Consider the following 55383-nt stretch of genomic DNA (forward strand, 5'->3'; position numbering starts at 1 on the left):
GAACCAGCCGAGCAGCTCGTCGAGCTGGGCGGCGAAGTCCTGCGCGTCGTCCTTGTCGCGCCCCAGCGCCTTGCGCACGCCGTCCGTGAAGCCGACCGAGCGGCCCAGACCCATGTCGATCCGCCCGGGGAACAGGGACTCCAGCACGCCGAACTGCTCGGCGACCACCAGCGGTCGGTGATTGGGCAGCATCACCCCGCCCGTGCCGACGCGGATCGAGCGGGTCGCGCCCGCGACCGCCGCGGCCAGCACCGTCGGCGCGGAACCGGCGACCCCGGGCACGCCGTGGTGTTCGGAGACCCAGAACCGGTGATAGCCGAGCCGCTCCACCTCCCGCGCCAGCCGCACCGTGTCCCGCAGCGCCTCGGGCCCGGTGTGGCCCTCACGGGTGCGGGAACGGTCGAGGACGGAGAAGCGGGCCGAGGTGGTCAGGGAGCTCATGCATGGTTCAACAACGGCGCGGCGGAAGGATTCCTCGCGGCGCGCCCCCTTCCGGGCTTCCTGTCTAGGCTGGGCCGTGTGACCGATCGCAGCAGACGGCCGCTGGCCGTGTTCGACCTGGACAACACGCTCGCCGACACCGCGCACCGGCAGAGGTTCCTGGAGCGCAGGCCGCGCGACTGGGACGCCTTCTTCGCCGCGGCGCCGCAGGACCCACCGCTCGCGGAGGGTGTCGCCATGGTGCGGGAGAGCGCCCGGGAGTGCGAGGTCGTCTACCTCACGGGGCGCCCCGAGCGCTGCCGCCGGGACACCCTGGACTGGCTGGAGGCCCACGGTCTGCCCGAGGGCACCGTCCACATGCGCGGCGACGCCGACCGCCGGCCCGCCCGGTACACCAAGCTGGCGATCCTGCGCCGCCTCGCCCGCACGCGGGACGTCCGGGTGCTCGTGGACGACGACGAGCTGGTCTGCGAGGACGCCCGGCGCGCGGGCTTCACGGTCGTCCAGGCGCGCTGGGCGACCCCCTCGGGGGAGCTCAAGGCGGCCCAGGAACGCGAGGGCCGCACCTAGTCCCGCACCGGCCGCACCTGGTCCCGCACCGACCGCACCTGGTCCCGCACCCGGTGACCCGGTGCGCTCACTCCGTGGCCTCCAGGCGGAAGCCGACCTTGAGGCCCACCTGCCAGTGCGCGATCCGGCCGTCCTCGATCTGGCCGCGCACCTGGGTCACCTCGAACCAGTCCAGGTTGCGCAGCGTCTGCGAGGCACGCTCGACGCCGTTGCGGACGGCCTGGTCGACGCCGTCGGGCGAGGTGCCGACGATCTCCGTGACCCGGTAGATGTGGTTCGACATACGGGTGCTCCTCTCCCTGTGTCACGCGTCACTCCACCGTGCCCCAAGCTGTGGTGGAGCGCGAGACGTCGGCTCCGTATGCCCTACGGCCCTTGACCTTCCGTATTGGTCCATACCAAGATGCGGACACCCGTACGAGCTCCCGCTCGCCCCCCACGTCGGGCCCCGCACCCCTGTCCGTCAGACAGAAACAGGACCCCGCGTGAGACGTCGACTGCTCGCCCTCGTCTGTGTGTCCGCCGCTTGGCTCACCGGCTGCGGCATGGTGCCCGGCGGCGACGGAGCCGAACGGCGCACCGTCACCGTGTGGCTGATGCGGCACAGCGCCTCCCAGGACTTCCTCGACCGCTTCACCGAGGACTTCGAACGCGCCAACCCTGGCCTCGAGCTCGACATCCGCATCCAGGAATGGACCGGCATCGGCGAGAAGGTCCAGACGGCGCTGGACACCGACAGCGCGGACGCCCCCGACGTCATCGAGGTCGGCAACACACAGGTCGCCCAGTACGCCGAGGGCCACGATCTGCTCGAACTCACCCTGGAGGCCCTGCGCGACTGGGACCCGGACAACGACTGGCTGCCCGGCCTCGCCGAACCGGGCAAGTGGGGTTCCAGCCAGTACGGCATCCCCTGGTACGCGGCCAACCGGGTCGTCATCTACCGCAAGGATCTCTTCCGGCAGGCCGGGATCACCGCGCCGCCCAAGACCCAGGCGGAGTGGCTCACGGTCACCGAGAAGCTCAACACCGGCGGAACCCAGGGGATCTACCTGGCCGGTCAGGACTGGTACACGCTCGCCGGGTTCATCTGGGAGGCGGGCGGCGAACTCGCCGAGGAGCGCGGTGGCGTCTGGCGGGGCACGCTGGACTCCGAGGAGGCGCTGCGCGGCATGGACTTCTACCGCCGGCTGCAGGCCCTCGGCGAGGGACCGGTCGACGCCGACGAGGAACACCCGCCGCAGGCAGGCGTGTTCGCCGAGGGCGCCGTCGCCCAGATCGTGGCCGTGCCGGGGCTGACCCGGGCCATCCTGCAGCAGAACCCGGACCTGGAGGGCAAGCTGGGCTACTTCCCCGTGCCCGGCGCCACCGCCGACGAGCCCGGCGCCGTCTTCACCGGCGGCTCCGACCTCGTCGTCCCGGCGAACACCGACGTCAAGGACGCCGCCGTCGAGGTCGTCGCCGCACTCGCCGGCGAGAAGTGGAACACCGAACTGGCCCGCACCATGAACTACGTGCCCAACAAGACCACGCTCGCCGACGCCGTGGCCGGGCAGGAGGCCGTCGCGGCCATGGCGGCCGGAGCCGCACAGGGCCGCGCGACTCCCATCACGCCCAACTGGGGCGCCGTCGAGGCGGACAACCCGATCAAGGAGTACATGACCAAGGTGCTCACCGGGGCCGACCCGGCCACGGAGGCCGAGCGCGCCTCCCGCCGGATCACCGCGGCCCTGGACGTGGACGCGCAGTGACCGACGGGCGCCGCCGTCAGCGCACCGTGCTCAGCGACAGGGCGAAGCGGCCTTCCCGGTCCGTCCACCAGCGGGACAACTCCAGCCCCGCGGCGGCCAGTTCCTCGCGCACACCCGCCTCACGGAACTTCGCCGAGACCTCGGTGCGCAGCTCCTCGCCCGCCGCGAAGTCGACGGCGAGATCCAGCGCGGGCACCTTCACCGTCTGCGCGCCGCGCGAGCGCAGCCGCATCTCGATCCACTCCCGCTCGGCGTCCCACAGGGCGACGTGCTCGAAGCCGGCCGGATCGAAGTCGGCGCCCAGCTCCCGGTTGATGACGGTCAGCACGTTCTTGTTGAACGCGGCCGTCACCCCGGCGCTGTCGTCGTAGGCCCGGACCAGCACCTGCTCGTCCTTGACCAGATCGGTGCCGAGCAGCAGGCAGTCGCCAGGGGCGAGCAGCGCGCGCACGGAGGCCAGGAACGCGGCCCGCTCGGCGGGCAGCAGATTGCCGATGGTGCCGCCGAGGAACGCCACCAGCCGCGGCCCCGGAGTGTCCGGCAGCGTCAGACTGCCGGTGAAGTCGGCGATCAGCGCGTGCACCCGCAGCCCCGGCCGCTCGGCCGCGAGCGCCTCGCCGGCCTGGGTGAGGGCGCTCTCGCTGACGTCGACGGGGACATAGCTGTGCAGCCCGGTGAGGGCGTCGATCAGATAACGCGTCTTCTCCGAGGAGCCGGAGCCCAGTTCGACCAGGGTGCGGGCGCCGGCCGCCGCGGCGATCTCGCCCGCGCGGGCGAACAGGATCTCGCGCTCGGCCCGCGTGGGGTAGTACTCGGGCAGTTCGGTGATCTTCTCGAACAGGTCGCTGCCGTGGGCGTCGTAGAACCACTTCGGCGGCAGTGTCTTGGGCGTGCTCGTCAGGCCGTGGCGGACATCGGCGCGCAGGGCGGCGCCGGTGGCGTCCTCGGGCAGCGTGCGGGTGATGCGGAACGGACTCACGTACGGGGCTCCTTCGATGACGCGGCTCGGGCGGGGCCCGGAGCGGGGGAGGGCGCCGAGGCGTCGGTCGGCTCCTTGAGCGGGGTGAGCAGCACCTCGGTGCGGCTTGCCGTGAGCAGGGTGCGGTCGGGGACCTCCCGCCAGTGCGGGTCGTCGTCGGAGGGCTCGGAGGCCACGACGGTGCCGCCGCCGGGCCGGGCCAGGTACCACAGTGTGTCGCCCCAGGCGGTCGCCGTGACCGTGTCGCCGTCGGTGAGCAGCAGGTTCAGCCGGGAGCCGGGCGCCGCCCCGGCGACCTCCGTCACCGTGTCGGCCAGCGCCTGGCCCCCCTCGTCGCCGGCGCGCAGCCGGGCCAGCACCAGCGCCCAGACGAACGCCGAGTCGTTGCGGGCCTCCAGCGACAGCAGCTCCTCGGCCGGCAGCGTGGACACCAGCGGCGTGCAGGCGCGCGGCCAGCCGGTGACGGCCCCGTTGTGGCTGAACAGCCAGGTCCCCGCGGCGAACGGCGCCGCGGCGGCCTCCGCGTCCGCGCCCGACAGGGTCGCGTCCCGCACGGCGGCGAGCATCGCCCGCGTGCGCACCACCCGGGCGAGGTCGGCGAACGACAGGTCGGCCCAGATCGGACCCGCACGCCGGTACCGGGCCGGCACCGGATCGCCCGGCGCGTACCAGCCCACGCCGAAGCCGTCGGCGTTGACCGTGCCGTACCGCTGCCGCCGCGGCGCCCACGACTGGCGGTACAGCCCGTGCGGCGGCTCCACCAGCAACCGCCCGAGCGGCTCCTCCGGTCCCACGTACGCAAGGTGACGGCACATCAGACGTCCGCCGAGCGGGCCGTGCGGAACCCGGAGAAGATCTGCCGCCGGATCGGCAGGTCCCAGTTGCGGAACGTGCCCCGGCAGGCCACCGGGTCCACAGCGAACGAACCACCGCGCAGCACCTTGTAGTCGGAGCCGAAGAACACCTCCGAGTACTCCTTGTACGGGAACGCCCGGAACCCCGGGTACGGCAGGAAGTCGCTCGACGTCCACTCCCACACGTCACCGATCAACTGCCGCACCCCGAGCGGAGACTCACCGGCCGGGTAGCTCCCGGCGGGCGCCGGACGCAGATGCCGCTGGCCGAGGTTGGCGTGCTCCGGGCCCGGATCGTCGTCTCCCCACGGGTAGCGCATCGAGCGGTCGCCGGCCGGGTCGTACCGCGCGGCCTTCTCCCACTCGGCCTCGGTGGGCAGCCGGCGCCCCGCCCAGCGGGCGTAGGCGTCCGCCTCGTACCAGCACACGTGCAGCACCGGCTCGTCGGGCGGTACGGCCTCGGTGACGCCGAAGCGGCGCCGCAGCCACTGACCGCCGTCACGGCGCCAGAACAGCGGCGCGGTGAGGGAGTTCCGGCGGATGTGCGCCCAGCCCGCCGCGGTCCACCAGCGGGGGTCGTCGTAGCCGCCGTCCTCGATGAACGCCAGGTAGGCGGAGTTCGTCACCGGGGTGGTGTCGATCCAGAACGGCGGCACCTCACGCCGGTGCGCGGGCCGTTCGTTGTCCAGCGCCCACGGCTCGGCCGAGGTGCCCATGGTGAACGGTCCGCCCGGGACGAGGACCTCGGACGGGCCGGTGAACAGCGGCACCGGCTCCGGATCGGGCGCCGTCAGCGCCCGCGGGCCCTTGCGGAGCTGGTGGGTGATCAGCATCGTCTCGTCGTGCTGCTGCTCGTGCTGGGCGATCATCCCGAAGGCGAAACCGGCCTCCGTCAGCCGGGTGCCGTCGAACGCGGTGCGCTCCAGGACGTCCAGTGCCCGGCCGCGCACGTCGGCGGCGTACCGGCGGGCCTCGTCGGGGGCCAGCAGCGGCAGCTTCGGGCGTTCGGCGCGCGGATGCTCGAAGGCGTCGTAGAGGCTGTCGATCTCGGGCCGTATCGCCTCCTGGCCGGCGACCGCCCGCAGCAGCCACTGCTCCTCCTGGTTGCCGATGTGCGCCAGGTCCCACACCAGCGGGGACATCAGGGGCGAGTGCTGCGCGGTCAGATCGGGCTCGTCGACGCAGCCGGTCAGCAGCGTGGTGCGGTCGCGTGCGGTGATCAGCGAGGTGACCGCGCGCTCGCGCAGGGTCTCGGCGTCGAGGGCGAGGTCGGTCATGAGTGCATGTCCTTCCCGTACGGGGGCTTCCCGGCGTGGAATGCGTCGAGCAGGTCGTCGGCGGGACAGCGTCCCCGAGCGACGTGGCGGTCCTCGTACGCCGCCACGGCGTCCACGACCTCCCGGGCGGCGCCGAGCCGGGGCAGAGCGTCCAGCGCGGCGGCGAAACACACGGTGGCGATCTCGCGCAGCTCCGGGTCGGCGAGGCCGATCCGGGCCGCGTCGCGCCACAGCGGATTGTGCGGCGCCGGTCTGCCGAGGGTCCGCTCGGCCAGGGGCTTCACCGCCCGGTAGGCGGTCTCGGCGGCCTGCGGGTCGTCGAACAGCGCCGCCGTCACGGCCAGCGGCACGATCCAGCCGTCGTCGCCCGGCTGCGCGTCGATCATCCGCAGTTCCAGATGCCCGCGCGGCCGGACCGGCGGGAACAGGGTCGTGACGTGGTAGTCGAGGTCCTCCCGGGTCGGTGGGCGGGGCTCCTTGGTCCTGGTCCACTCCCGGAAGGTCATCCCCTCCGGCACGTCCCACGGCCCGCCGTCCTGCCGTATGCACATCACCGGCGCGTCCAGCACATGCCGCGCCCAGGCGCCGCGCGGGTCGGCGTCCAGCACAGGGCCGCCCGCGCGGCCGGTGCCGATCTGCGCCCAGCGCAGCTGCCGGGTGGACAGCCAGCCGGTCGGCCGGTGGCCGGCCAGCGGGGAGTTGGCGAACACGGCCACCAGGACCGCGCCGAGCCGGTGCGCCAGCCACCAGCGCCGCACATGGCCCAGCGGGCCGGGCTCCTCGTACCCGGCGTCCACACAGACCTGGACCGAGGCGGAGGTGCACATCATGGCGCGGCCGGCGGGGCCGCCCCGGTCGAGGCAGGCCTCCATGGCGTCGTAGCGAGGTTCGCGCAGATAGCGGCGGGGCGAGTGCCAGGGGTCGTGGCCGAGGCCGACCAGACGCAGACCGTCCTCGCGCAGTACCGCGCGGACGGCGTCGAGGTCGGCGGAGACGGTGTCCACGCACTCCGTCAGCGAACCGGCGGGCGGCGAGCTCAGCTCCAGCTGGCCGCCGGGTTCGACGGTGAGTGCCGACTTCAGGGGCACGGTCCGCAGTGCGGCGTAGACCGCTTCGAGTCGTTCGGGTGTGACGGGGAGCTGCGGGCCGCGCAGCTCGTGGACGAGCCATTCCACCTCGACTCCGAGGCGGCGGGGCGGTCCGGTCTTGAAGCAGATGCCGCGGACCAGGGCATCCACCTCGGCTTCGGTGACGGCGGTGGGCGGCTCGATACAGCCACCTGCCGATTCGGACATGTCGGGATCCTCCTGAGATACCACCATGTCGCCGGTCCGGGGTCCTGTGGGCCGGGCCGGCAGCGACGCGTCCCACCCAAGACGGTGGTGGCGCCGCGCACAAGGGCGCCTGGCAACGCGTTCCGGGTCGGTCATCTCTCCTTCCCGCCCGTTGGCCTGGGCTTTCCCTGACGTTTCCGGACCCCGGCGGGGAGGAAACTCCGTTGCGCCGCATCCCCAGCATCGCTCAGGATGCCTGCATGAGCACGACGGGGGAGATCGCGCGGCGCGCGCTCACGGCACGTACGGGGGTCGCGGCGTGAGCGCGCGCCTGCGCGATCTCGCCCGGGAGACGGAGCGGATCGTGGCGGCGGGGCGTTACCGCGCGCCGGACGGCCGCGAGGTGTCCCTCCGGGCGGCGATCGACGCCGCCCGGGCGGGCACGCGGACGCACGGCCCGGAACCGGTCCCCGTCCCACCGCTCCGTCCCGTCGGCACCCGGATCGAGGTGACGGGCGAGAGCAGCCTGCAAGCCGCGCGACGACTCGCCTCCGGCCCGGACGGACACCCGGCCGTGCTGAACTTCGCGTCCGCGCGCAACCCCGGCGGCGGCTACCTCAACGGCGCCCAGGCACAGGAAGAGGCCCTGTGCCGTGCCTCCGCCCTGTACACCTGCCTGCTGCGGGCCCCCGCGTTCTACGAGCACCACCGCACCCACCGCGACCCGTTCTACACGGACCGCGTCATCCACTCACCCGGTGTGCCCGTCTTCCGGGACGACCGCGGCCGACTGCTGGACGAACCGTTCACGGCCGGCTTCCTCACCTCCCCCGCGCCGAACGCGGGCGTGATCCTGCGGACCGCACCGGAACGCGCGCGCGAGCTGCCGCCGGCCCTGGCGGTCCGCGCCGAGCGGGTCCTGGAGACGGCCGCGGCCCACGGCTACCGCGCCCTCGTGCTCGGCGCCTGGGGCTGCGGTGTGTTCCGCAACGACCCCGCGCAGGTGGCCGCCGCGTTCCGGGCCCTGCTCGAGCCCGGCGGGCGGTTCGCCGGGGCGTTCGCGCACGTGGTGTTCGGGATCCTGGACCGCACACGCGGCCAAGCGGTCCGCACGGCCTTCGACAGCGCGTTCCGCGGGGCCGCTCAGCTCCAGCCGTAGCGTTCCTGCAGGCGGCGCCGGACCAGGTTGAAGCGCATGCGGTCCAGGGCGCAGGCCTCGCGGCGCATGCCCGCCTCGTGGAGGCGCAGCACCCGGTCGGTGTCGACCCACGACTCCCGGCCGGACCGGTCCCACGGCCCGCTGCCGATCGGCACCCAGTCACGGTGCCCGTCGTGCGCCTTGCTCGACAGCTGCACCGCGAGCAACGTCCCGGCGGTCTCGCGGGCCACGACGAGCACCGGCCGGTCCTTGCCCCGGCCGTCCCGCTCCTCGTACGGCACCCAGGTCCAGACGATCTCCCCCGGGTCGGGGTCGCCGTCGGGGGCCGGCGCGTACTCGGTGCGCACCCGGCCCACTTCATGGGGCTCGGCCTCGGTGGTCGCGGTGGGGCCGAAGCGGCCCGGGACGTTCTCAGGGCTGTAGGCGGTCACAGCCGTACCGTACGGGACGGCTCTGGGCGGCCGTCGCCGTGGTGCGGGGTGGCTCTGGGCGGCCGTCGCCGTGGTGGGGGGTGGCTCTGGGCGGCCGTCGCCGTGGTGGGGGGTGGCTCTGGGCGGCCGTCGCCGTGGTGGGGGTGGCTCTGGGCGACCGTCGCCGTGGTCGGGGGTGGCTCTGGGCGGCCGTCGCCGTGGTGCGGGGTGGCTCCGGGCGACTGCCCCAGTGGTCCGGGGCGGCTCACGCGGCCGGTGCGTCCGCCGCGGGCGGCTGCGGCGGCCACGTCTCGTGCCAGCGCAGCTCCGCCTCCAGCTGCGCGGCCAGCGCCAGCAGCAGCGGCTCGCTGTGCGCCGGCCCGAGCAGTTGCGCACCCACGGGCAGCCCGTCCCCGACGAAGCCCGCCGGGACGTTGACGCCGGGCCACCCCAGCACGTTCCACGGCCAGGCGTACGGGCACGCGGCGATCATCGCCCGGTCGGTGGCCATCCCGCTCAGCTCCAGCAGCGCACCGATGCGCGGCGGGGGAGCGGCCGTGGTCGGCGCGAGCACGACGTCGTACGACGCGAAGAACCGGCCGATCCGGCGGTGCAGCAGCGCCTCCGCCCGCCGGGCCGCGCGCAGCGGGGCGCCGCCCAGCAGCCGCCCCATCCGCGCGGCGCCCCGGGTGCGCCTGTCGAGCAGTTCCGGGTGCGGCGCCTCGCTCACCCGCTCGGCGATCCCCGCGGTGGCGCGCGGCACGAAGGTCAGCCCGATCTGCCCGTAGGGCGGGTCGGCCTCCTCGACCGTGTGCCCGGACGCGGCGAGCCGCTCGGCCAGTTCCACCACCCGGGCCCGGATCTGGGGATGGAGCCGGGCCGGCAGCGCGGTGAACGGTGGCTTCAGCGACAGCGCGATCCGCAGCCGGCCAGGATCGCGGCGCACCGCCTCCGACGCGTCGACGGCTTCAGGACGATGCGGATCGAGGTCGTGATTGCCGCTCGCCGCGTCGAGGAGCAGGGCCGCGTCGGCGACCGTGCGGGCGAGGGTGCCGTTGACGGTGATGCCCTGGAAGGACTCGCCGCGCGGCCAGGTGGAGATCCGCCCGCGCTGCGGCTTGATGCCGATCAGATGCGTCCAGGACGCCGGGATGCGCACCGACCCGGCGCCGTCGGAGCCGAGCGCGGCGGGCACCAGACCGGCCGCGACGGCGGCGGCCGAACCGCCCGACGAGCCGCCCGGCGTGTGCGCGGTGTGCCACGGATTGCGGGTCGCGCCGAAGGCGGGCCCCTCGGTGAACGGCCACTGCCCGAACTCGCAGGTGTTGGTCTTGCCGACGATCACGGCCCCGGCCGCGCGCAGCCGGCGCACCGCCTCGCCGTCCGCCGCGACCGGCGGGAACACCCCCTGGCAGCCGAAGGCGGTGGGCTCGCCCGCCACGTCCATGTCGTCCTTCACCGCGACCGGCACACCCAGCAGCGGCCGCCGGACCCCGGCCGCCAGGTCCCGGTCGGCGGCCTCCGCCTCGGCGAGCGCGGCCTCGCCGCGCACGATCCGGAAGGCGTTGAGGGACGACTGCGTCGCCTCGATGCGCGCCAGCGTCCGCTCGACGAGGGCCCGGGACGTCACCTCCCCGGCGGCCAGTGCACGGGCGGTCTCCGCCAGGCCTGCGGCACGGTCGAACGACATGCGGGCACCTCCGGGAGCGTCTCTACCGAACGGTAACCTCCGGCGGCGCGGGACGGAACGACCGCGGCGGAACCGGCAGTTCACAGCGGCACGGGTGCCCCGAGGGGAGGGTGGTCCCGCGGTGCTTGAAAGCGGGCCGACGGGTAACCCGGGGGACGGTGGGGTCCGGCAGGGACGGCCGGGCCCTGCCGTGTCCCCGGACGACGCAACACTCCTGGGAGGCGGCGCCGTGACCACCGCACTGATCGTCATCGACATGATCAACACCTACGATCACGAGGACGCCGACCTGCTGATCCCGTCCGCCGAGTCCGTCGTCCCGGTGATCGCCGACCTGCTGAAACGGGCCCGCCGCCACGACATCCCGGTGATCTACGTCAACGACAACTTCGGCGAGTGGCGGTCGCACCACGGCGAGCTGCTGGACAAGGCCCTGTCCGGACCGCACGCCGGGCTCGTCGAACCGCTGCGGCCCGACGACGCCTCCCTGTTCGTCGTCAAGGCCCGCCACTCGATCTTCTTCGAGACCCCGCTCGGCTACCTCCTGGGCCAGCAGGGCATCGAACGGCTCGTGCTGTGCGGCCAGGTCACGGAGCAGTGCATCCTCTACTCGTCGCTGGACGCCCACATCCGCCACTTCCAGGTGGTCGTCCCGCACGACGCCGTGGCCCACATCCACACCGACCTCGCCGACGCCGCCCTGCGCATGATGGAACGCAACATGGGCGCCCGGGTGTGCGAGAGCGGAGAACTGTGGAACTGAACCGACCCCCGCCGGACCGGCCCCCGCCGGACCGACCCAGGACGGACCGTCTCCCCGCCGAGCTGCGGCCCTACCTGGCCGAGCTGGTCCACCGCACGCGCGCCGTCTGCGGCCCCGACCTGGTGAGCGTCCTCGTCGTCGGCTCCGTGGCGCTCGGCGACTACCGGCACGGGCGCAGCGACGTCGACGTGACCGTCGTCGTGGCCCCGTCCCTGCCCGCCCGGGCGCTGCGCGAGCTGCCCGTCGCCCTCGCCCACCCCGCCCTGCCCTGTCCCGCCGCCGGACTCGAACTCGTCGTGTACGACGCCGACTTCGCGGCCCGCCCGTCCGGCGAGGCCGGATACCTGCTCGACCTCGACACCGGCGAGGCACTCCCCGGGAAGGTGAGCTACGACCCGCGCGAGTCCCCGTCCTTCTGGTACGTCATCGACCGCTCAGTCGCACGCCAGTCCGGACACGCGCTGTACGGCCCGCCCGCGCGGGAGGTCATCGCGGCGCCGGACGCCCCCGCGCTGTTCGCCGTACTCCGCGCCTCCGTCCGCGAACACGCCGGCGGTGAGGGGCATCTGGCGGACAACCGGGTGCTCAACGGCTGCCGCACCGTGATGTTCTGCCGCACCGGCCGCTGGCTGCCCAAGCGCCGGGCGGCGGAGGCGGTGGCCGGCACCGAGCCGGAGTTCCGGCCCCTTCTCGAGGCCGCGCTGCACAGCTTCGAACGCCCCCGCGGTGACGCCCTCCTGCTGCCGCCGGAAGAGGTGCGCCGCTTCCTGGAACGAGTGGCCGCACACGTGGAGGAGGCGGCCTCCCGCGCCGACGCGCCGCCTCGCTGACCACCGGAACCGCCCCTACAATCCTGGCGACTCGTCGGGAGAGCCGCCATGGAAACGATCATCGTGCAGCTGCCGGATCCCGCGGGCCCGCGGGACGTCGCGAGCCCGGCCGAGGGCGGGGCCCGCAAGCCCGAGCTGCTGCATCTCGGGCCCGGTGACATCGTCGGCTTCGGCCGCGGGCTGCCCGGCGGCGGGGGCGTGGCCATCGCGCTGAGCGACCCCGGAATCTCCCGCCACGCAGGCCAGCTGGAGGCGGCCGGCGACTACTGGCGGCTGTCCAACTTCAGCCGCAGCGTCTCCTACGTGGTGGAGAACCTGGAGGGCGCCGGCGAGTACATCACCGTCGCACCGGGCCGGCTCGGCGCGCCCGTCCCCTTCGAGTTCTCCCGTGTGGTGCTGCCCGCGCTGAACGGGACCGCCTCCTTCAAGGTCTTCGCCCCCCAGCACGCCTATCTGGGCGAGCGGTCCGCCGACGGCACCGGCGAACAGACCGTCCACCCGTTCGCGCTGGACCTCACGTCGAAGTACTTCCTCGTGCTCGTCGCACTGTGCGAGCCCCGGCTGCGTGACCCCTCCGACTCCGCGCTGCCCGGCGTCGGGGAGATCGTGGAACGGCTGCGGCCCCTTCGGTCCTGCCGCGACCTGACCCGTTCCGCGGTGAACTACCACATCGACTATCTGGCCTTCACCAAGCTGCGCCTGGACCTGGGCGAGGAGGCGGGCCCTCCCGACGGCGGCGCCCGCACCGGCGCCAAGCGGGCCCGTCTGGCCTCGGTCGCCCTGCGCTTCGGCCTGGTCCGCGAGGAGCATCTCGCCCTGCTGCCGCGCAGGACCAGGTTCTGACCCTGATATCTGTCAGGTGTCGGGCGGGCGGTGACGACCCGTACGGTCACGAACACCGAGCGACGGCAGCGAGCCGTCGTCCGGTGCCACCACACCGCCGACACAGGAAAGAGGGACCATGAGCCGCCGTTCGCTCAGGACTCTGCTGGCCGCCGGGGGCGCCGCCGCAGTGATGGCGCTCCTGCCCACCTCCGCCCAGGCCGCCCCGTACTCGGGCGGGAACTACGGTGCCTACGGCATGGAGGGGCAGTACCCCACCATCTCCAGCTGCTCGGGAACCTTCCGGCAGGTCGGGGCCACCCGGTACGCCGAGGGCATGGCCCTGAAGTACTTCTACTCGGACAAGTGCGGTTCCTTCGCCCGCATCGAGAACTCGCGCGCCAACTGCTCCGCGGTGCTGGAGCGTTCGAACAACGGGGTGGGCCGCGCCGACGGCTGGGTCGCCGAGACCGTCGACCCCGGCATCACCTACGCCTACACGATGATCGGCAACAACCTCCACGGCCGGGTCTCCCGGGCCATGCTCACCTGCGACGGCCACGTCCTGGCCACGACGGGCTGGTACTGAGCGCCGAACCAGCAGGACAGGCACCGCACCGAGAAGGGCCTTGTGGGCGGCCACCGTGACTCCGGTGGCCGCCCACACGCCGTCGTGCCCCCGGTCAGCAGTACCCCATCGGCCCCGAGTCCGTGTAGTACACGTAGTTCACGCTGACCCATCCGGTGACGTTCCCCCGGTGCGCGGTGAGGTAGATCCAGTTGCCGTCCGCGTTCCAGCAGTGCGCCGTGAACCTCTCCCCGAAGTAGCCCTTGCCGAGGATGGTGCCGTTGACGGGCCGGCTGCGGATGTTGACGCCGTCACCGAGGAAGTACCCGCCCCGGGACTGCACCTGCTGCGTGCCGGTGGTGGTGCCGGCCGGCCCCTCCAGAGCGCTCGCCGACACCGGGACCAGCGCCAGTGCGGCGCCGGCCACGGCCGTGCCCAGCAGGCGCCGGGCGCGCCTCAGCCTGTCCATGACGTCCTCCCTTCTCGTGCTTCTCCGTGCTTCTGCGTACGTCCCGGTGAGCCGCTCAGCAGTCGGGGACGCCCGCGATCTTCTGGCCGCCGCGCAGGTAGAGGTTGTTCACCCAGGCGATGTCGCTGCCGGCGAACTCCTGGACGGCGGTCCACCAGTTGTTGGTGCCCACGGCGGGGTCGGTGACGGTCTCGCCCCGCGTCTGGCACACCGCGTCCAGCCAGTACTTCGACCGGACCGCCAGGACGTTGGACTGCCGGGTCGGGCGCTCGCGCAGGTTGACGTTCGTGGCCCAGATGTAGACGTCGGTGAGCGTCGGGTCGCCGCCGGCCGGCGCGGCGGGGGCCGCGGGCGCGGCCTGCGCGGTGGCGGTCAGGCCGCCGGCGGTGAGTGCCGCCGCGACCAGTGCGGTGGCGGTACGACGGGTCAGATGCTTCATGGTTGTCCCCCGGACATCGACGATGCGTGCCTTGCCTGCGGCTGCGACCGGCGGGTCGCCGGACCGGGCCGCCGCTACCGCACCCTAGGGAGCCGCGGGGCTGCTGTGTTCCTGACAGATGTCAGGGAGCGCGGGTATCCTCACTCGCGCGGCATCGCGTGTCGGTCACCGGCCGGGTGAGGCATGGAGGTGCCGCGGATGCCCGTGGAGGCATTGACTTCATGTCAGTCGAGTTCAACCACACCATCGTTCTCACCCGTGATCGGGAGAAGTCCGCCCGTTTCCTCGCCCGGATCCTGGGCCTGGAGGTCGGGGAACCGGCCGGAATGTTCCTGCCGGTGACGACCGCCAACGGCGTCACCCTGGACTTCGCGGCCGTCGACGCCGACATCCCCGTGCAGCACTACGCGTTCCTCGTCTCCGAGGACGAGTTCGACGCGATCCTCGCCCGGCTCGTGGATTCCCGTGTCCCGATCCAGGCGGACCCGCACGGCCGGCACCCTCGCCGGATCAACCGCAACGACGGCGGCCGGGGAGTGTACTTCGCGGATCCGGCCGGCCACGGCCTGGAGGTCATCACCCGCCCCTACGGCAGTGACCCGGCCTCACCCCTGAACGGCGTCACGGAGGACGTCCCCGGGGCCGTCTGAGCGAGCCCCGTCCTCGGAGCCGCTGCCGTCGTCCGCGCGGGGGAGCAGCGGCACCGTGGCCAGGAGCAGGCAACCGGCGAGGGCGATCGCCGTCCGGGTCCCGACGAGGGCGGCCAGCAGGCCCCACAGGGCGGTCAGGGCGGCGATCGCGGCCTTGCCGGACGCCGACCAGGCCGACAGCGTACGGGCGACCCGGTCCGTCGGGGTCCGCACCAGGCGTTCGGTGGCCAGCACCGGGTTGAACACCCCCACGCACGTGATCAGCCCGAACTCGACCACCATCACCAGCACCAGCCCCGCCGTGCCCGGCCCGATGAACACCAGCCCGAGCGGCCAGCACGCCCGCAGCGCCCCCGCCGTGCGCAGCACCCGGTGCCGCCCGTACCGCGCCACCAGGCGCGGCGACAGCCGGGAGCCGATCAGCCCGCCGAGACAAGGCACGGCGAAGGCCAGTGCGTACTGCCAGGGCGCGAAGCCGAGCGGGCCGACCATGAGCACGATCAGCAACGGTGAGGTCGCCATGATCAGCCCGTTCACCAGGACCGTGTTGAGGAACAGCGGGCGCAGCGCCACGCTGCCGAGGATGTACCGCCAGCCGGCGAGCAGCTCACCGGCCCGCAGCCGGGACCGTGCGACGGGGCGCGCCGGCTTCTCCTCCGCCGCGCCGATCGCGCCGAGGGCGCCCGCCGAGAGCAGATAGCTGACCGCGTCGGCCACCACTGTCGTCACCGGCCCGAACCAGCCCATCGCCGCCCCGCCGAGCGGCGGCCCGAGCATCGTGGTGGTCCAGGTCGTCGCCTCGAGCCGCCCGTTCGCGACGAGCAGTGCCTCCTTCGTCAACAGCCCCTTCAGGAAGGCGCCCGCGGCGGCGTTGAAGGTGATGTCCGCCGCGGCCACCACGACCGACACCACCAGCAGCTGCCCCAGGGTGAGCCGGCCGAGGGCGTACGCGACGGGGATGCTCACCAGCACACCGCACCGCACCAGGTCCGCCGCGATCATCACCGGCCGTTTGCGGCGGAACTCCACCCACGGGCCGAGCGGCACCGCCAGGACCGCGCCGACCAACGGTCCGGTCGCCGCCAGCAGCGACACCTCCGCCGGTCCGGCGTCCAGCACCAGAACCGCGATCAGCGCGAACGCGTCGAACGCCAGACGCGTGCCGAAGGCGCTCACCCCGTACGCCGCCCACAGCCACCCGAACCGCCGCCCCGGGCCCCCGCGCGCCCCGCCCTCTCCCGCCACCCGGCACATCCAAGCGACCGGAGACCGCGGGGGCAAAACGAGGCCGGTTTACCGGCCCCGCAGCGGGCTACGCGGCGGACACGGGGATTTTCCGGCAGTCCAGTACCGGGGAGGTGCCCATGACCCGGCGGATACGGGACGTGATGTCGCCGGACACCGCGTCCGTCGAACCCATGACCACGGTGGCGCGGGCGGCGCGGCTGATGCGCGACAGGGACATCGGTGACGTCCTCGTGGCCTACGACTGCGATCTGTTCGGTGTGCTCACCGACCGCGACATCGTGCTGCGGGCGGTCGCGGAGGGCAGCGACCCGGAGGCCACCACGGTCGGCTCCCTGTGCACCCGTCCGCCGCTGGTGACGCTCACCCCGGAGGACACCACCGACCACGCCGTCGAGCTGATGCGGGAACACGCCGTACGCCGTCTGCCCGTCGTCGAGCGCGGCGGCTGCCCGGTGGGCGTCGTCAGCCTCGGCGACCTCGCCGCCACCGAGGACCCGCACTCGGCGCTGGCGGACATCAGCAGGGCGGCACCCACCCGCTGACGGCCCGCGCCGGGTGGCTCAGCGCCGGTACAGGCCCACCAGCGTGCCCTCGGCGAGCCGCGCCTTCCCGACCGCCTCGTGCACCTCGTCCGCGCGGGGCGCTTCGGGCAGGGCGGACGGCTCGGACAGGGCGTACAGCCGGAAGACGTAGTGGTGCGCCTCGTCGCCCGGAGGGGGATGCGGTCCGCCCCAGCCGCGCTCGCCGTAGCCGTTGACGAGCTCGGTCCCGCCCGGCGGGGCCTGCCCCTCGCCGACCCCGTCGCAGCGCGGGTCGATCCCGGCCACGAGCCAGTGCACGAACGTGCCCGAGGGGGCGTCGGGATCCTCGCAGAGCAGCACCAGCTCCGCCGCGTCGTCCGGTACGCCGCTCCACCGCAGCGGAGGGGAGACGTTCGCCGCCTCGTACGCATACCGGCGCCCGATGAAGGTGTGGTCCTGGAAGGCGTCACTGCCGATGTCGATGCCGGTCATGTGCCCCGGTGTACCCCCACGGCCGCCGGACATGCGACGCGTCGGCGTCCCGCGCGCAGGGCCTCACGCGTCCACGGTGACCGCGCAGGACCACCCGTACGGCCCCGGACCGATCCGCAGTTCCTCCCAGACGACGCTCGTCGGGACGTCCCCGGTGACCCGCACGTCCGCGAGCCCTGCGACCGCCAGCCGGACGTCGAGACCGCCCTCGGCCTCGTCCGCCTCCACGTCCACCGGCACCTGCCCGTACACCTCCACCCGGAACAGCACCTCGTCCAGCAGCGAGGCCAGCAGGTCGTCGTCGCTCGCCACCTCCAGCCGGATCCGCCCCACCGAGCTCGGCCGCACCCCGGAGACGTCGGCGAAGCACTCCACCATCGCCACGACCGCCTCAGCCAGGCAGTTCTCCCGGCTCGCCGCCCACGCCTCGATGCGCACCTCGTCGTCGTGCGGCACCGTCCGGTGCCCGCTCGCACCCGCCGCGCCACCGTGCCCGTAGTCGCCCGCGTAACCGACCATGACCTTCGCCTGCCCGACCCGCGCCCACCCATGCCGGGCCGCCGCACCACCGCCCGAACGGCCGTCAGACCGGTTCGTCCGCGAGATAGGGCGGGGCGGGGTCGTACTGGAGGTAGCGGCGCACCTGGCGGGCGTGCTCGCGGCCGTGGATCCGGCCGACGAGCCACAGGGCGCTGTCGATGCCGGCGGAGACGCCCTGACTGGTGACGACGTTGCCGTCGACGACATAGCGGGCGTCGCGCACGACGGTCACGTCACCGAGGGCCTCGAGGGTGTCCTCGTGGCTCCGGTGCGTGGCCACGCGGCGTCCGCGCGCCGGGCCCGCGGCGTGCAGCAGGAAGGTGCCGGTGCACACGGAATGCACCCACTCGGCCCGCGCCGCCGCCTTCGCGATCCAGTCGGTCACCACCGCGTTGTGCGGCTGCACCGTGCGCGCCCCCTGCCCGCCCGGCACATGGAGGACGTCCAGCGGCGGATGGTCGTCGAGGGTGTGGTCGGGCAGCACCCGCAGGCCCTTGTTGCAGCGCACCGGAGCGGGGCGCTCGGCGATCAGCACGGCCCGGTCGCCGCTGTCGCGCAGCCTGGCGGAGACGGTGAACACCTCCCAGGGGCCGACGAAGTCCAGTTCCTCCGCGTCGTCGAAGACGAGCAGTCCGTAGGTCGTCATGCGAGGTGGTCCTCCAAGTCGTCGTCGCGCAACGGTCGTTGCGGCGTGGTGGAGCGGAAGCGCGAGCGGTAGTCGGACGGGGCGACGCCGATCCGGCGGTGGAACGTACGGCGCAGGGTCTCGGCCGTGCCGAAGCCGCAGCGGCGGGCGACGGCCTCCAGCGGCTCGTCCCCCTCGGTCAGCGCCCGCCGCGCGGCCTCGACGCGCACCTGCTCGACGAACGCGGCGGGCGGGAGGCCCAGTTCCGCGGTGAAGCGGCGCTGGAGGTGACGCGGGCTGAGCCCGGCGCGCGCCGCCAGGTCGGCGACCGTGTGCCGGGCGCCGGGGTCCGCGTGGATCGCGGCGACCGCGGCCCGCAGCGGGTCCGAGGCCGGCTGGCGCGACCACAGCGCCACGCTGAACTGCGACTGACCGCCCGGCCGGCGCAGGAACAGCACCAGGTCACGGGCCACCGCGTGCGCGACGTCACGGCCGAGATCGTCCTCCACCAGGGCCAGCGCCAGATCCATCCCCGCGGTGACCCCGGCCGATGTCCACACCCGCCCGTCCCGTACGAAGATCGGATCGCAGTCCACCCGCAGTTCGGGATGCTCCCGCGCCAGCTGCCGTCCGCGCCCCCAGTGCGTGGTGACGCGGCATCCGTCGGGCAGTCCCGCGGCCGCCAGCAGGAACACCCCGCTGCACACCGAGGCGACCCGCCGGGCGCCTCGCGCCGCGGCGGCGACCCAGGCGACCAGTGCCTCGTCGTGCCGCGCCGCATCCACCCCGCTGCCGCCGACCACCACGAGCGTGTCCGTGCCGGCCGGGTCCAGGTCCGCGACGCCGTGCTCGGCGTGCACGAGCAGCCCGCTGCCCGACCGGACCGGCCCGGCACGGCTCGCCACGGTGCGGCAGACATAGCCGCCGGCATGCCGCGCGGCGCCCTGGAACACCTCGTGCGGGCCGACGAGATCGAGCGGCTGGAGGCCGTCGAAGACGACGAAGTCGATACGGCGCTGGACACCGTGGCGCTGAGTCACCCCACCACGCTCCACCGGCGCGCGGCATGGCGTCAACGACACGCGTCCCACACTTCGCGCCATCGGCGGAAGGCGCCCGGCGCACGCTTCGCGCACCGGCCGATGGGTACGCGGGTGCCGATCAGGTGCTCCCGGCACGTAACAGGTCCCCGGCTGGAAACAGTCCCTGGCTGGAAACAGGTGCTCCCGGCCGAGAAGGAGAGGGAGGTGCACGGGCATGCGCTTCCGTGATCGCCGGCAGGCCGGCCATGAGCTGGCCGAGCGGCTGCGCGTGCGGCAGGACGAAGGGGCTCTGCCCGATCCCGTCGTCCTGGCCCTGCCCCGCGGCGGTGTCGCCGTGGCCGAGGAGGTCGCCCGGGCGCTCGACGCCCCGCTCGACGTCCTCGTCGTACGGAAGATCGGAGCGCCCTTCCACGAGGAGTACGGCGTCGGCGCCATGGCCGGCGACGAGGTCCCGCTCTTCGACCTCGACGCCCTGGGCCGACTGGGTCTGAGCGAGGCCGATCTCGCCCCGGTGGTGGAGCGGGAGCGCACCGAGCTGCGCCGCCGCGAGGCGCTGTACCGCCAGGGCAGGCCGGCCCCGGAACTGGAGGACCGCACCGTGATCGTCGTCGACGACGGCCTGGCCACCGGCTCCACGGCCCGGGCCGCCCTGCGGTCCCTGCGACGGCAGAGCCCCGCCCGGCTGGTGTTCGCGGCCCCGGTCGCCGCACCGGAGGGCGCCGAGTCGATGCGCAGGGAGGCCGACGAGGTGGTGTGCCTGTACGAGCCGGCCGGGTTCATGGCCGTCGGGCAGTGGTACGACGACTTCGAGCAGCTGACGGACGAGGACGTCCTGGCGGCGCTCCAGGGGCACCACGGGTCGGTGAGCCCGTAGCGCGACCCGGCTCCCGGTGTCTCAGATCACCGCGTCCGCGCGCAGCGCCTCGATGGCGGCGGGGGAGTGGCCCAGTTCCCCGAGGATCGCCTCCGTGTGCTCGCCCACGGCCGGCACCGGGTCCATGCGCGGCGGCAGTCCCGCGAGGTCGGCGGGCGGGAGCAGGGCCTCGACCATCGCGCCGCCGGGCACCGCCACCTCGCCCCAGCGGTCGCGGGCCGCGAGGACCGGGTGGTCGAGGAAGGCGGCGATGTCGTTGACGCCGGCGCAGGCGATCCCGATGGCCTCCAGGTCCTTCAGCAGCTCATCGGCGTCCGAGCGGGCGAAACGCTCGGCGATGACGACGTTCAGCTCCTCGCGGTGCGCCACGCGGTCGGAGCCGGTGGCGAAGCGCGGATCGTCCGTCAGCTCGGGCCGCCCGAGGAACTCGGTGCACAGCGCGGCCCACTCGCGCTCGTTCTGGATGGAGAACAGCACCTCCCGCCCGTCGGCGGCCTCATAGGTGCCGTACGGGGCGATGGTGGCGTGCTGCGTGCCCAGGCGCGGGGGCTGGTTGCCGCCGTAGCGGGTGTAGTAGGCGGGCTGGCCCATCCACTCGGCGAGCGCCTCGAACAGGGACACCTCCACCGGGTGCGCGGTGCCGGTGGTCGCGCGGGTGTACAGGGCGGTCAGGATGCCGCTGTACGCGTACATCCCGGCGGCGATGTCGGCGACCGAGATGCCCGTGCGGGCGGTGCCGTCCGGCGTGCCGGTCAGCGAGACCAGGCCCGTCTGGCACTGCACCAGCATGTCGTACGCCTTGCGGTCGGCCCACGGGCCGGTGGTGCCGTAGCCGGAGATCGTGCACGGGATCAGCCGGGGGTAGCGCCGGGTCAGCTCGTCGGTGCCGAGGCCCAGGCGGCCGGTCGCGCCCGGTGCCAGGTTCTGCACGAAGACGTCGGCGCCGTCGAGCAGGCCGTGCAGGATCTCCAGGCCCCGCGGGTCCTTCAGGTTCAGCGTGAGGGATTCCTTCGAGCGGTTGATCCACACGAAGTAGCTGGAGTGCCCGTGGACGGTGGTGTCGTAGCGCCGGGCGAAGTCGCCCTCGCCGGGCCGCTCCACCTTGATGACGCGGGCACCGAGGTCGGCGAGCTGCCGGGTGGCGTAGGGCGCGGCCACGGCCTGCTCCAGGCTGACCACCGTGACCCCCGACAGGGGATGTCTCTGCACGCCCGCGCCTCCGCTCCCGGCCGGGATCACCCGCCCCGGCCGGTTCGATTAGTACGGGTGTGCCCAGCCGCCTGTCAACGGCGGTCTCCGCCCGCTCACCGGCCCACCCCGCCGGACGGGGCGTCGGCGGGCCTGCTGCGGGAGACGATGCGGACGCCGCCGCCGTCGGCGACGCGGACCTGCAGCGAACCGCAGCCGCAGCGGGTCCATACCGTGCTGCCCGCCGCGGTGCCGTGCCGCGACACCACCTGGAACGGCTCCGCGTCGTCCGGCCATCCGCAGTGCGGGCATGCGGTGCCGGTCGTGCCCGTGCTGCCGGTCGTGCTGGCCATGGTGACTCCTCGACTCCTCGTGCGTGCGGTGTGGTGCGGCCGTCGATCGTCGCGACACCACCAGCGTGCGGCCTCCTGTCCGTACACGTCCAGGTTGACTTTGTGGACGCGACCGTGAAGCGTGGACTTCATGATTGACCTGCGCCGGCTGCATGTCCTCAGGGCGGTCGCCCACTACGGCACGGTCACCGCCGCCGCCCAGGCACTGCACTTCACCCCGTCCGCCGCCTCCCAGCAGATCCGTCAGCTCGCCCGGGACCTCGGCGTCGACCTGCTCGAACCGCAGGGGCGCGGGGTGCGGCTCACCTCGGCCGCGCAGAGTCTGCTGGCGCACGCCGACGCCATCCAGGCCCGCTGGGAGCAGGCCGAACTGGATCTGCGGGCCGATCACGGCGCGCCCGCGGGCCTGCTGCGGGTGACCGGGTTCCCGGTGGCCGTCTCCGTGCTGCTGGCGCCCATGGCGGCGCGGCTCGGTGAGCGCCATCCCCGGCTGTCCGTACGGATTCTCGAGGCAGGGGTGCCGCAGAGCTTCGACCTGCTCTTCGAGGGAGCCGCCGACCTGGCCGTCGTGGAGGCCACCCCGCACAACCCGCCGCTGAGCGACACCCGCTTCGACCAAAAGCCCCTGCTGAAAGACCCGTTCGACCTGGTGGTGCCCGAGGGACACCCGCTGGCGGGGCGGGAGCGGATCGACCTGGCGGAGGCGGCGCACGAGTCGTGGATCGCGCCGGTGCCGGAGAGCCCCTGCCGGCTGCATGTGATGTCGGCGTGCGGCGCGGCCGGCTTCAGCCCGGACGTCGTCCACCACGCCCACGACTGGAACGTGACCGCGCATCTCGTCGCCCACGGTCTCGGCGTGGCCCTGATCCCACGCCTGGCCCACCTCACCCCGCACCTGCCGATCGCCCGCGTGCGCTGCACCGGTGACCCGCACCGCAAGCTGCTCACCTGCACCCGGGGCGGCGGCCACACCCGCCCGGCGGTGCGTGCGGCCCTGGAACAACTGAGAGAACTGGCACCGACGGCGGTGGCCTGACTCGGGCTTGCCGCGCGTGCGGCCTCGGGCGGCGGTGGCCTGACGACCCGGGCCGCGCGTGCGGCCTGGGGCGGCGGTGGTTTGACTCGGGCTTGCCGCGCGTGCGGCCTTGGGCGGCGGTGGTTTGACTCGGGCTCCCGCGTGCGGCCTTGGGCGGCGGTGGTTTGACTCGGGCTTGCCGCGCGTGCGGCCTGGGGCGGCGGTGGTTTGACTCGGGCTTGCCGCGCGTGCGGCCTGGGGCGGCGGTGGCTTGACTCGGGCTCCGCGCGTGCGGCCTGGGGCGGCGGTGGCTTGACTCGGGCTCCCCGCGTGCGGCCTGGGGCGGCGGTGGCTTGACTCGGGCTCCCCGCGTGCGGCCTCGGGCGGCCGTGGCCTGACCCGGGCCGCGCCTGCCGCCTCGGACGCCGCTGGCGTGACACGGCTCGCCGCACCTGGGCCCTCCGCCCGCGGTTGGGCCTCCCCGCGCCGCCGGCTCCTCTCGGCCACGGGGCTTGGCCGCCCGCGCGGCTGGGTGGCCGCTGACGCCCACCGCCCCGGCGGGGCGCGCGCCCACCTCCGCGGAGCCGCTGCGCTTGCCGGCCGTGGGCCCCGGGGCAGGGCACAAGTGCGTACGGGGCTCGCGTTGCCGGGCAGTGGCGTGCCCCGGTCGGCGCCGTTGTCGCCGTGGGTGCTCTCTTCGCGGGCTCTAGTGTTCCCTTGCCCCCGCCCGGAGGCCGTCCATGACGATGTCCAGGAGGCGGGTCGCTCGCGGGTGCCAGTCGCCGTGGGGGTCGAGTTGCCAGAGGCCCGCGATCGTCAGGTAGAAGTCCTCCGCGGTCACCCCCGGGCGGATGGTGCCGGCCTCCTCGGCGGCCCGCAGCAGGCGTTCGATCGCCTCGGTCACCGGGGTCTTGCCCGGCGTCGCGGGGCTCCCGGGCGCGCTGGTGGCCTGCCGGATCGCGTCCGCCAGGCCGGCTTTGGTCATGGCGAACCGGGCCAGCCGGTCCATCCACTCGCGCAGGGCACGGTCGGGTTCCCGCGTGGCGAGCAGCTGGTCCGCGGTGTCGGCGACCTGCTGCACCTCGTGCCGGTAGATCTCCAGGACCAGCGCCTCACGATTGGGGAAGTTCCGGTAGAACGTGCCCTGCCCGACGCCCGCCTTCTTGGCGATCACGCTCAGCGGGGTGTCCGCCGAGCGGGTCAGCTCGGCCACGGCCACTTCCAGGATGCGCTCACGATTGCGCTGGGCGTCCGAGCGCAAGGGTGCGTCCTTCTCCTGCCCCACTCGTCCTCCTCGTGGGCCGTGGCCGAAACCCGCCCTCTTGCTAACCGGACAGCTGTCCACTACGGTTTTCGGAGTAGCGGACAGCTGTCCGCTTCTGGTCATCGTATCTGCGTGCTCCCGCTCTGTCTCCACGCCCCCGTCTTCGGCCTGTGTCCTCATCCGTCCGCCGTCCGGCAGCCACGCTCAGGGCGTGCCCGGATCCGCGAAGGAAGGCTGTCCATGCCCCTCTCGACGTCCAGCACCGTCACCCTGAACATCAACGGCGAGAAGCACCAGCTGTCCGTCGACCACCGCACCACACTCCTCGACGCCCTGCGCGAGCGCCTGGATCTGACCGGTACCAAGAAGGGCTGCGACCAGGGCCAGTGCGGCGCCTGCACCGTCCTGGTGGACGGCCGCCGGACCGTCTCCTGCCTCCAGCTCGCGGTGGCCGCCGAGGACCGGGAGATCACCACCATCGAGGGCATGGCCCAGGGCGAGCGGCTGCACCCCGTGCAGCAGGCGTTCCTCGACCTGGACGGCCTCCAGTGCGGGTACTGCACACCGGGTCAGATCTGTTCCGCGGTCGCCGTGATCCAGGAGCACGCCGCGGGCTGGCCGAGCGCCGCCACCGACGACGTACGGCCCGAGGCCGGGCCCCCGCCTCTCACCCCCGAGGAGATCCGCGAGCGGATGAGCGGCAACCTCTGCCGCTGCGGCGCCTACGTGTCGATCGTCGAGGCCGTCGCCCGCGCCGCCGCCCGCCCCGACGAAACCCGCGACCGGACCGGCGACGAAACCCAGGACGAGGCCAAGGAGGCTGTGGCATGAGGGAGTTCGGCTACCACCGCGCCGACGACGTCACCGGTGCGGTGGCCCTGCTCGACGCGGACCCCGACGCCCGCTACCTCGGCGGCGGCACCAACCTCGTCGACCTGATGAAGACCGGCGTCGAGCGCCCGGCCCGTCTGGTCGACATCCGCCGGCTCCCGCTGGACCGCATCGAGCCGACCGACGACGGCGGACTGCGCATCGGCGCCACCGTCACCAACAGCGACCTCGCCGCCCACCCCGAGGTCCGCCGCCGCTACCCGGCCCTGACCCAGGCGGTCCTCGCCGGGGCCTCGGGCCAGCTGCGCAACATGGCGACCGTCGGCGGCAATCTCCTCCAGCGCACGCGCTGCGGCTACTTCGCCGACGTGACCAAACCCTGCAACAAGCGGGAACCGGGCAGCGGTTGCCCCGCCGTCGAGGGCGAGCACCGCAATCACGCGATCCTCGGAGCCTCCGAGCACTGCGTCGCCGTCCACCCGTCCGACATGGGCGTGGCGCTGACCGCGTTCGACGCCGTCGTCTCCTACGAGACCGCCGACGGTCCGGGACAGTCGCCGCTGGCCGACTTCTATCTGCCGGTGGGGGACACCCCGCACCGTGAGACGGTGCTGCCGCCGGGCGCGCTGATCACCGGCGTCACACTGCCGCCCGCGCCGGTCGCCGCCGCCTCCCGCTACCGCAAGGTGCGCGAGCGCGCCTCCTATGCCTTCGCGATCGGCTCGATCGCCGCCGCCCTCGACGTCCGGGACGGTGCCGTGCGCGACGTGCGCCTGGCGTTCGGCGCGGTCGCCTCCCGTCCCTGGCGGGCCCGCTCCGCCGAACGCGCGCTCCTCGGCGCCCCGGCCGACGCCGAGCACTTCGCCGCCGCCGCGGACGCCGAACTGGCCGCGGCCCGCCCCTTGCCCGACAACGCCTACAAGGTGACCCTCATGCGCAACCTCGTCGTGGCCGTGCTGACCGAACTCGCCGAGGAGGCCGCCCGATGACCACCACCACACCCCGCCCCACCACGGCGGCCGGCGCGATCGGCACCGCGCACACGCGCGTGGAGGGCCACGACAAGGTGACCGGAGCCGCCCGCTACGCCGCCGAGTTCCCGTTGCCCGGCCTCGCCCACGGCTGGCTGGTCGTCTCCACCGTGGCCCGCGGCCGCATCCGGTCCGTGGACACCGGTCCCGTCCTGGAGATGCCCGGCGTGCTCGCCGTCCTGCACCACGGCAACGCGCCCCGGCTCACCACCGACTACGTCGGCATGCTCGGCGTCCCCGACCCGACCGCCGCCGTCTTCCAGCACGACCGCGTGCCGCACGCGGGCTGGCCGGTCGCGCTGGTCGTCGCCGAGACACCCGAACAGGCCCGGGAGGCCGCCGAGTCGCTCGTCGTGGCGTACGACGAGGAGCCGCACGACACGGCCCTCACCGCCGGCCGGCCGGACGCGTACGCGGTCGACGGGCATATGCCGGGCGTGACGGAGAAGGGCGACCTGGAGGCCGAACTCGCCGCCTCCGCCTTCGTGGTGGACGCCGAGTACACCACCCCCGAAGAACACCACGCGATGATGGAGCCGCACGCGGCGACCGCGCGCTGGGAGGACGGGCGGCTCGACCTCCTCGACTCCAACCAGGGCGCCACCTGGGTCCAGAGCGAACTGGCCAACCTGTTCACGCTCGACCCCGCGGCGGTGCGCGTGCGCTCCGAGCACGTCGGTGGCGGCTTCGGCAGCAAGGGGATCCGCGCCCACCAGGTCGCCGCGGTGATGGCCGCGCGGATTCTGGACCGGCCGGTGCGGGTGGTCCTGACCCGGCGCCAGATGTTCAGCCTCACCGGCCACCGCAGCCCCACCGCCCAGCGGGTCAGGCTCGGAGCCGACGCCGACGGACGGCTGCGCGCCCTGGAGCACCGCTCCCTGAACCGGACGTCGACCGTGTACGAGTTCGTCGAGCCCGCCGCGGGACCCGCCCGCGTGATGTACGACGCCGACGCGCACCGCACGGCCAACGAGGTCGTCCGCCTCGACGTGCCGTCACCGACCTGGATGCGCGCGCCGGGTGAGGCGCCGGGTGCGTTCGCCCTGGAGTCGGCGCTCGACGAACTCGCCGCGAAGGCCGGCCTCGACCCGATCGAGCTGCGGCTGCGCAACGACCCCGAGCGCGGTCCGGTGTCCGGGCTGCCGTTCGCCGGCCGCCATCTCGCCGCCTGCTTCCGTGAGGGCGCCCGCCGGTTCGGCTGGGCCGACCGCGACCCGCGCCCCGGCATCCGGCGTGAGGGCCGCCGGCTGCTCGGCACCGGCACTGCCGCCGCGTCCTTCCCGGCCGGCGCCGGACCCTCCACGGCGACGCTGACCGCGGAGCCCGACGGCACCTTCACCGTGCGGATCGCCGCCGCCGACATCGGCACCGGGGCCCGTACGGCGCTCACGCTGGTCGCCGCCGACGCCCTTCGGGTGGCGCCGGACCGGGTGCGGGTGCGGATCGGCGACAGCGCCTTCGGACCAGCGATGATCGCCGGTGGCTCCACCGGCACCCGGTCCTGGTCGTGGGCGGTCACGGCCGCCGCGGAGGAGCTGCGCGAGCGGCTCTCGCTCGGAGCGGACATCCCGCCGGACGGCATCACCGTGCGCGCGGACACCACCGAGGCGCTCGGCGCCCTCGCCCAGCAGGAGCGGCACTCCTTCGGCGCGCAGTTCGCCGAGGTCGCCGTCGACCCCGCCACCGGCGAGGTGCGCGTGCTGCGCATGCTCGGCATCTTCGCCGCGGGCCGCATCGTCAACCCGCTCACCGCCCGCAGCCAGCTCGTCGGCGGCATGACCTGGGGCATCTCCATGGCTCTGCACGAGGAGGCGGTCCGCGACCGCGCCTTCGGCGGCCTGTACGGCGCGGATCTCGCCGGCTACCACATCGCGTCCCACGCCGACGTCCCCGCTGTCGAGGCGGACTGGGTGGACGACCCGGACCCGGAGGACCCGGTGGGCATCAAGGGCATCGGCGAGATCGGCATCGTGGGAGCGGCGGCGGCCATCGCCAACGCGGTGTGGCACGCGACGGGCGTACGCCACCGGGACCTGCCGATCCGCCCGGACCGGATCCTCGGGGCGGGAGCCCCGGATGCTTGACATCGCCGGTGAGCTCAGCGGCTGGCTGGCCGAGGGCCGGCGGTTCGCGGTGGCCACCGTGATCTCCGTCGGCGGCAGCGCGCCGCGTGGCCCCGGCGCCGCGCTCGCCGTCGACGCGGACGGGACGGCGATCGGCTCGGTCTCCGGAGGCTGTGTCGAGGGGGCGGTGTACGAGCTGTGCACCCGGGCCCTGCTGGACGGCACTCCGGTCGTCGAACGGTTCGGCTACAGCGACGCGGACGCCTTCGCCGTCGGGCTGACCTGCGGTGGGGTCATCGATGTGCTCGTCACCGCGGTCGACGCGGACCCGGCGGTCCGCTCGGCGGTGACGGCTGCCGCGCACGGCGAACCGGCGGCCCTCGCCCGCGTCGTCCGCGGCCCCGCGCACCTCCTCGGACGGGCCCTGCTGACGCGCCCCGACGGCACCCGGCAAGGCAGCCTCGGGGGTTCTGCCGAGCTGGACCGGACGGCGGCGGAGGAGGCCCGCGCCCTGCTGGACGCGGGGCGCACCGGCACCGTCGAAGTCGGGGAGGACGGCTCGCACTGCCCGGGCGGACTCACGCTGCTCGTGGAGTCGAACGTGCCCCCGCCCCGCATGATCGTCTTCGGTGCGGTCGACTTCGCGGCGGCGCTGGTCCGGGCAGGCCGTTTCCTCGGCTACCACGTCACCGTCTGCGACGCGCGCCCGGTGTTCGCCACGCCGGCCCGGTTCCCCGACGCCCACGAGGTCGTCGTCGACTGGCCGCACCGCTACCTGCGGCGCACCGAGACCGACGGCCGCACGGTGCTGTGCGTCCTGACCCACGACGCCAAGTTCGACGTGCCCCTGCTGACGGAGGCGCTGCGGCTGCCGGTGGCCTACGTGGGCGCGATGGGCTCGCGCCGCACCCACACCGACCGCGAACGCCGCCTGCGCGCCGCCGGCCTCGGTGACGCGGAGCTCTCCCGCCTGCGCTCACCGATCGGCCTGGACCTCGGCGCCCGCACACCGGAGGAGACGGCGCTGTCCATCGCCGCGGAGATCATCGCGACCCGACGCGGCGGCACGGGCCGCCCGCTGACCGACTCGGACACGCCGATCCACCGGGCCGAGCCGGACCGGCATCGCGCCGAGCCGGACCGGGATCGGACTGAGCCGGACCGGCATCGCGCCGAGCCGGGTGGACGGCGGCCGGAACCGGACCGGGGCGCCGCGGCCGCCTGAGCACCTCGTACAGCAGCCGGTCCAGCGCCTCGCCGGGCACGGCGACCGCGTTCGCCCGCACCTCGTACGTGCCCGCCGTGCCCGTGGTGAACCGGCGGTGCAGCCCGGCCCCGGTGCCGGTGGCGGACAGGCCGGTGGGGTCGGCGGCACGGTCCAGCGAGCCGATCTGCGTGGCGGCCGTGGAGCTCTCCGCGGCGGTGGGCAGCCGCAGCAGCCGGGTCACCTGCACGTCGGGCAGGTCGCATGACGAAGGGCCGGAGCGCGTGCTCCGGCCCTTCGGGCGTGATCGGCCGTCGCGAGCCGGGGCCCGTGCGACCAGTCCTCGTAGCTCGGCCGGGTGAGCCGGCCGCTCCGGGCGCGGCCGGTGCGGTCCCGGCCCTCGGACGCCGGCCGGTGCGATCAGCCGGCCTCGGGCTCAGCCGCCGCGCTCGGGCATCGGGAGGTCACCGGTGTGCCCGTCCGCCCGAGGCGCGTCAGGCCGCCGTCGGCTCGGCCGCGTGGGTCTGGAGGCGGGTGACGACCTCCGTCAGCTGCTCGGCGACCTCGGTGTCCTCGGCCGGGTGGGTCTCGGCGAAGCGGGTCACGGAGCCCGGGATGGAGAGCTTGATGTCCTCGATCACCTTGCCGCCCGCGATGCCCACGGCCTTGCGGGTCTCGTCCTGCGCCCAGACCCCGCCGTACTGCCCGAAGGCGGTGCCGATCACGGCGACCGGCTTGCCCGTGAGGGCACCGGCGCCGAAGGGACGGGACAGCCAGTCGATGGCGTTCTTCAGGACGGCCGGGATCGTGCCGTTGTACTCGGGCGTGAACAGCAGCAGCGCGTCGGCGCTCGCGGCAGCCTCGCGCAGCTTCACCGCGGCGGCCGGCACCGTGCCCTCGACGTCGATGTCCTCGTTGTAGAAGGGGATCTCGGCGAGCCCCTCGTAGAGGGCGACGTCGGTGCCCTCCGGGGCGAGCTTGACGGCCGCCTCGGCGAGCTGGCGGTTGTGCGAACCGGCGCGGAGGCTGCCGACGAGGGCGAGGATGCGAACGGACATGAGAACTCCTGGGGGGTGAAACAAAGCCTTAACGAAGCGGACCGAGGTCCGCTTCTCTGTTGTAGCACCCTAACCGGACCACGGTCCAGTTTCTTCCCGATGCTTTACGCTGGCTTCATGTCCGCTGTCCCGCCGCCCACCCCGGCCCCTCAGGAGCCGGTGCCGCCGCAGGAGTTGCTCCAGCTCGGCACCGAGGTCGACGAGCCCTGCCTGCGCGCCGACGCCGCACGCAACCGGGCCCGGCTGCTGGAGGCGGCCGCCCGCCTGGTCGCCGAGCGCGGCGCGGACTGCCTGACCATGGAGGCGGTCGCCACGGCCGCCAACGTCGGCAAGGGCACCGTCTTCCGCCGCTTCGGCGACCGCACCGGACTGCTGTCCGCCCTGCTCGACCACTCCGAGAAGAAGTTCCAGGCCGCCTTCCTCAGCGGCCCCCCGCCCCTGGGCCCGGGAGCCCCGCCCGCGGAGCGCCTGCGGGCCTTCGGTCTCGCCATGCTGCGCCGCACGACCGACGAACTCGAACTGCAACTGGCCGCCGAGCCGGCCGCGGACCGCCGTTTCACCGCCCCGCCCCGCCGTGTGCTGCGCCACCACGTGACCCTGCTGCTGCGCGAGGCCGTCCCGGAGGCGGACTGCGAGCTGCTCGCCCACACCCTCATGGCCCCGCTCGACCCCGCCCTGATCCACCACCTGACCCGCCAGTGCGGCATGCCGCTGACCCGGCTGGAGACCGCGTGGGTGGACCTGGTCGACCGGGTGACGGGCGCGAGGCCCTGACCCCGGCCGACAGCGGGCCGTAACCAGCACCCCTGACGCTCAACTCCCCCGGCTGAAGGCGCCGTTCCGGCTTCTGCGAAGATGCGGTACGTCATGGTGCAGATACCGAAACCGCCCGCGCCCCCGTCCCCCGCACCGACGCGCTCCGTGCCCACGAGCGCCGATGTGGCCCGCCTGGCCGGCGTCTCGCGCGCGACCGTCTCCTACGTCCTGAACAACGCCGGTGCCGTCCGGATCAGCGAGCCCACCCGCCGCCGGGTCCGCGAGGCCGCGAGGGAGCTCGGCTACGTGCCGCACGCGGCGGCCCGCAGCCTGCGCGCGGGACACAGCCGTACGGTCCTGATGCCCGCCCCCGCCTTCCCCGTCGGACCCCTCTACAGCCGGTTCATCACCGAACTGCAGGAGGCGCTCAGCCGCCTCGACTACACCGTCGTGCAGTACGGCACCGTCGGCGTGCACGACGACGAGGCCGCCCGCGCCTGGGCCGAGCTGCGGCCCGTGGCCGTACTCGTCCCCGGCTCCGGACTCGGCCCGCGCGGCGTGACCGTCCTGAAGCGCTCCGGCGCCCGCGCCGTGATCACCCTCGGCCCCGAACCCGTCGAGGGCGCACACGCCCTGCTCATGGACCACGAGGTCGTCGGGCACAGCGCAGGCGCCCACCTCTTCGACCGCGGCAGGCGCCGGATCGGTGTCGTCGTCCCCCGCGACCCGGGCCTCGAGGCGTTCTCCGCGCCCCGCCTCGCCGGGGTGCGCGAGGCACTGCACGGCACCGACGCCCGCGTCACCGAGCTGCCCCTCGCCTACGACGAGGAGGCCGCCGCCCGGCTCGCCGCCCGCTGGCGCGGGCTCGGCCTGGACGCCGTGTTCACGTACAACGACGAGTACGCCATGCTGCTGATGCGCGCCCTCCTCGACGAGGGGATCCGCATCCCGGAGGAGACCGCCGTGGTCGGCGCCGACAACCTGATGCTGGGCCGGCTCCTGCGCCCCCGGCTGAGCACCGTCCACCTCGAACTGCCCTCCGGCTGCGAGCTGGCCGAGCTGGTCGACCGCGCGGTCCGCGACCCGGCCGCCGCGCCGGAGGCGCACAAGGTGCTCGGCGCCACGGTGGTGCGACGCGAGTCCAGCTGAGACGGCGCCTCAGGCCGCGACGCAGACACCGGCAGAGGCGTCCGGCCAGGCTTCGTGATCACATGCCTGGACAGGCGGAACGACAGCCGCGGCCGTGCTTCGTGGGGTGCGCCGCGTCCGGGGATCACGCGCCCTGGTTCGGTGCCTGGCCCTGCTGCGCCTCATGCTCGGCGATCTGCTGACGGACCGCGTCCATGTCCAGCTTGCGGGCCTGGCCGATCACGTCCGTCAGCGCCGCCTCGGGGAGGGCACCCGGCTGGGCGAACACGGCGACCTGATCCCGGACGATCATCAGCGTGGGGATCGACTGGATCCCGAAGGCCGCGGCCAGCTCCGGCTGCGCCTCGGTGTCCACCTTGCCGAACACCAGGTCCGGGTTCGCCTCCGCGGCCTTCTCGTAGACCGGCGCGAACTGCCGGCACGGCCCGCACCACTCGGCCCAGAAGTCGATCAGGACGAACTCGTTGTCCGTGACCATCTGGTCGAAGTTCTCCTTGGTGAGCTCCACGGTGCTGCTCATGGCGTGTTCCCTCTTCCTGGTGTCGGGTCGAGCCGTCGGCACAACACGGCCGGCCGGTCACGTATTCCGCGCCCCTACCCATGTGGCCACCACGCACACCACCCACCAGACTGACGCCATGACGGAATCGGAATCGACGCAAACCGCACCCACCTCCTACGACGTCGTGGTGCTCGGGGCCGGACCCGTGGGGGAGAACGTCGCCGACCGCACCCGTGCGGCCGGCCTCACCACCGCCGTGGTCGAGAGCGAGCTCGTGGGCGGCGAATGCTCCTACTGGGCGTGCATGCCCAGCAAGGCCCTGCTGCGCCCGGTCATCGCCCGCGCGGACGCCCGCCGCGTCCCCGGCCTGCGCCAGTCGGTGCAGGGCCCCCTCGACGCGGCCGCGGTGCTGGCCCACCGGGACTACGAGACCTCCGACTGGAACGACGGCGGCCAGGTCCGCTGGCTGGAGAACATCGGCGCCGACCTGTACCGGGGCCACGGACGGATCACCGGCCCGCGCACGGTGACCGTGACCGGCTCCGACGGCAGCCGGCGCGTCCTCACCGCCCGGCACGCCGTCGCGGTCTGCACCGGCAGCCGCGCCCAGCTGCCCGACCTGCCCGGACTCAGTGAGGTCAGGCCGTGGACCAGCCGGGAGGCCACCAGCGCAAAGACTGTGCCCGGCCGGCTCGTCGTGGTCGGCGGCGGCGTGGTCGCCACCGAGATGGCCACCGCCTGGCAGGCGCTCGGTTCGCGGGTCACGGTTCTCGTGCGCGGCAGCGGTCTGCTGTCCCGCATGGAGCCCTTCGCCGGGGAACTGGTCGCCGAGGCCCTCACCGAGGCCGGCGCGGACATCCGCACCGGCACCTCGGTGAAGTCGGTGACCCGGGAGAACGGCACCGTCCTCGTCGTCACCGAAGGCGGCGACGAGATCGAGGCCGACGAGATCCTCTTCGCCACCGGCCGCGCCCCGCGCACCGACGACATCGGCCTGGAGACGGTCGGCCTGAAGCCCGGCGGATGGCTCGGCGTGGACGAGAGCCTCCGGGTCTCCGGCTACGACTGGCTGTACGCCGTCGGTGACGTCAACTACCGCGCCCTGCTCACCCACCAGGGCAAGTACCAGGCCCGGATCGCCGGCGCCGCCATCGCCGCCCGGGCCACCGGCGAGTCCGTGGGCGAGGAGGACTGGGGCGCCCACGCCGCCACCGCGGACCACGCCGGCGTGCCCCAGGTCGTCTTCACCGATCCGGAGGTGGCCGCCATCGGCCTCTCGCTGGCCGAGGCGGAACAGGAGGGTCACCGCGTCCGCGCCGTCGACGTCGACATGTCCACCGTCGCCGGCGCCGGCCTGTACGCCGACGGCTACAAGGGCCGCGCCCGCATGATCGTCGACCTGGAGGACGAGATCCTGCGCGGCGTCACCTTCGTCGGCCCCGGCGTGGGCGAACTCATCCACTCCGCCACCGTCGCGGTCACCGCCCAGGTCCCGGTGTCCCGCCTGTGGCACGCGGTCCCCTCGTACCCGACGATCAGCGAGGTCTGGCTCCGCCTGCTGGAGGCCTACCGCGACAACTGACCTGCCGCACCGCCCCGTTCACCAGGACGCCACCAGCTCCAGATACTCCTCGCTCCACAGATCCTCGTCCGCCTCCGGCAGGAGCAGCACCCGGTCCGGGCGCAGGGCCGCGACGGCCCCCTCGTCGTGCGTCACCATGACGATCGCGCCCGGATACGTGCCCACAGCGGCCAGCACCTCGGCACGGGAGGCCGGGTCGAGGTTGTTCGTGGGCTCGTCAAGCAGCAGCACGTTCGCCCCCGAGTGCACCAGCCCGGCCAGCGCGAGCCGGGTCTTCTCACCCCCGGAGAGCACCCGGACCGGCTTGTCGGCGTCGTCCCCGGCGAACAGGAACGACCCCAGCACCCCGCGCACTTCGCCGTCGCCGAGGTGAGGGGCGACCGACGCGAGTTGCTGACGTACCGTCATATCGTGCTGAAGCGTGTCATGTTCCTGCGCGAAGTAGCCCAGCCGCAGCCCGTGCCCGCGCACCACCCGGCCGCCGTCCGGCCGGTCCCGGTCCGCGAGGATGCGCAACAGGGTCGTCTTCCCCGCCCCGTTGGGCCCCAGCACCACCAGGCGGCTGCCCCGGTCGACGGCCAGATCGACACCGCACAGCACGCGCTGCTCGCCGTACGCCTTGCTGAGGCTGACGGCACCGAGCGGGATCCGTCCGCAGGGCGCCGGCTCGGGCAGCCGGATCCGCGCCGTGCGCTCGCCGCGCCGCGCCGGTTCCAGGTCGGCGAGCAGACGGTCGGCGCGGCGGGCCATGTTCCGCGCGGCCACCGCGGTCGACACCCGGGCCCGCATCCGGTCCGCCTGCGCGTGCAGCGACGCCGCCTTGCGCTCGGCGTTCGCCCGCTCACGCCTCCGGCGCCGCTCGTCCGCCTCGCGCCGGGCCAGATAGGTGTCCCAGCCGGTGTTGTGGACATCCAGCGCGGCCCGCTGCGGGTCGAGGTGGAAGACCCGGTTGACGGTGTCGGCGAGCAGGGAGGTGTCGTGGCTGATCAGCACCAGTCCGCCCTGGTGGGCCGTCAGGAAACCGCGCAGCCAGCCGATCGCGTCCGCGTCCAGGTGGTTCGTCGGCTCGTCCAGCAACAGGGTGTCGTGGCCCGCGAACAGGATCCGGGCCAGCTCCACCCGCCGGCGCTGACCACCGGAGAGCGCGGCGAGCGGCCGGTCCGTCAACGCGGCCGGCAGCCCGAGACCGGCGGCGACCCGGGCGGCCTCGGCCTCCGCCGCGTACCCTCCGCGAGCCTGGAAGTCGGCCTCCGCGCGCACATACGCGTTCATCGACCGCTCGGTGCCGTCCGCCATCGCCTCCTCGGCGCGGCGCAGCGCCCGCACGGCACGGTCCAGGCCGCGGGCGGACAGGATGCGGTCGGCGACGGTGACCGACTGGTCCCCGGCGCGGGAGTCCTGCGGAAGGTGGCCGACGCCGCCGACGCGGGTGACCGTCCCGGCCGCGGGCCGCAGCACACCGGCCAGGATGTTCAACAGGGTGGTCTTACCGGCGCCGTTGCGCCCCACCAGGCCGACGCGGTCGCCGGGGGAGACGTGGCAGGAGATGCCGGACAGCAGCAGACGCGCGCCGACGCGCACGTCGGCATCACGAACGGTGATCATGAGAAGACGCTCCGAACAAGCAAGAGGACACACGGGTGGCGTGGAAGCGGGTCCTCGGCTAAGAGATTCGGGGCGTAGACATGCGGTCACGGTAACGGGGGCGGCGGGCCGGCCGCAGCTGAATTTCCGCGCCCCCTCCGGCTGCGGCTTACGCTGTGGGCTGCGGACTGCGGCGGGCGTTACGGGCCGCGGGCCGGGACTACGGCAGCTCGAAGCCCAGCGCCCGGGCGGCCTGTTCCGGCGTCGGCTGTGACCAGCGTTCCGCCAGCGCGTGGTCGGACGACAGCGAGCGGAGCTCGGCGCGGTCGAGGTAGAGCACACCGTCGAGGTGGTCCGTCTCGTGCTGCACGATCCGCGCGGGCCAGCCGGAGAACACCTCGTCGAAGGGGCGGCCGTGCTCGTCCTGGCCGGTCAGCCGCACCGCGGCCGGCCGCGTGACCACCGCCTGGTACCCGGGAACGCTCAGGCAGCCCTCGTAGAACCCGGCACGCTCGGGGCCGGCCGGCTCGTACGAGGGGTTGACCAGCACCCGGAACGGCTGCGGTGTCCGCCCGCGTGCCCGGCGTACGTCCTCCGGGACCGGGGCGGCGTCCTCGATCACCGCGATGCGCAGCGGCACGCCGACCTGCGGCGCGGCCAGGCCCACGCCCGGCGCCGCGTGCATGGTGACGCGCAGCGCCTCGACGAAACGGGCCAGCAGGGCGGGCTCCAACTGCCCGTCGAACGGCTCGGTGCCGCGCCGCAGCACCGGGTCACCGGCCGCGACGACGGTCAACGGGCCGGGCACGGCGAGGAGTTCCTCCACTCGTTCGGCGAGCGGCAGGCGAGGTTCGGCATGTCCCATCGCGCCAGCATGACATGCGCGGACGGCACTCCCGCCGACCCGTGTGGCACAGGTCACACGCGTGGCGCGGGAACTCGACGCCCCCGCGCCCCGACTACTGCATCACCAAGGTCGGAAACACGCCACGGGAGAACCCCACCGATGACCACCGCTCCCTCGACCCCCACGGACGAGGCTCCCCAACCCGCCGCCACACCACCGACAAGGAGCAACTGGGCCACCCTGCGCCCGCTGATCCTGCGCCTGCACTTCTACGCGGGCATCGTGGTGGCACCCTTCCTCCTCGTCGCCGCCCTCACCGGCCTGCTGTACGCCGCCTCCTTCCAGGCCGAGAAGATCGTCTACGACCATGAGCTGACCGTCCCCGTCGGCGACCGCAAGCTGCCGGTGTCCGAGCAGGTGGCCGCCGCCCGCAAGGCCCACCCCGAGGGCACCGTCTCCGCCGTGCGCCCCTCACCCGAGGCGGACGCCACGACCAGGGTGATGCTGTCCGGCGTGCCGGGGGTGGAGCCCGACCACACCCTCGCCGTGTTCGTCGACCCGTACACGGCGAAGGTGCGCGGCGCCCTCGAGCAGTACGGATCCACCGGCGCGCTGCCCCTGCGCACCTGGATCGACGAGTTCCACCGCGACCTGCACCTCGGCGAGACCGGCCGTCTCTACAGCGAGTTCGCCGCCAGCTGGCTGTGGGTGATCGCGGGCGGCGGCGTCGTGCTGTGGCTCTCCCGGCGCCGGGCCCTGCGCAAGGTGCGCGGCACCAGCGGGCGGCGCCGCACCCTCGGCCTGCACGGCAGCGTCGGCCTCTGGGCCGCGGCCGGCTTCGTCTTCCTGTCGGCGACCGGACTGACCTGGTCCACCTACGCCGGCGCCAACATCGGGGAACTGCGCACCGCGCTCGGCCAGGAGACGCCGACGGTGTCGGCCGCCGCGGGCGGCGAGCACGGCGGTCACGAGGCCGCCGCGGGCGCCGCGGGCGACGCGGCCCACGGGGTCGGACTCGACAAGGTCCTCACGGCGGCGCGGGCGGAGGGTCTCGGCGACCCCGTGGAGATCGTGCCGCCCGCGGACGCGGAGTCCGCGTACGTCGTGAAGCAGGTGCAGCGCGGCTGGCCCACCAAGCAGGACTCGGTGGCCGTCGACCCGGCCTCCGGCGAGGTCACCGACGTGCTGCGGTTCGCCGACTACCCGGTGCTCGCCAAGCTCACCCGCTGGGGCATCGACCTGCACACCGGCAGCCTCTTCGGTCTGCCCAACCAGCTCGCGCTGATGCTGCTGGCCGCCGCCCTGATCCTGCTGATCCTGTGGGGCTACCGCATGTGGTGGCAGCGCGGCCGGGGCTCGGCGTTCGGCCGCCCCCTGCCGCGCGGCGCCTGGCAGCAGGTCCCGCCGTACATCCTGGTTCCCTCCCTCGCGGTGATCGCCGTCCTGGGCTACTTCGTCCCGCTGCTCGGCATACCGCTGGCCGCGTTCCTCGCCGTCGACATCGTGCTCGGGGAGATCGCCCACCGGAAGGGGCGGCGCAGCTACGCCGAGGCGGGGTGACAGAGCTGCCGGTGCCCGGCTCCACAGGGGGGAGCCGGGCGCCGGCCACGGGCGGGCGACGGGGGTGGACGCGTCTCCACGTCCACTCGTCGCCTACTTACGCACTTGTCTCCTTGTCGTCTACTCGTCGTCGAACCGACCCGCCAGCGCGGAGGCGATCCGCAGGTGTGACGCGGCCTCCTCGGGCCGCCCCTGCCGCTGGAGGGTGCGGCCGAGCATCAGCCGGGCGTAGTGCTCCACCGGGTCACGCTCCACGATGACCCGCAACTCCGCCTCCGCACGGCGCAGTTGAGCCGAGTGGTAGTAGGCGCGGGCCAGCAGCAGCCGCGGTCCGGTCTGCTCCGGCACCTCCTCCACCAGCCCGGTCAGGACACGCGCGGCGGCGGCGTAGTCCTTGGCGTCGAAGAACATCCCGGCGCGCTCCCAGCGCTCGGCCGGCGTTCCGTGGTCGTAGTACGTGGTGTCCACTCGTGACCTCCTCGAAGGCCGAGAACGAACCCAGATGGTTGAATATTCCACTACTGGTCTCGGTTCCCGGCGCCGACGCCGGTGTCCCTCCGATCGGGCCGACCGCGCGGCGACGGACTGACGCACCACGCCCCACGCGGCTAGGTTGTCCGGCATGAGCAATCTTGAGCGCGATGCGGTCCCCTCCGTGTGCGGCGGGCGGGGCTTCGTGGTGGCCGAACCGGTACGGGAACTCCTCAGCCCTCGGCACGTCAAGCTCGGCGAGTCCAGCGAGGTCCGGCGGCTGCTGCCCAACCTCGGCCGGCGCATGGTCGGCGCCTGGTGCTTCGTCGACCACTACGGCCCCGACGACATCGCCGACGAGCCCGGCATGCAGGTGCCCCCGCACCCTCACATGGGCCTGCAGACGGTGAGCTGGCTGCACGAGGGCGAGGTCCTGCACCGCGACTCCACCGGCAGCCTCCAACTGATCCGCCCGCGTGAGCTGGGCCTGATGACCTCGGGCCGGGCGATCAGCCACTCCGAGGAGAGCCCCCGCTCGCACGCCCGCTTCCTGCACGGCGCCCAGCTCTGGGTCGCCCTCCCCGACGGCCACCGCCACACCGACCCGCACTTCGAGCACCACACCGGGCTGCCGGTGGTCACGGCGCCGGGCGTCGAGGCCACGCTGATCCTCGGCAGCCTGGACGGCGCGACGTCCCCCGGCACGACCTACACCCCGATCGTCGGCGCCGACCTGGCCCTCTCCCGGGGCGCCGACGTCCGCCTCCCCCTGGAGCCGGACTTCGAGTACGCGGTGCTGTCCATGTCCGGCGAGGCCCACGTCGACGGCGTACCGGTCCTGCCCGGCTCCATGCTCTACCTCGGCTGCGGCCGCACCGAGCTCCCCCTGCGCGCCGAGTCGGACGCCGGCCTGATGCTGCTCGGCGGAGAGCCGTTCGAGGAGGAGCTCATCATGTTCTGGAACTGGATCGGCCGCACCCAGCAGGAGATCGAACAGGCCCGCCAGGACTGGATGACCGGCACCCGCTTCGGCGAGGTCAAGGGCTACGACGGCGACCCGCTGCCCGCCCCCGAGCTGCCGGCGACACCGCTGAAGCCACGCGGGAGGGTCCGCTGACCCGCGCTCCCGCCCGGGGAGGGTGACGGAGTGGCCGGGGCGGCGCCGGTCGCACGCACGTCCTGGTTCGGGCCCGGGAAACATTCGTGTCACCCATGGCCGTTGCCCTGTGCATAGGGTGGTGCGTGTGATGGGACGGTACGAGTCGCTTCCCGGACCGGCACCGGCGGGCTCGTCCGAGCCCGGCGGGGACCCCTCCCCGGACGTCGACGCACCGCCAGGGCTGAGCGCGTTGCGCGCGGCGGTGCGGATCGGCACCACGCTCGACGAGGACCTCACCTGGGCGGAGCTGAGCCGAGAGGTCGCCGGGCTCGTGGGAGGCGCGGCGGCCGTACTGAGCCTCGGCCGGGAAGGCGGCCCGCGGTACGAGGCGGTGGTCGGCAACTCCGCGGCGCTGCCCGCTCCCGGATGGACCGAGGCCGCGGTACGCGACGCCGCGGGCCGGGGTGACGACGGGTCCGTGCATCCCGTGTCCGGGAATCGCCGACGCGTACTCTGCGTACCCCTCGCCGCCGGTAACGGACACAGGTACGGCGTGCTGGTGAGCGGCCGGGAGGACACACCGTTCAGCCCGTCGGAGATCGAGGCCGTCACCCTGCTGACCGAGATCGCCGCTTCCCACCTGCGCCATGCCCGGGAGTACGACGCGGTGAGCGGCATGGTCGGCAGACTGCAGCGTGCTCTGCTGTCGGAGCCGGCTCGGCCGCACCCCAATCTGGACGTGGCCATCCGCTATCTCCCCGCCGGGCAGAACACCCTGATCGGCGGGGACTGGTGCGAGACGGTCCGGCTGCACTTCGGCCGCACGCTGCTCGTCGTCGGCGACGTGATGGGACACGGCCTGGAGGCCGCCGTCGACATGAACGCCTACCGCTCGTCCCTGCGGTACACCGCCTCCGCCGACCTGCCGCCGCACCGCATCCTCCGCCAGCTCGACGACCTGGCCTCCAGCGAGCCGGAGCGCAGACCCGCCACCTGCCTGATAGCCCAGATCGACCCCAATCGCGGCCAGGTGACGCTCGCCAGCGCCGGTCACCTGCCCCCGGCCGTGGTCGAGAGCCAGGGCCGCACCTCACTGCTGCACGTTCCGGTCGGCCCGCCCCTGGGAACCGGTCTGGGCGGCTACGAGCCGGCCACCTACCGGCTCGACCCCTCCCAGACGCTCCTGCTCTTCACCGACGGACTCGTCGAGCGCCGGGACGAGGACATAGACCAGTCGCTGCACCGACTCTCCCAGGTGGACCTCGGCGCCGCCACGGGCGTCGAGGACATCCTCGACAGGGTGCTCACCCGCCTCGACGCCCGCAACGCGGAGGACGACGTCGCGGTGCTGGCCGCCCGGCTGCACCAGCGCTCCTCCCAGGCGCACACCCCGGCCGGCCCGGCCGCCGGTGGCCGTGGCTGACGTCCGGATCAACGCAGCAGCAGCTGGACGATCGCGACCGTGCCGACGGCGACGATGAAGATCCGCAGGGCGAGGGGCGGCAGCCGGCGGCCGACCTTCGCGCCCAGCTGGCCGCCGATCGCGGAGCCGACGGCGATGAGGAGGACCGCGGTCCAGTCGAAGTCGGCGACGAACAGGAAAAACAGGGCCGCGATGGTGTTGACGACGGCGGCGAGGACGTTCTTCACGGCGTTGAGGCGCTGCAGGGTGTCGTTGAGCAGCATCCCCATCAGGGACAGGTAGATGATCCCCTGCGCCGCGGTGAAGTAGCCGCCGTAGACGCTGGCGAGCAGCAGGGCGCCGAACAGGACGGGGCCGCCGTCGGACCTGGCGGCCGTGCCCGTGCGCGTGCGGCGGCGCTGCACGGCCGCCGAGATGCGCGGCTGGAAGATCACGAGCACCAGGGCGAGCGCGACCAGGACGGGGACGATCGTCTCGAAGGCGGTCTCGGGGAGCATCAGCAGCAGCACGGCGCCCGCGAGTCCCCCGACGGCGGCGGCCACGCCGAGCCTCATCACCAGCCGGCGCTGCCCCTTCAGTTCCTCCCGGTAGCCGATGGCACCGCTGACGGACCCGGGGATCAGCCCCAGGGCGTTGGACACCGTGGCGGTCACCGGAGGCAGCCCGGTGGCGAGCAGCACCGGGAACGTGATCAGCGTTCCCGAGCCGACGATCGTGTTGATGGTGCCGGCGCCGATTCCGGCAGCGAAGACCGCCAGTGCCTCCCAGATGGACAACGCCATCTCCTTCGCGTCGCGTGGTACGCCTCCCCGCCCTGCAGGTCGAGGGGCTGCACCGATCATGCACGAGGGCCTTCCGTGGTCGGGTGCCGGGGTCCGGTCCGATCCGGTCCGGACGACCTCGACCGTTCGCCGTCCCGGACGTTCTGTACACACCATCCAGCCCTTGGACGTATAGTCCAGGAGGGAGGGGGCGGCGGGACTGCGGAGGGAGTACCCCATGGCGGCCGATGAGGCGCTCCGGGCCGAGCGGGACGCGATCCTCGGGGCACTGAGGCCGGTGGCCGACGGGATCGCGGCCACCTTCGGGCCCGTCTGCGAGGTGGTGCTGCACGACTACCGGCGCCCGGAGGCGTCCGTGGTCGCCGTGGCCGGGTCGGTCACCGGGCGGTCGGTCGGCGGGGCCATGAGCGAGATCGGGATGCGGATGCTCGCCCGCGGAGACGAGGCCGCCGACGAGCTGAACCAGCTCACCCGCACCCGCGCCGGGACACTCGTGAAGTCCTCCACGATGCTGCTGCGCGACTCCACGGGCGCGGTCTTCGGCGCGCTGTGCGTCAACGTCGACGTCACCGCCGTCGGCCAGGTGCACTCCCTGCTCGGCGAGCTCGCCGGTCTCGGCACCGGCCCGGCGGCCGACCCGCCGACGACGACCTTCGGCAACGACATCGGCTCCGTGGTGGACGCCGTCGTGGACGCCCATCAGCTGCGCCGGCACCGCGGCTGGGCGCAGCTCGACCGCGCCGAACGCCTGCGGCTGTTCCGCGACCTGGACGCCGGCGGTGTCTTCGCCGTACGGCGCTCGGTCGAGCAGGTCGCGGCCCGCCTCGGCATCTCCCGCGCCTCCGCCTACAGCTACCTCTCCCGGGCCCGAACCGAGACGGACACCGCTGCGGAGACGCCGACCGCGAGCAGGTCCGGGACCGAGACGGGTGTCGAGACCGAAGCCGGCCCCGAGGCAGAGACCGGAACCGGTGCCGAGACCGAGACCGAAACCGGTGCCGAGGCAGAGACCGAAACCGGCGCCGGTGTCAGGAGCGAGACCGAAGCAGGGACCGCGACCGGTGCTGCCGCAGCCGAGACCGGAGCCGAGGCAGAGGCCCGCGCCGAGGCCGAAGCCGGTGCCGAGGCAGAGCCCGGAGCCGGTGCCGAGGCAGAGACCGAAACGGGTGCCGAGGCAGAGACCGAAACCGGCGCCGGTGTCAGGAGCGAGACCGAAGCAGGGACCGCGACCGGTGCTGCCGCAGCCGAGACCGGAACCGAGGCCGAGACCCACGCCGGGGCCGAGGCAGAGACCGGAGCCGGTGCCGAGGCAGAGCCCGATACGGAGACCGGAGCCGGTGCCGAGGCAGAGCCCGATACCGAGACCGAAACCGGCACCGAGGCAGAGCGCCATATCGAGATCGAGACCCGTGCCGAGGCAGAAACCGGTGTCGAGGTCGACGCCGGAGCCGGCGCCCGGACGACCCACCCCATCTCACCCGGAGGCCCCGCATGACGACCACCCGTCCGCCGGTCACCCTCGACGACGTCCGTGCCGCCGCCGAGCGTCTGAGGGGTGTCGCCCACCGCACCCCGGTGCTGCGCTCCCGCACCCTGGACGCGCTCGTCGGCGCCGAGATCCATCTCAAGTGCGAGAACTTCCAGCGGGTCGGCGCCTTCAAGTTCCGCGGCGCCTACCACGCCGCCTCCCGGCTCACCCCCGCGCAGCTGTCCCGCGGCATCGCCGCCTACTCGTCCGGCAACCACGCCCAGGCGGTCGCGCTGGCCGCCCGGGAGCTCGGCACCACCGCCGTCATCGTCATGCCGGAGGACGCCCCGCCGTCGAAGCGGGCGGCCACCGAGGGCTACGGCGCCGAGATCGTCACCTACGACCGCTACAGCGGCGACCGCGTGGCCGTCGCCGAGGCCCTCGCCGCCGAACGGGGCCTGACCCTGATCCCGCCCTACGAGCACCCGCACGTCATCGCCGGCCAGGGCACGGCGGCCCTCGAACTGCTCGAAGAAACAGGCGAGCTGGACGCGCTGCTCGCCCCGGTCGGCGGTGGGGGACTGATCGCCGGAAGCGCCACCGCCGTCAAGGGACTGCATCCCGCGACCCGGGTGATCGGTGTCGAGCCGGAGGCCGGCGACGACACCAAGCGGTCGCTGGAGGCCGGACACCGCGTGAGCATCCCCGTCCCACGCACCATCGCCGACGGACAGGCCCTGCACACCCCGGGCGAACTGACCTTCTCCGTCAACCGGCGGCTGCTGGACGGGATCGTCCTGGTCGGCGACGACGAGATCCGCGACGCCATGAGGTTCGCCTTCGAACGCCTGAAGATCGTCCTCGAGCCGAGCGGCGCCACCCCCCTCGCCGCGCTGCTCACCGGCCGCGCGGGCCCGCTCCGCGGCCGGGTCGGGGTGATCCTCTCCGGCGGGAACGTCGACGCCGCACGCTTCGCGAGCCTCTGCGGCCCCGGCGACTGACGTACGCCCGGCGGGCCCGTCACCCGAATGGCGCCCCCGAGTGGCCGGACGGACGATGGAGTGGCGGGCCCGGCCCCGCACCGGGCGCGGTCGGAAGGGAGAAGGCCATGCTGGAGGTCAAGACGCTGGACAAGCCGGACGAGCGGCGCGACTTCCCGAGGGGACACCTCGAAGCGGTCCACATGACGGGGCTGGACTTCGCGGTGGCCACGTTCGAGCCGGGATGGCGCTGGTCGGAGTCCGTCGCGCCGATCGCGGGCACGGACAGCTGCGAGATCCACCACAACGGCTACGTCGTCCAGGGCCGTCTGCGCATCCGTATGAACGACGGTTCCGAGGGCGAGGTCGGCCCCGGTGACGTCTTCGTCTGCCCGCCCGGCCACGACGCGTGGGTCGTCGGCGACGAGCAGGTGGTGGTGTACGACTTCGCGGGCGCGATGGCCCAGGAGTACGCGAAGAAGGACTAGCGCGAGGCCCGGAACACGAGGTCGGAAGAGGAAGAACCGGGACGACGGACGCGGGGCAGGCCCGCCGGCGCCGAGGCCGTGCCGTGAACCACTGAGGAGCGCACATGGCGAACGTGAGCGACACGGCCGGGGCCGACCGTGCCCTGAAGGACAAGCACCGCGCGATGTGGGCCCAGGGCGACTATCCGTCCGTGGCCGCCGAGATCATTCCCGGCCTCGGGGAGGCCCTGGTCCGGGCGGCCGGGGTGAGCCCGGGGGACCGCGTGCTGGACGTGGCGGCGGGCACGGGGAACGCCGCGATCCCCGCGGCCCTGGCCGGCGCGGAGGTGGTGGCCTCCGACCTGACGCCCGAACTGCTCGAGACCGGGCGGCGACTGGCCCGGGAGCGGGGCGCGGAACTGCAGTGGCGGGAGGCCGACGCCGAGGCGCTGCCCTTCGACGACGCCGCCTTCGACGTCGTCCTGTCCTGCGTCGGCGTCATGTTCGCCCCGCACCACCAGAAGGCCGCCGACGAACTGCTCCGGGTCTGCCGGCCGGGCGGCACCCTCGCGGTGCTGAGCTGGACCCCCGACGGCTTCCTCGGCCGGATGCTGGCGACCATGAAGCCCTACGCGCCACCACCGCCGCCGGGCGCGCAGCCGCCTCCGCTGTGGGGCGACGAGAACCATGTGCGCGCGCTGTTCGGTGACCGGATCACCGACGTCACGGCGGAGCGCCGCACGGTCACGGTCGACCGCTTCGCCTCACCCGAGGAGTTCCGGGACTACTTCAAGCAGCGCTACGGCCCGACGATCAGCGTCTACAAGGCGATCGGCGAGGACGCCGAGCGCGTGGCCGCGCTGGACCGGGAACTGGCGGACCTGGCCCGCCGCCACGACCGGGGATCCGGCGAGGGACGCGTCGTCATGGAGTGGGAGTACCTGCTGTTCACCGCCCGCCGGGCGGGCTGACGGCCTCACACCGGGAGCAGCCGCCCGACCAGCGTGCTCAACTGGCGGACGTTGCGGCACTCGTGCATCTCGACCAGGTCGGCGTACTCCGGTGCCGCCGAGTCGCCGGTGCCCCACTGTGAGCGCGGCTCGGGGTTGAGCCAGTACACGCGCCGTGCGCGACCGGCCAGTTCGCGCACGGCCGGCAGGTTCGGGTCGCCCATGTTGTTGCGGGCGTCGCCGAGCACGAACACGGTGGTGCGCGGGCCCACGGCATCGGCGTACCGCTCGGTGAACTCGCCCAGCGCTACGCCGTAGTCGCTGCTGCCGTGCCAGCCGGTGAGTGTCGCCTCGGCGCGGATGCGGGCGCCGAGACCCTCCGGGTCGGCGGCGCCCTGCACCAGCAGCCCCGTCACCTCGTCGACGCGGTTGACGAAGGCGAACACCCGCACCTTGCTGAACTGGTCGTGCAGCGCCTGCACCAGCAGCATCGTGAAGTCCGAGAACCCCGACACCGATCCGGACACATCGCACAGCAGCACCAGTTCCGGCCGGGCGGGCCGGCGCCGGCGCAGCACCGGACGCATCGGCACGCCGCCCGTGGACAGCGATCCGCGCAGCGTGCGCCGCAGGTCGATGCTGCCGCGTGCGGCCCTGCGGCGGCGGGCGGCCAGCCGGGTCGCGAGCTTCCGTGCCAACGGCTGCACGGTCCTGCGCAGTTCGGCCAGCCGGTCCTTCCCCGCGAACAGGAAGTCCACGCGGTCGGCCGTCGGCGCCACCGCGCGCCGGGCGATCTCGTCCCGGCCCCGGCGCTCGGCCACCCGGCGCCGGGCCTCCGCGGCGACCATCCGCCGGAACTCCTCGATGCGCCGCCGGATCTCGTCCTCCAGCAGCCGGTCGCCGAACCCGGTGGCCCCGTCCCGCGCCCGCACCTGGTCCCGCACCCGTGTGAGCAGCGTCTGCGGACGCAGCCGGTCGAGGGTCTGGTGCGACGACCAGCCGTCCGAGGCCGGTGAACCGCCGTAGCCGCCGAAGCCGTCGACGGCCTCCACCGCGAGGCGGCCCATCAGCGCGGCGTCGTTGTCGGCGAGGGCCGCTGCCAGGCGGTCGCGCAGCTCGTCCCGGTCCGCGGCCTCGCCGTCCGGCGCGCCGACCCGGCGCGGGAAGTACAGGTCGAACACCGCGTCGAAGACGGGCCGCCCGCCGGTCGTGTGCAGCAGCGTCGCCGCCAGCCCCTCCCGCAGCAGTGCCCGGTCGGCGAGCCCGAGCGCCTCCGCCGCCCGCGCAGCGTCGACCGTCTCGCCGGTGCCGATGTGCAGGCCGTGCGCGCGCAGGGCGTCCACGAGGCCCGTCAGCCGCGCCGCGAGGTCCTCGGCGGTGTTCACACCGCGTCCAGGTCGAGCTTGGCCCCCGCCTTCAGGACGTCGTCCTGGTGCTTGAGGATCACGCCCAGGGTGTCGTGCACGACCGTCTCGTCGAGGGTGCCCGCGCCGAGGGCCAGCAGGGTGCGGGCCCAGTCGACGGTCTCGGCGACGGACGGCACCTTGCGCAGGTCCATCGCCCGCAGCGCGCCGATCACCCGGACGACGGACTCGGCGAGCGCGGCGTCGATCCCCGGCACCTTCAGCCGTACGATCCGCCGCTCCAGCTCTGCGTCGGGGAAACCGATGTGCAGGAACAGGCAGCGCCGGCGCAGCGCCTCGGACAGCTCGCGGGTGGCGTTCGAGGTGAGGACGACGAAGGGGCGGCGGGTCGCCGTCACCGTGCCCAGCTCGGGCACGGTCACCTGGAAGTCGCTGAGCACCTCCAGGAGCAGGCCCTCGACCTCGATGTCCGCCTTGTCCATCTCGTCGATCAGCAGGACCTTCGGGTCGTCGCCGCGGATCGCGGTCAGCAGCGGACGGGGCAGCAGGAACTCCTCGCTGAAGATGTCCGTGCGCGTCTCGTCCCAGCTCTCGTCCCGGCCGGCGCTGATGCGCAGCAGCTGCTTGGCGTGGTTCCACTCGTACAGGGCCCGGGACTCGTCGACGCCCTCGTAGCACTGGAGCCGCACCAGGCGCGCCCCGGCGACCTGGGCGACGGCCTTGGCGAGCTCGGTCTTGCCGACCCCGGCGGGCCCCTCCACGAGCAGCGGCTTGCCGAGCCGGTCGGCGAGGAACACGGTCGTGGCGACCGCGGGGGAGGCCAGGTAGCCGGTCTCGGCGAGGCGCGCGGAGACGTCGTCGACGGAAGTGAACATGACGCTATCTAAGCGCTTGCTCACCGTCTTTATCAACAGGTCTGGTTTTGAAATGTTTCAATGACCGTTTCAAAAGCTGTCGAAATTCTTTCGCTCGATCCATGGACACCAGTCACAAGTCTCACTACCTTCACCGGCGATCGCACTGAATCGATACAACTCCGACGGCCGAAAGGAATGACGGCGTGAAGGACGGAGAGCACGAGAAGCGCACCCTGATCCGCCGCAGAACGGTTCTGGCCACCACACTCGGGGCACTGCCCGTGATCACGGCGTACCAGGCCGGCCGCGCGACCCCGGCCGCCGCGGCCGGCGGTGACGGCACCTCGGTGACCGGACTGACCGTCGAACACCGCGTGAACCCCCTCGGCACCGACACCGCCCGGCCCCGCTTCGGCTGGCGCACCGACTCCGCGGCCCGTGGCCGCCGCCAGAGCGCGTACCGCATCCTGGTGGCCACCGCACCGAGCCGGCTCACCCCCGGCCGCGCGGACGTCTGGGACAGCGGACGCGTCACCTCGCCCGACTCCGTCGCGGTGCCCTACGACGGCCCGAAGCTGCGTGCGGCCACCCGCTACCACTGGACGGTGACGGTCTGGGACGAGCACGGCCGCGCCCGGCCGGCCCGCGATGCCGCCCACTTCGAGACCGGACTGCTCAGCGCCGACGGCGTCACGCACTGGGACGGCGCCCGCTGGATCGGCATGGCCGGCAAGATGCCGAACAGCGCCGGCGCCCCGTACCTGCGCCGCCAGGAGCCCCTGCGCCGCGGCCGGGTGCGCGAGGCGCGGCTGTACGTCTCGGCCCTCGGCGTGTACGACGCCTACATCAACGGCCGCCGTGTCACGGTGCCGCACGACGGGCAGCCCACGGCCGAGCTGCTCACCCCGGGCTGGACCAACTACGACGCCCGGATCAGCTACCTGACCTATGACGTCACCGAGTTCGTGACGGCCGCCCGGGCGCACGTCACCCTGGGCGCGGTGCTGGGCAACGGCTGGTACAACTGCCGTGTCTCCGAGGGGAGTACGTACTACTCCAAGGACGGCAACCCGCTCGCCCTCAAGGCCAAGCTGCTGATCCGCTACACCGACGGCTCCACCCAGACCGTCGTCACCGCGCCGGACGCCGGCTGGAAGGCCACCGACACCGGCCCCCACCGCGCCGACGACCTCTACGACGGAGAGACCTACGACGCCCGCAAGGAGCTCACCGGCTGGTCGGCGAACGGCTACGACACCTCCGGCTGGGCCGACGTCACCGAACACGACCTCACCGCCCGCTTCCCGGACGTGAAACTGGTCGCCTACCCGGGAGACAGCGCCCGCATCGTGCCGGCCTGGGACCTGCGCCCCCGCTCCGTCACCGTCCACACGGGCGTCACCGGCGAGGCGGGCAGCCCCAACGGCATGGGGCGCGTCGTCACCGACGCCGGCCGCACCGTCACCGACCCCGACCGCGCCGCCACCGCGAAGGTGACCCTGCGCCCCGGCGAGACCGCCGTGATCGACCTCGGCCAGAACATGGTCGGCGTCCCCCGCTACAGTCTGCGCGGCCCCGCCGGTGCCGAAGTGACCTTCCGCTTCGGCGAGATGCTCAACGACGACAGCGCCGGCGCCGACGGCCCCGCGGGCTCCGTCTACCGGGCCAACCTGCGCTCCGCCAGGGCGACCAGCACGTACATCCTCAAGGGCGACCCGAACGGCGAGACCCACCAGGACTCCCTGACCTTCTACGGCTTCCGCTACGCCTCCGTCACCACCACCCGGGAGGTCACCCTCACCGGCTTCACCGGACGGGTCGCCACCTCCGCCCTCCGCGACATCGGCACCGTCACGACCGACGACGCCAAGGTCAACCAGCTCATCAGCAACGTCCGCTGGGGCCAGCGCGGCAACTACCTGTGGGTGCCCACCGACTGCCCCCAGCGCGACGAACGCCTCGGCTGGACCGGCGACACCCAGGTCTTCTGCGCCACCGGCCTGTACAACACCGACGCGACCGGGTTCCTGAGCCACTTCCAGGAGAACCTGATCGACTCGCAGCGCATCTACGGGCTCGACGGCGCCCAGTTCACGGCGGTGTCACCGGGCAACCGCTACAACGCCGCCGCCCCGGTGAGCGGCTGGGCCGACTGCGGCGTGGTCGTCCCCTGGACGCTGTGGCAGATGACCGGCGACCGGACCGTCGTGGACCGCAGCTGGGACGCCATGACCCGCTACATCGACTGGATCCGCCGCAGGAGCGCCGACGGCCACACCGGCCAGGGCGCCCTGTTCGCCGACTGGCTGGCCCCGCAGAGCACCGGGACCCAGCTCATGAGTGACGTCTACTACGGCTACAGCGTGCGCCTGATGGCCCACATGGCGCGAGCGACCGGCCGGACGGCCGAGGCGGAGACGTACGACAAGCTCTTCGCCGGCATCAGGCGGACGTTCATGAGCACCTACCTGAAGACCGACGACGGCACGGTCACCGTCCGCTCCAGCCTCGGCGGCAAGCCGATCAACGGCCCCGACCCCGAGGACGACAGCCAGACCGCCCTGCTGTGGGTGCTCAAGCTCGGCCTGTACGACACCGAGGCCCAGCGCCGCCGGCTCGTCGAACTGCTGGCGCAGAACATCGGCAACGACGCCGCCTACAAGGAGGCCCACCCCGACAGCACCCGCGTCCAGTACGCCGAGAACACCCTGTCCGTCGGCTTCCTCGGCGTGAACGTCCTCGCCCCCGTCCTCACCGACGAGGGCCGCGCCGACCTCGCCTACCAGCTGCTCCACCAGAACGCCATGCCGTCCTGGCTGTACTCCGTCGACAACGGCGCCACCACGATCTGGGAGCGCTGGAACTCGTACTCGAAGGAGGACGGCTTCGGACCGGTCGAGATGAACTCGTTCAACCACTACTCCTACGGAGCAGTCATGGAGTGGATGTACGAGTCCATGGCCGGCATCGCCCGCGACCCCGGCCACCCGGGCTTCCGGCACTTCTTCCTGCGCCCGCACGTCGACCCGACCGGAAGGATCAAGCACGTCACCGGCTCCCACCTGTCGCCGTACGGCGAGATCCGCAGCGAGTGGATCCGGCGCGGCCGGACCCTCACCTACCGCGCGCAGGTGCCGGCCAACACCACCGCGACCCTGCGCATCCCGGCCGCCGAGCCCTCCGCCGTCCGCGCGGGCCGGACCCCGCTGGACCGGGTCGACCAGGTGAAGCACCTGGGCTTCGCGGACGGCACCGCCTCGTACAAGCTGCCCTCGGGACGCTACGAACTGACCGTGTCCCTCGGCTGACCGTCCACCAGCACCACCTCCAGGGTGCGCGGACCGTGCACCCCCTCGACCCGGTCCAGCTCGATGTCGCTGGTCGCCGAAGGACCGGAGATCCACGTCAACGGGCGGACCGGGTCGAGGCGTTCGAGCGCCTGCGGGACGGAGGAGACGACCTGCTCCGGCACCCGCACCACACAGATGTGGTGGTCGGGCACCAGGGTGATGCGGCGGCGGCCCTGGTCGGGGGAGCCGTCCAGCACGATGGTGCCGGTCTCGGCGACGGCGACCGCGCAGGCGGTCACCACACTGTCCACCCGGTCCAGTTCGTGCGCGGTGCTCTCCGCCCGGTCCGCCACCCGCCTCACGTCCGTCTCCGCCAGCCAGCCCTCGTCCAGCCCCGGCGGGACCACCACCGACGACGCGCCGCGGGCCCGCAGCAGCCCGGCGATCGTCCCCGCCAGCCCGTCGGCTCCGGTGCGGTGCACGATCGCGCGGTAGTCGGCGAGGTTCGCGGCGAGGAGCTCGACGGTCTCCTCGGCGGTCCGTTCACCGTGCTCACGCAGATAGTCACGGGCGACCGCCTGCTCGTACGGGGTGTCGTCCGCGGGTACGTCGGCGAGGGCGCGCCGCACCCGGCCCAGGATCCGTTCCCTGCTGCTCACTTCGCCTCGTCCTTTCCGCCACGCGTGCGCTGCCACCAGTCGCGGAACGGTTCCGCCGGCACCGGCGGCAGATCCCGCGAACCGCTCCACGCCCTGCCCGGCCCCGGCAGGGTGCGCGGATGCAGTCGGCGGGTGCGGGAGGCGAGGCGCTGGCCGGTGCGCAGCGCCCCGGGGCGCGTGAACGCCCAGCGGGCGGCGCGCATCGCGGCCCGCTCGGCGGCATGCCCCTTGGCGGGCCGCAGCACCACCTTGTTGCCCTCACGCGTCACCGGCCCGCCCTCCACGACCCGCTCCCGCAGGTGCACCAGCACCTCGGGGATGTCGATGGCCACCGGGCACACCTCGTAGCAGGCCCCGCACAGGCTCGACGCGTACGGCAGTGACGCGTCGATCTCGCTCGCGGTGCCCCGGAGCTGCGGGCTGAGGATGGCGCCGATCGGGCCGGGGTAGACCGAGCCGTAGGCGTGTCCGCCGGCCCGCTCGTACACCGGGCAGACGTTCAGGCAGGCCGAGCAGCGGATGCAGCGCAGGGCCTGCCGGCCGACCTCGTCGGCGAGGGTGTCGGTGCGGCCGTTGTCGAGCAGCACCAGATGGAAGGTCCGCGGGCCGTCGGCCGTCCCGGAGTCGGTCGTGCCGGTCCACGTCGACGTGTACGGGTTCATGCGCTCGGCCGTCGAGGAGCGGGGCAGGGTCTGCAGGAACACCTCCAGGTCCCGCCACGTCGGCACGATCTTCTCGATGCCGACGACCGAGATCAGCGTTTCGGGCAGGGTCAGGCACATCCGCCCGTTGCCCTCGGACTCCACGACCACCAGCGTGCCGGTCTCGGCGACCATGAAATTGGCCCCGGAGATCCCGACCTTGGCGCGCAGGAACTTCTCCCGCAGATGCAGCCGGGCCGCCTCGGCGAGCTCGGCGGGGGAGTCGGTGAGTCCGTCGGGGGCGGGGCGGCCCCACTCGCTCATCTCGCGGGCGAAGATGTCCCGGATCTCACCGCGGTTGCGGTGGATCGCCGGGACCAGGATGTGCGAGGGGCGGTCCTTGCCCAACTGCACGATCAGCTCGGCGAGATCGGTCTCGTAGGCGCGGATGCCCTCCGCCTCCAGGGCCTCGTTCAGCCCGATCTCCTGCGTGGCCATCGACTTGACCTTGACGACCTCCGACTCGCCCGTCTCCTTGACGAGCCGGGCCACGATCCGGTTGGCCTCCTCGGCGTCCGCCGCCCAGTGCACGATGCCGCCCGCGGCCGTGACCGACTCCTCCAACTGCACCAGATACCGGTCCAGATGGCGCAGCGTATGGTCCTTGATCCGCTTCCCGGCCTCCCGCAGCTGTGCCCAGTCGGCGACCTCCGCGACCGCCTTCTCCCGCTTGCCGCGGATCGTGTGCGTGGCGTGCCGCAGATTGCCGCGCAGGGTGGCGTCGCGCACGGCCTGGTGCGCGGCCTCCGGAAACGCCGGCATCCCGACGAACGTCCCACTCATACGGCCGGCTCCTCCTCCGTGCTCGCCAGGATCTCCGCGATGTGCACCGGCCGCATCCCGGTCCTGAGTCTGCTCATCGTGCCCCCGAGGTGCATCAGACAGGAGTTGTCCGCCGCGCACAGCACCTCCGCGCCGGTCGACTCCGCGTTGCGCACCTTGTCGGCGCCCATCGCGGCGGAGACGTCGGAGTTCTTCACCGCGAACGTGCCGCCGAAGCCGCAGCACTCCTGCGCCCCCGGCAGCTCGATCAGCTCCAGCCCCTTGACCGCCTCCAGCAGCCGCCGGGGCCGGTCGCCGAGACCGAGACCGCGCAGCCCGTGACAGGTCGGGTGGTAGGTCACCGTGTGCGGGTAGTACGCCCCGACGTCCGTCACGCCCAGCACGTCCACCAGGAACTCGGTCAGCTCGTACGTCTTCGGCACGACGGGCGCCAGGGTCGTGGCCAGGGTGTCGCCGCGCCCCTCCGACCGCGCCCGCTCACCCATCCGCGGATACAGCTCCCGCACCATCGCCCCGCACGAGCCGGACGGCGTCACGATCGCCTCGTACGCGCCGAAGACCTCGGAGAACCGCACGGCCATCGGCTCCGCCTCGTGCCGGTACCCCGTGTTGTAGTGCGCCTGCCCGCAGCAGGTCTGGGCCATCGGGAAGTCGACCTCCACGCCCAGCCTGGTCAGCAGCCTCACCACGGCGCGCCCGGTGTCCGGATACAGCGTGTCGTTGACACAGGTCAGGAACAGGGCGACACGCATCGCGGCTCCTAGGTGATCGATCATCGGGTCAAAGCAGGGTAGTGCGCGGTCCCGCGCCCGGGGGAGACCCCGGTCAGGCCCGGGCGAGCCGGGCCTGCGCGGCCTCCCAGCGCTGGATGCCGCCGCGCGGTTCGTACCGCGTCAGCAGCTGCGTGCGCGTGAGCAGCCGCCGCGTTCCGGCCAGGTCGCCGACCAGTCCGTGCGCACGGGCCTGCACCAGCACGTTGCCCAGCGCCGCCGCCTCCGTCGGCCCGGCGACCACCGGCAGCCCGCAGGCGTCGGCGGTCAGCTGGCACAGCAACGCGTTGCGGGTGCCGCCGCCCACGACGTGCACCACGTCGACCGGATGCCCGGCGAGCCGCTGGGCGTCCAGCAGCGCCCTGCGATGGGCCAGGGCCAGCGAGTCGAGGATGCACCGGGTGACCTCGGCGGGGGAGTGGGGCACCGGCTGCCTGGAGTCCCGGCACGCGGCGGCGATCCGCTCGGGCATCCGCCCCGGCGCGAGAAACCCCGCGTCGCCGGCGTCCACCACCGACCGCAGCGCCGGCACCTTCGCCGCCTCCCGCAGCAACTCGCCCAGATCGGGCTCGCCCCAGGCGCGTACGCACTCCTGGAGCAGCCACAGGCCCATGATGTTGCGCAGATAGCGGACCGTGCCGTCGAGCCCCAGTTCGTTGGTGAAGTTGGCGGTCCGGCTCTCCTCGGTCAGCACCGGGGCGTCCAGCTCCAGACCGGCCAGGGACCAGGTGCCGGTGCAGATGTAGGCGAACCGCTCACCGTCGGCGGGTACCGCGGCCACGGCCGAGGCGGTGTCGTGCGAACCGACCGTCGTCACCGGCACCGGCCCGGCGAGGCCGGTCTCCTCCAGCACCTCGGGCCGCAGCACTCCGGCCGGGTCCCCCGGTCGCCGCAGCGGAGCGAACAGCCCGAGATCGATGCCCAGCCGCCCTGCGACACCGTGCGCCCAGTCCCGGGTGCGCGGGTCGATCAGCTGCGTGGTCGAGGCGTTCGTCAGCTCCGTGCCCTGCTCACCCGTCAGCCAGTACGCCAGCAGATCCGGG

55 protein-coding genes and 2 pseudogenes (2 of these 57 only partly in view) are annotated in these 55383 nt (G+C 73.5%); 26 read left to right on the forward strand and 31 right to left on the reverse strand.

Annotated elements, in window-relative coordinates:
* On the reverse strand, positions 1-441 hold the 5' portion of the coding sequence (locus AB0412_RS06075; RefSeq protein WP_366401266.1) for an LLM class flavin-dependent oxidoreductase. 579 nt of this gene lie to the left of the window's left edge; the window shows 441 of its 1020 coding nt (coding positions 1-441); its start codon is at positions 439-441; its stop codon lies off the left edge, out of view.
* A gap of 78 nt (positions 442-519) precedes the next feature.
* On the opposite strand from AB0412_RS06075, the gene AB0412_RS06080 reads away from it, so the two are divergent.
* Positions 520-1011, forward strand: coding sequence for a hypothetical protein (locus AB0412_RS06080; RefSeq protein ID WP_366401267.1), 492 nt, complete (start codon positions 520-522; stop codon positions 1009-1011).
* A gap of 67 nt (positions 1012-1078) precedes the next feature.
* Here AB0412_RS06080 and AB0412_RS06085 read toward each other — a convergent pair whose 3' ends face one another.
* Positions 1079-1294 carry a dodecin gene (locus AB0412_RS06085; protein WP_366401268.1) on the reverse strand — a complete coding sequence of 72 codons (216 nt, stop codon included), beginning with the start codon at positions 1292-1294 and terminating at the stop codon, positions 1079-1081.
* Between the two features lie 202 nt (positions 1295-1496).
* On the opposite strand from AB0412_RS06085, the gene AB0412_RS06090 reads away from it, so the two are divergent.
* Entirely contained in the window at positions 1497-2762 is a 1266-nt protein-coding gene (locus tag AB0412_RS06090; protein WP_366401269.1) for an extracellular solute-binding protein, read from the forward strand.
* A 16-nt stretch (positions 2763-2778) separates the two neighbouring features.
* Here the strand turns inward: AB0412_RS06090 and egtD are convergent, their stop codons facing one another.
* The 4 genes from egtD to egtA are packed head-to-tail and all read right to left on the reverse strand — an operon-like array spanning position 2779 to position 7167.
* Positions 2779-3741 (reverse strand): L-histidine N(alpha)-methyltransferase, encoded by a 963-nt coding sequence (gene egtD, locus AB0412_RS06095; RefSeq protein ID WP_366401270.1) that lies wholly within the window; start codon positions 3739-3741, stop codon positions 2779-2781.
* The gene (gene egtC, locus AB0412_RS06100) at positions 3738-4556 is read right to left on the reverse strand and encodes an ergothioneine biosynthesis protein EgtC (RefSeq protein WP_366401271.1); all 819 of its coding nucleotides are present in this window, start codon (positions 4554-4556) and stop codon (positions 3738-3740) included. Before egtC ends, egtD begins: the two co-directional genes overlap by 4 nt.
* Entirely contained in the window at positions 4556-5872 is a 1317-nt protein-coding gene (gene egtB, locus AB0412_RS06105; protein ID WP_366401272.1) for an ergothioneine biosynthesis protein EgtB, read from the reverse strand. The genes egtC and egtB overlap by 1 nt, the downstream gene beginning before the upstream one ends.
* Complete coding sequence (egtA, locus tag AB0412_RS06110; protein WP_366401273.1) at positions 5869-7167, reverse strand: ergothioneine biosynthesis glutamate--cysteine ligase EgtA; 1299 nt, start codon at positions 7165-7167, stop codon at positions 5869-5871. Before egtA ends, egtB begins: the two co-directional genes overlap by 4 nt.
* Positions 7168-7465: 298 nt before the next feature.
* On the opposite strand from egtA, the gene AB0412_RS06115 reads away from it, so the two are divergent.
* Positions 7466-8305 (forward strand): TIGR02452 family protein, encoded by an 840-nt coding sequence (locus AB0412_RS06115; RefSeq protein WP_366401274.1) that lies wholly within the window; start codon positions 7466-7468, stop codon positions 8303-8305.
* Here the strand turns inward: AB0412_RS06115 and AB0412_RS06120 are convergent.
* Both AB0412_RS06120 and AB0412_RS06125 read right to left on the reverse strand, forming a co-directional pair.
* A complete protein-coding gene (locus AB0412_RS06120; protein WP_366401275.1) occupies positions 8290-8736 on the reverse strand; it encodes a type II toxin-antitoxin system PemK/MazF family toxin in 447 nt (148 codons plus the stop codon). The two genes, AB0412_RS06115 and AB0412_RS06120, sit on opposite strands and share 16 nt — an antisense overlap.
* 244 nt (positions 8737-8980) lie before the next feature.
* The gene (locus tag AB0412_RS06125) at positions 8981-10405 is read right to left on the reverse strand and encodes an amidase (RefSeq protein ID WP_366401276.1); all 1425 of its coding nucleotides are present in this window, start codon (positions 10403-10405) and stop codon (positions 8981-8983) included.
* 229 nt (positions 10406-10634) lie between these two features.
* On the opposite strand from AB0412_RS06125, the gene AB0412_RS06130 reads away from it, so the two are divergent.
* From AB0412_RS06130 to AB0412_RS06145, 4 genes are all read left to right on the forward strand, one after another.
* Positions 10635-11168 (forward strand): isochorismatase family cysteine hydrolase, encoded by a 534-nt coding sequence (locus AB0412_RS06130; RefSeq protein WP_366401277.1) that lies wholly within the window; start codon positions 10635-10637, stop codon positions 11166-11168.
* Positions 11159-11998: an aminoglycoside adenylyltransferase domain-containing protein gene (locus AB0412_RS06135; protein ID WP_366401278.1), complete on the forward strand. Its 840-nt coding sequence runs from the start codon at positions 11159-11161 to the stop codon at positions 11996-11998. The genes AB0412_RS06130 and AB0412_RS06135 overlap by 10 nt, the downstream gene beginning before the upstream one ends.
* A 48-nt stretch (positions 11999-12046) precedes the next feature.
* On the forward strand, positions 12047-12841 hold the full coding sequence (locus AB0412_RS06140) for a serine/threonine protein kinase (protein WP_366401279.1): 795 nt from the start codon (positions 12047-12049) through the stop codon (positions 12839-12841).
* A 118-nt stretch (positions 12842-12959) separates the two neighbouring features.
* Complete coding sequence (locus AB0412_RS06145) at positions 12960-13409, forward strand: hypothetical protein (RefSeq protein ID WP_366401280.1); 450 nt, start codon at positions 12960-12962, stop codon at positions 13407-13409.
* 94 nt (positions 13410-13503) lie between these two features.
* Here AB0412_RS06145 and AB0412_RS06150 read toward each other — a convergent pair whose 3' ends face one another.
* Both AB0412_RS06150 and AB0412_RS06155 read right to left on the reverse strand, forming a co-directional pair.
* Positions 13504-13857 carry a hypothetical protein gene (locus AB0412_RS06150; protein ID WP_366401281.1) on the reverse strand — a complete coding sequence of 118 codons (354 nt, stop codon included), beginning with the start codon at positions 13855-13857 and terminating at the stop codon, positions 13504-13506.
* A 55-nt stretch (positions 13858-13912) separates the two neighbouring features.
* Entirely contained in the window at positions 13913-14296 is a 384-nt protein-coding gene (locus AB0412_RS06155; protein WP_366401282.1) for a peptidase M23, read from the reverse strand.
* Positions 14297-14517: 221 nt separating this feature from the next.
* Here AB0412_RS06155 and AB0412_RS06160 point away from each other — a divergent pair, with 221 nt between their 5' ends.
* Positions 14518-14946 (forward strand): VOC family protein, encoded by a 429-nt coding sequence (locus tag AB0412_RS06160; RefSeq protein WP_366401283.1) that lies wholly within the window; start codon positions 14518-14520, stop codon positions 14944-14946.
* Here the strand turns inward: AB0412_RS06160 and AB0412_RS06165 are convergent.
* Positions 14902-16191 (reverse strand): MFS transporter, encoded by a 1290-nt coding sequence (locus AB0412_RS06165; RefSeq protein ID WP_366401284.1) that lies wholly within the window; start codon positions 16189-16191, stop codon positions 14902-14904. The genes AB0412_RS06160 and AB0412_RS06165 overlap by 45 nt on opposite strands.
* A gap of 119 nt (positions 16192-16310) precedes the next feature.
* On the opposite strand from AB0412_RS06165, the gene AB0412_RS06170 reads away from it, so the two are divergent.
* Complete coding sequence (locus tag AB0412_RS06170) at positions 16311-16736, forward strand: CBS domain-containing protein (protein ID WP_366401285.1); 426 nt, start codon at positions 16311-16313, stop codon at positions 16734-16736.
* An 18-nt stretch (positions 16737-16754) separates the two neighbouring features.
* On the opposite strand, the gene AB0412_RS06175 is transcribed toward AB0412_RS06170, so the two are convergent.
* The 4 genes from AB0412_RS06175 to AB0412_RS06190 form a co-directional block, all read right to left on the reverse strand.
* On the reverse strand, positions 16755-17207 hold the full coding sequence (locus tag AB0412_RS06175) for a YbhB/YbcL family Raf kinase inhibitor-like protein (protein ID WP_366401286.1): 453 nt from the start codon (positions 17205-17207) through the stop codon (positions 16755-16757).
* A 63-nt stretch (positions 17208-17270) separates the two neighbouring features.
* Positions 17271-17726, reverse strand: a complete 456-nt coding sequence (locus tag AB0412_RS06180; RefSeq protein ID WP_366401287.1) for an archease — start codon at positions 17724-17726, stop codon at positions 17271-17273.
* Between the two features lie 64 nt (positions 17727-17790).
* The gene (locus AB0412_RS06185) at positions 17791-18393 is read right to left on the reverse strand and encodes a DJ-1/PfpI family protein (protein ID WP_366401288.1); all 603 of its coding nucleotides are present in this window, start codon (positions 18391-18393) and stop codon (positions 17791-17793) included.
* Complete coding sequence (locus AB0412_RS06190; protein WP_366401289.1) at positions 18390-19412, reverse strand: DJ-1/PfpI family protein; 1023 nt, start codon at positions 19410-19412, stop codon at positions 18390-18392. Before AB0412_RS06190 ends, AB0412_RS06185 begins: the two co-directional genes overlap by 4 nt.
* Positions 19413-19629: 217 nt before the next feature.
* On the opposite strand from AB0412_RS06190, the gene AB0412_RS06195 reads away from it, so the two are divergent.
* Positions 19630-20289 carry a phosphoribosyltransferase family protein gene (locus AB0412_RS06195; RefSeq protein ID WP_366401290.1) on the forward strand — a complete coding sequence of 220 codons (660 nt, stop codon included), beginning with the start codon at positions 19630-19632 and terminating at the stop codon, positions 20287-20289.
* A 21-nt stretch (positions 20290-20310) separates the two neighbouring features.
* Here the strand turns inward: AB0412_RS06195 and AB0412_RS06200 are convergent, their stop codons facing one another.
* Positions 20311-21498, reverse strand: a complete 1188-nt coding sequence (locus AB0412_RS06200; RefSeq protein WP_366401291.1) for a CaiB/BaiF CoA-transferase family protein — start codon at positions 21496-21498, stop codon at positions 20311-20313.
* Positions 21499-21593: 95 nt separating this feature from the next.
* Positions 21594-21830: a hypothetical protein gene (locus AB0412_RS06205; RefSeq protein ID WP_366401292.1), complete on the reverse strand. Its 237-nt coding sequence runs from the start codon at positions 21828-21830 to the stop codon at positions 21594-21596.
* A gap of 130 nt (positions 21831-21960) precedes the next feature.
* Between AB0412_RS06205 and AB0412_RS06210 the strand changes: the two genes are divergently transcribed.
* Entirely contained in the window at positions 21961-22866 is a 906-nt protein-coding gene (locus AB0412_RS06210; protein ID WP_366401293.1) for a LysR family transcriptional regulator, read from the forward strand.
* Positions 22867-23551: 685 nt separating this feature from the next.
* Here AB0412_RS06210 and AB0412_RS06215 read toward each other — a convergent pair.
* Complete coding sequence (locus AB0412_RS06215) at positions 23552-24130, reverse strand: TetR/AcrR family transcriptional regulator (protein WP_366401294.1); 579 nt, start codon at positions 24128-24130, stop codon at positions 23552-23554.
* 219 nt (positions 24131-24349) lie between these two features.
* Between AB0412_RS06215 and AB0412_RS06220 the strand changes: the two genes are divergently transcribed.
* From AB0412_RS06220 to AB0412_RS06235, 4 genes are read left to right on the forward strand one after another with little or no spacing between them, the layout of a single operon-like run.
* Positions 24350-24940 carry a 2Fe-2S iron-sulfur cluster-binding protein gene (locus AB0412_RS06220; protein ID WP_366401295.1) on the forward strand — a complete coding sequence of 197 codons (591 nt, stop codon included), beginning with the start codon at positions 24350-24352 and terminating at the stop codon, positions 24938-24940.
* Positions 24937-25929: a xanthine dehydrogenase family protein subunit M gene (locus tag AB0412_RS06225; protein WP_366401296.1), complete on the forward strand. Its 993-nt coding sequence runs from the start codon at positions 24937-24939 to the stop codon at positions 25927-25929. Before AB0412_RS06220 ends, AB0412_RS06225 begins: the two co-directional genes overlap by 4 nt.
* Complete coding sequence (locus AB0412_RS06230; protein WP_366401297.1) at positions 25926-28055, forward strand: xanthine dehydrogenase family protein molybdopterin-binding subunit; 2130 nt, start codon at positions 25926-25928, stop codon at positions 28053-28055. Before AB0412_RS06225 ends, AB0412_RS06230 begins: the two co-directional genes overlap by 4 nt.
* Positions 28048-29259 carry an XdhC/CoxI family protein gene (locus AB0412_RS06235; RefSeq protein ID WP_366401298.1) on the forward strand — a complete coding sequence of 404 codons (1212 nt, stop codon included), beginning with the start codon at positions 28048-28050 and terminating at the stop codon, positions 29257-29259. The genes AB0412_RS06230 and AB0412_RS06235 overlap by 8 nt, the downstream gene beginning before the upstream one ends.
* A gap of 1 nt (position 29260) precedes the next feature.
* Here the strand turns inward: AB0412_RS06235 and AB0412_RS06240 are convergent.
* Both AB0412_RS06240 and AB0412_RS06245 read right to left on the reverse strand, forming a co-directional pair.
* Positions 29261-29518, reverse strand: a pseudogene (locus tag AB0412_RS06240) (hypothetical protein); the annotation flags it as partial.
* A gap of 214 nt (positions 29519-29732) precedes the next feature.
* Positions 29733-30296, reverse strand: a complete 564-nt coding sequence (locus AB0412_RS06245) for an NADPH-dependent FMN reductase (protein WP_366401299.1) — start codon at positions 30294-30296, stop codon at positions 29733-29735.
* A gap of 117 nt (positions 30297-30413) precedes the next feature.
* Here AB0412_RS06245 and AB0412_RS06250 point away from each other — a divergent pair, with 117 nt between their 5' ends.
* Both AB0412_RS06250 and AB0412_RS06255 read left to right on the forward strand, forming a co-directional pair.
* Complete coding sequence (locus AB0412_RS06250; protein ID WP_366401300.1) at positions 30414-31070, forward strand: helix-turn-helix domain-containing protein; 657 nt, start codon at positions 30414-30416, stop codon at positions 31068-31070.
* Positions 31071-31163: 93 nt separating this feature from the next.
* Positions 31164-32201 carry a LacI family DNA-binding transcriptional regulator gene (locus AB0412_RS06255; protein ID WP_366401301.1) on the forward strand — a complete coding sequence of 346 codons (1038 nt, stop codon included), beginning with the start codon at positions 31164-31166 and terminating at the stop codon, positions 32199-32201.
* Between the two features lie 124 nt (positions 32202-32325).
* Here the strand turns inward: AB0412_RS06255 and trxA are convergent, their stop codons facing one another.
* On the reverse strand, positions 32326-32721 hold the full coding sequence (gene trxA, locus AB0412_RS06260) for a thioredoxin (RefSeq protein ID WP_366401302.1): 396 nt from the start codon (positions 32719-32721) through the stop codon (positions 32326-32328).
* 118 nt (positions 32722-32839) lie between these two features.
* On the opposite strand from trxA, the gene AB0412_RS06265 reads away from it, so the two are divergent.
* The gene (locus tag AB0412_RS06265) at positions 32840-34285 is read left to right on the forward strand and encodes an NAD(P)/FAD-dependent oxidoreductase (RefSeq protein ID WP_366401303.1); all 1446 of its coding nucleotides are present in this window, start codon (positions 32840-32842) and stop codon (positions 34283-34285) included.
* Between the two features lie 18 nt (positions 34286-34303).
* Here AB0412_RS06265 and AB0412_RS06270 read toward each other — a convergent pair whose 3' ends face one another.
* Both AB0412_RS06270 and AB0412_RS06275 read right to left on the reverse strand, forming a co-directional pair.
* Positions 34304-35890 carry an ABC-F family ATP-binding cassette domain-containing protein gene (locus AB0412_RS06270; protein WP_366401304.1) on the reverse strand — a complete coding sequence of 529 codons (1587 nt, stop codon included), beginning with the start codon at positions 35888-35890 and terminating at the stop codon, positions 34304-34306.
* A 199-nt stretch (positions 35891-36089) separates the two neighbouring features.
* Positions 36090-36734, reverse strand: coding sequence for a peptide deformylase (locus tag AB0412_RS06275; protein WP_366401305.1), 645 nt, complete (start codon positions 36732-36734; stop codon positions 36090-36092).
* A gap of 141 nt (positions 36735-36875) precedes the next feature.
* Between AB0412_RS06275 and AB0412_RS06280 the strand changes: the two genes are divergently transcribed.
* Complete coding sequence (locus AB0412_RS06280) at positions 36876-38276, forward strand: PepSY domain-containing protein (protein ID WP_366401306.1); 1401 nt, start codon at positions 36876-36878, stop codon at positions 38274-38276.
* Between the two features lie 120 nt (positions 38277-38396).
* Here the strand turns inward: AB0412_RS06280 and AB0412_RS06285 are convergent, their stop codons facing one another.
* The gene (locus AB0412_RS06285) at positions 38397-38744 is read right to left on the reverse strand and encodes a tetratricopeptide repeat protein (protein ID WP_366401307.1); all 348 of its coding nucleotides are present in this window, start codon (positions 38742-38744) and stop codon (positions 38397-38399) included.
* 154 nt (positions 38745-38898) lie between these two features.
* On the opposite strand from AB0412_RS06285, the gene AB0412_RS06290 reads away from it, so the two are divergent.
* Together AB0412_RS06290 and AB0412_RS06295 are read left to right on the forward strand one after the other, a co-directional pair.
* Positions 38899-39864 carry a pirin family protein gene (locus AB0412_RS06290; RefSeq protein ID WP_366401308.1) on the forward strand — a complete coding sequence of 322 codons (966 nt, stop codon included), beginning with the start codon at positions 38899-38901 and terminating at the stop codon, positions 39862-39864.
* Positions 39865-39994: 130 nt separating this feature from the next.
* Positions 39995-41269, forward strand: a complete 1275-nt coding sequence (locus AB0412_RS06295) for a PP2C family protein-serine/threonine phosphatase (protein ID WP_366401309.1) — start codon at positions 39995-39997, stop codon at positions 41267-41269.
* An 8-nt stretch (positions 41270-41277) separates the two neighbouring features.
* On the opposite strand, the gene AB0412_RS06300 is transcribed toward AB0412_RS06295, so the two are convergent.
* On the reverse strand, positions 41278-42051 hold the full coding sequence (locus AB0412_RS06300; RefSeq protein ID WP_366401310.1) for a sulfite exporter TauE/SafE family protein: 774 nt from the start codon (positions 42049-42051) through the stop codon (positions 41278-41280).
* A gap of 217 nt (positions 42052-42268) precedes the next feature.
* Here AB0412_RS06300 and AB0412_RS06305 point away from each other — a divergent pair.
* From AB0412_RS06305 to AB0412_RS06320, 4 genes and pseudogenes are all read left to right on the forward strand, one after another.
* Positions 42269-42928 (forward strand): annotated as a pseudogene (locus AB0412_RS06305) (helix-turn-helix transcriptional regulator); the annotation flags it as partial.
* Between the two features lie 614 nt (positions 42929-43542).
* Complete coding sequence (locus AB0412_RS06310) at positions 43543-44520, forward strand: pyridoxal-phosphate dependent enzyme (protein WP_366401311.1); 978 nt, start codon at positions 43543-43545, stop codon at positions 44518-44520.
* Between the two features lie 107 nt (positions 44521-44627).
* Positions 44628-44987, forward strand: a complete 360-nt coding sequence (locus AB0412_RS06315) for a cupin domain-containing protein (RefSeq protein ID WP_366401312.1) — start codon at positions 44628-44630, stop codon at positions 44985-44987.
* Between the two features lie 104 nt (positions 44988-45091).
* Positions 45092-45937, forward strand: a complete 846-nt coding sequence (locus tag AB0412_RS06320; RefSeq protein ID WP_366401313.1) for a methyltransferase domain-containing protein — start codon at positions 45092-45094, stop codon at positions 45935-45937.
* A gap of 5 nt (positions 45938-45942) precedes the next feature.
* Here the strand turns inward: AB0412_RS06320 and AB0412_RS06325 are convergent, their stop codons facing one another.
* Together AB0412_RS06325 and AB0412_RS06330 are read right to left on the reverse strand one after the other, a co-directional pair.
* Positions 45943-47301, reverse strand: a complete 1359-nt coding sequence (locus AB0412_RS06325) for a VWA domain-containing protein (RefSeq protein ID WP_366401314.1) — start codon at positions 47299-47301, stop codon at positions 45943-45945.
* Positions 47298-48155, reverse strand: coding sequence for a MoxR family ATPase (locus AB0412_RS06330; RefSeq protein WP_366401315.1), 858 nt, complete (start codon positions 48153-48155; stop codon positions 47298-47300). The genes AB0412_RS06325 and AB0412_RS06330 overlap by 4 nt, the downstream gene beginning before the upstream one ends.
* A gap of 263 nt (positions 48156-48418) precedes the next feature.
* On the opposite strand from AB0412_RS06330, the gene AB0412_RS06335 reads away from it, so the two are divergent.
* Positions 48419-51445: a family 78 glycoside hydrolase catalytic domain gene (locus tag AB0412_RS06335; protein WP_366401505.1), complete on the forward strand. Its 3027-nt coding sequence runs from the start codon at positions 48419-48421 to the stop codon at positions 51443-51445.
* Here the strand turns inward: AB0412_RS06335 and AB0412_RS06340 are convergent.
* The 4 genes from AB0412_RS06340 to AB0412_RS06355 form a co-directional block, all read right to left on the reverse strand.
* Positions 51418-52086, reverse strand: a complete 669-nt coding sequence (locus AB0412_RS06340) for an LUD domain-containing protein (RefSeq protein WP_366401316.1) — start codon at positions 52084-52086, stop codon at positions 51418-51420. The genes AB0412_RS06335 and AB0412_RS06340 overlap by 28 nt on opposite strands.
* Positions 52083-53570, reverse strand: a complete 1488-nt coding sequence (locus tag AB0412_RS06345) for a LutB/LldF family L-lactate oxidation iron-sulfur protein (protein ID WP_366401317.1) — start codon at positions 53568-53570, stop codon at positions 52083-52085. The genes AB0412_RS06340 and AB0412_RS06345 overlap by 4 nt, the downstream gene beginning before the upstream one ends.
* Complete coding sequence (locus AB0412_RS06350; protein WP_366401318.1) at positions 53567-54322, reverse strand: (Fe-S)-binding protein; 756 nt, start codon at positions 54320-54322, stop codon at positions 53567-53569. The genes AB0412_RS06345 and AB0412_RS06350 overlap by 4 nt, the downstream gene beginning before the upstream one ends.
* 73 nt (positions 54323-54395) lie before the next feature.
* Positions 54396-55383 carry the 3' portion of a rhamnulokinase family protein gene (locus AB0412_RS06355; protein ID WP_366401319.1) on the reverse strand. Its footprint extends 461 nt past the window's final position, so 988 of the gene's 1449 nt are visible here — the last part of the coding sequence; the start codon falls outside the window, past its right edge; the stop codon is at positions 54396-54398.

The sequence above is a fragment of the Streptomyces sp. NPDC052012 genome (assembly GCF_040689265.1).
Lineage (GTDB): Bacteria > Actinomycetota > Actinomycetes > Streptomycetales > Streptomycetaceae > Streptomyces.

Coding starts and splice junctions, on each gene's coding strand:
- AB0412_RS06140 (WP_366401279.1), top strand. CDS start 12,047: ATGGAAACGATCATCGTGCAGCTGCCGGATCCCGCGGGCCCGCGGGAC.
- AB0412_RS06210 (WP_366401293.1), top strand. CDS start 21,961: ATGATTGACCTGCGCCGGCTGCATGTCCTCAGGGCGGTCGCCCACTAC.
- AB0412_RS06180 (WP_366401287.1), bottom strand. CDS start 17,726: ATGGTCGGTTACGCGGGCGACTACGGGCACGGTGGCGCGGCGGGTGCG.
- AB0412_RS06350 (WP_366401318.1), bottom strand. CDS start 54,322: ATGCGTGTCGCCCTGTTCCTGACCTGTGTCAACGACACGCTGTATCCG.
- AB0412_RS06235 (WP_366401298.1), top strand. CDS start 28,048: ATGCTTGACATCGCCGGTGAGCTCAGCGGCTGGCTGGCCGAGGGCCGG.
- egtA (WP_366401273.1), bottom strand. CDS start 7,167: ATGTCCGAATCGGCAGGTGGCTGTATCGAGCCGCCCACCGCCGTCACC.
- AB0412_RS06155 (WP_366401282.1), bottom strand. CDS start 14,296: ATGAAGCATCTGACCCGTCGTACCGCCACCGCACTGGTCGCGGCGGCA.
- AB0412_RS06170 (WP_366401285.1), top strand. CDS start 16,311: ATGACCCGGCGGATACGGGACGTGATGTCGCCGGACACCGCGTCCGTC.
- AB0412_RS06280 (WP_366401306.1), top strand. CDS start 36,876: ATGACCACCGCTCCCTCGACCCCCACGGACGAGGCTCCCCAACCCGCC.
- egtB (WP_366401272.1), bottom strand. CDS start 5,872: ATGACCGACCTCGCCCTCGACGCCGAGACCCTGCGCGAGCGCGCGGTC.
- AB0412_RS06175 (WP_366401286.1), bottom strand. CDS start 17,207: ATGACCGGCATCGACATCGGCAGTGACGCCTTCCAGGACCACACCTTC.
- trxA (WP_366401302.1), bottom strand. CDS start 32,721: ATGAGCAGCACCGTGGAGCTCACCAAGGAGAACTTCGACCAGATGGTC.
- AB0412_RS06250 (WP_366401300.1), top strand. CDS start 30,414: ATGTCCGCTGTCCCGCCGCCCACCCCGGCCCCTCAGGAGCCGGTGCCG.
- AB0412_RS06270 (WP_366401304.1), bottom strand. CDS start 35,890: ATGATCACCGTTCGTGATGCCGACGTGCGCGTCGGCGCGCGTCTGCTG.
- AB0412_RS06225 (WP_366401296.1), top strand. CDS start 24,937: ATGAGGGAGTTCGGCTACCACCGCGCCGACGACGTCACCGGTGCGGTG.
- AB0412_RS06150 (WP_366401281.1), bottom strand. CDS start 13,857: ATGGACAGGCTGAGGCGCGCCCGGCGCCTGCTGGGCACGGCCGTGGCC.
- AB0412_RS06205 (WP_366401292.1), bottom strand. CDS start 21,830: ATGGCCAGCACGACCGGCAGCACGGGCACGACCGGCACCGCATGCCCG.
- AB0412_RS06195 (WP_366401290.1), top strand. CDS start 19,630: ATGCGCTTCCGTGATCGCCGGCAGGCCGGCCATGAGCTGGCCGAGCGG.
- AB0412_RS06220 (WP_366401295.1), top strand. CDS start 24,350: ATGCCCCTCTCGACGTCCAGCACCGTCACCCTGAACATCAACGGCGAG.
- AB0412_RS06300 (WP_366401310.1), bottom strand. CDS start 42,051: ATGGCGTTGTCCATCTGGGAGGCACTGGCGGTCTTCGCTGCCGGAATC.
- AB0412_RS06310 (WP_366401311.1), top strand. CDS start 43,543: ATGACGACCACCCGTCCGCCGGTCACCCTCGACGACGTCCGTGCCGCC.
- AB0412_RS06345 (WP_366401317.1), bottom strand. CDS start 53,570: ATGAGTGGGACGTTCGTCGGGATGCCGGCGTTTCCGGAGGCCGCGCAC.
- AB0412_RS06125 (WP_366401276.1), bottom strand. CDS start 10,405: ATGTCGTTCGACCGTGCCGCAGGCCTGGCGGAGACCGCCCGTGCACTG.
- AB0412_RS06230 (WP_366401297.1), top strand. CDS start 25,926: ATGACCACCACCACACCCCGCCCCACCACGGCGGCCGGCGCGATCGGC.
- AB0412_RS06295 (WP_366401309.1), top strand. CDS start 39,995: ATGGGACGGTACGAGTCGCTTCCCGGACCGGCACCGGCGGGCTCGTCC.
- AB0412_RS06145 (WP_366401280.1), top strand. CDS start 12,960: ATGAGCCGCCGTTCGCTCAGGACTCTGCTGGCCGCCGGGGGCGCCGCC.
- AB0412_RS06330 (WP_366401315.1), bottom strand. CDS start 48,155: ATGTTCACTTCCGTCGACGACGTCTCCGCGCGCCTCGCCGAGACCGGC.
- egtC (WP_366401271.1), bottom strand. CDS start 4,556: ATGTGCCGTCACCTTGCGTACGTGGGACCGGAGGAGCCGCTCGGGCGG.
- AB0412_RS06085 (WP_366401268.1), bottom strand. CDS start 1,294: ATGTCGAACCACATCTACCGGGTCACGGAGATCGTCGGCACCTCGCCC.
- AB0412_RS06290 (WP_366401308.1), top strand. CDS start 38,899: ATGAGCAATCTTGAGCGCGATGCGGTCCCCTCCGTGTGCGGCGGGCGG.
- AB0412_RS06160 (WP_366401283.1), top strand. CDS start 14,518: ATGTCAGTCGAGTTCAACCACACCATCGTTCTCACCCGTGATCGGGAG.
- AB0412_RS06275 (WP_366401305.1), bottom strand. CDS start 36,734: ATGGGACATGCCGAACCTCGCCTGCCGCTCGCCGAACGAGTGGAGGAA.
- AB0412_RS06185 (WP_366401288.1), bottom strand. CDS start 18,393: ATGACGACCTACGGACTGCTCGTCTTCGACGACGCGGAGGAACTGGAC.
- AB0412_RS06320 (WP_366401313.1), top strand. CDS start 45,092: ATGGCGAACGTGAGCGACACGGCCGGGGCCGACCGTGCCCTGAAGGAC.
- AB0412_RS06255 (WP_366401301.1), top strand. CDS start 31,164: ATGGTGCAGATACCGAAACCGCCCGCGCCCCCGTCCCCCGCACCGACG.
- AB0412_RS06315 (WP_366401312.1), top strand. CDS start 44,628: ATGCTGGAGGTCAAGACGCTGGACAAGCCGGACGAGCGGCGCGACTTC.
- AB0412_RS06265 (WP_366401303.1), top strand. CDS start 32,840: ATGACGGAATCGGAATCGACGCAAACCGCACCCACCTCCTACGACGTC.
- AB0412_RS06245 (WP_366401299.1), bottom strand. CDS start 30,296: ATGTCCGTTCGCATCCTCGCCCTCGTCGGCAGCCTCCGCGCCGGTTCG.